The sequence below is a fragment of the Micromonospora avicenniae genome (assembly GCF_900156065.1).
GTDB lineage: Bacteria > Actinomycetota > Actinomycetes > Mycobacteriales > Micromonosporaceae > Micromonospora > Micromonospora avicenniae.
Genome location: NZ_FTNF01000003.1, coordinates 1 through 56,864 on the forward strand (window position 1 = coordinate 1; position 56,864 = coordinate 56,864).

Annotated in this window: 55 protein-coding genes (1 of these 55 running past the window's edge); 36 read left to right on the forward strand and 19 right to left on the reverse strand. The window is 72.1% G+C overall.

Annotated elements, in window-relative coordinates; translation table 11 throughout:
- Positions 1-176: 176 nt before the first annotated feature.
- The 8 genes from BXA10_RS05700 to BXA10_RS05735 all read left to right on the forward strand — a co-directional run bounded on the left by BXA10_RS05700 (position 177) and on the right by BXA10_RS05735 (position 8,234).
- Entirely contained in the window at positions 177-1,424 is a 1,248-nt protein-coding gene (locus tag BXA10_RS05700) for an LCP family protein (protein WP_076468340.1), read from the forward strand.
- Between the two features lie 216 nt (positions 1,425-1,640).
- Positions 1,641-2,855: an LCP family protein gene (locus BXA10_RS05705; protein ID WP_076468342.1), complete on the forward strand. Its 1,215-nt coding sequence runs from the start codon at positions 1,641-1,643 to the stop codon at positions 2,853-2,855.
- A gap of 200 nt (positions 2,856-3,055) precedes the next feature.
- Positions 3,056-3,994 carry an LCP family protein gene (locus tag BXA10_RS05710; RefSeq protein ID WP_076468344.1) on the forward strand — a complete coding sequence of 313 codons (939 nt, stop codon included), beginning with the start codon at positions 3,056-3,058 and terminating at the stop codon, positions 3,992-3,994.
- Between the two features lie 59 nt (positions 3,995-4,053).
- Positions 4,054-4,389, forward strand: coding sequence for a rhodanese-like domain-containing protein (locus tag BXA10_RS05715; RefSeq protein WP_076468346.1), 336 nt, complete (start codon positions 4,054-4,056; stop codon positions 4,387-4,389).
- Positions 4,390-4,398: 9 nt separating this feature from the next.
- Entirely contained in the window at positions 4,399-5,193 is a 795-nt protein-coding gene (locus tag BXA10_RS05720) for a glycerophosphodiester phosphodiesterase (protein ID WP_076468349.1), read from the forward strand.
- An 84-nt stretch (positions 5,194-5,277) separates the two neighbouring features.
- Positions 5,278-6,735 (forward strand): PAS domain-containing sensor histidine kinase, encoded by a 1,458-nt coding sequence (locus tag BXA10_RS05725; protein WP_076468353.1) that lies wholly within the window; start codon positions 5,278-5,280, stop codon positions 6,733-6,735.
- Between the two features lie 66 nt (positions 6,736-6,801).
- Positions 6,802-7,209 carry an ATP-binding protein gene (locus BXA10_RS05730; protein ID WP_175649129.1) on the forward strand — a complete coding sequence of 136 codons (408 nt, stop codon included), beginning with the start codon at positions 6,802-6,804 and terminating at the stop codon, positions 7,207-7,209.
- Positions 7,210-7,349: 140 nt separating this feature from the next.
- The gene (locus BXA10_RS05735; RefSeq protein ID WP_076468357.1) at positions 7,350-8,234 is read left to right on the forward strand and encodes a DUF5926 family protein; all 885 of its coding nucleotides are present in this window, start codon (positions 7,350-7,352) and stop codon (positions 8,232-8,234) included.
- 16 nt (positions 8,235-8,250) lie between these two features.
- On the opposite strand, the gene BXA10_RS05740 is transcribed toward BXA10_RS05735, so the two are convergent.
- Positions 8,251-9,462 carry an arginine deiminase gene (locus tag BXA10_RS05740; protein WP_076468358.1) on the reverse strand — a complete coding sequence of 404 codons (1,212 nt, stop codon included), beginning with the start codon at positions 9,460-9,462 and terminating at the stop codon, positions 8,251-8,253.
- A gap of 164 nt (positions 9,463-9,626) precedes the next feature.
- On the opposite strand from BXA10_RS05740, the gene BXA10_RS05745 reads away from it, so the two are divergent.
- From BXA10_RS05745 to pheA, 5 genes are all read left to right on the forward strand, one after another.
- Positions 9,627-10,364, forward strand: a complete 738-nt coding sequence (locus tag BXA10_RS05745) for a hypothetical protein (RefSeq protein WP_076469195.1) — start codon at positions 9,627-9,629, stop codon at positions 10,362-10,364.
- A 162-nt stretch (positions 10,365-10,526) separates the two neighbouring features.
- Positions 10,527-10,985, forward strand: a complete 459-nt coding sequence (locus BXA10_RS05750) for a hypothetical protein (protein WP_076468360.1) — start codon at positions 10,527-10,529, stop codon at positions 10,983-10,985.
- A gap of 75 nt (positions 10,986-11,060) precedes the next feature.
- Entirely contained in the window at positions 11,061-11,450 is a 390-nt protein-coding gene (locus BXA10_RS05755) for an ACT domain-containing protein (protein WP_076468363.1), read from the forward strand.
- Between the two features lie 225 nt (positions 11,451-11,675).
- Positions 11,676-12,236 carry a hypothetical protein gene (locus tag BXA10_RS05760; protein ID WP_425436038.1) on the forward strand — a complete coding sequence of 187 codons (561 nt, stop codon included), beginning with the start codon at positions 11,676-11,678 and terminating at the stop codon, positions 12,234-12,236.
- 10 nt (positions 12,237-12,246) lie between these two features.
- A complete protein-coding gene (gene pheA, locus BXA10_RS05765) occupies positions 12,247-13,203 on the forward strand; it encodes a prephenate dehydratase (protein ID WP_076468365.1) in 957 nt (318 codons plus the stop codon).
- 66 nt (positions 13,204-13,269) lie between these two features.
- On the opposite strand, the gene BXA10_RS05770 is transcribed toward pheA, so the two are convergent.
- The 3 genes from BXA10_RS05770 to BXA10_RS05780 form a co-directional block, all read right to left on the reverse strand.
- The gene (locus BXA10_RS05770; RefSeq protein ID WP_076468368.1) at positions 13,270-13,989 is read right to left on the reverse strand and encodes an AIM24 family protein; all 720 of its coding nucleotides are present in this window, start codon (positions 13,987-13,989) and stop codon (positions 13,270-13,272) included.
- 123 nt (positions 13,990-14,112) lie between these two features.
- Positions 14,113-14,460 carry a metallopeptidase family protein gene (locus BXA10_RS05775; protein ID WP_175649139.1) on the reverse strand — a complete coding sequence of 116 codons (348 nt, stop codon included), beginning with the start codon at positions 14,458-14,460 and terminating at the stop codon, positions 14,113-14,115.
- Between the two features lie 129 nt (positions 14,461-14,589).
- On the reverse strand, positions 14,590-15,021 hold the full coding sequence (locus BXA10_RS05780) for an OsmC family protein (RefSeq protein ID WP_076468372.1): 432 nt from the start codon (positions 15,019-15,021) through the stop codon (positions 14,590-14,592).
- Positions 15,022-15,149: 128 nt separating this feature from the next.
- Here BXA10_RS05780 and BXA10_RS05785 point away from each other — a divergent pair, with 128 nt between their 5' ends.
- Positions 15,150-15,854, forward strand: a complete 705-nt coding sequence (locus BXA10_RS05785) for a hypothetical protein (RefSeq protein WP_076468374.1) — start codon at positions 15,150-15,152, stop codon at positions 15,852-15,854.
- Positions 15,855-15,942: 88 nt separating this feature from the next.
- Here the strand turns inward: BXA10_RS05785 and BXA10_RS05790 are convergent, their stop codons facing one another.
- Positions 15,943-16,461 (reverse strand): GNAT family N-acetyltransferase, encoded by a 519-nt coding sequence (locus tag BXA10_RS05790; protein WP_076468375.1) that lies wholly within the window; start codon positions 16,459-16,461, stop codon positions 15,943-15,945.
- A 201-nt stretch (positions 16,462-16,662) separates the two neighbouring features.
- Here BXA10_RS05790 and BXA10_RS05795 point away from each other — a divergent pair, with 201 nt between their 5' ends.
- Positions 16,663-17,484, forward strand: coding sequence for an HAD family hydrolase (locus BXA10_RS05795; RefSeq protein ID WP_076468377.1), 822 nt, complete (start codon positions 16,663-16,665; stop codon positions 17,482-17,484).
- A complete protein-coding gene (locus BXA10_RS05800; protein WP_076468379.1) occupies positions 17,484-18,296 on the forward strand; it encodes an HAD family hydrolase in 813 nt (270 codons plus the stop codon). Before BXA10_RS05795 ends, BXA10_RS05800 begins: the two co-directional genes overlap by 1 nt.
- Before the next feature lie 91 nt (positions 18,297-18,387).
- Here the strand turns inward: BXA10_RS05800 and BXA10_RS05805 are convergent, their stop codons facing one another.
- Complete coding sequence (locus BXA10_RS05805) at positions 18,388-18,981, reverse strand: bacterial proteasome activator family protein (protein ID WP_076469199.1); 594 nt, start codon at positions 18,979-18,981, stop codon at positions 18,388-18,390.
- Between the two features lie 83 nt (positions 18,982-19,064).
- On the opposite strand from BXA10_RS05805, the gene BXA10_RS05810 reads away from it, so the two are divergent.
- Positions 19,065-19,892 carry an alpha/beta hydrolase family protein gene (locus BXA10_RS05810; protein WP_076468381.1) on the forward strand — a complete coding sequence of 276 codons (828 nt, stop codon included), beginning with the start codon at positions 19,065-19,067 and terminating at the stop codon, positions 19,890-19,892.
- A gap of 47 nt (positions 19,893-19,939) precedes the next feature.
- Positions 19,940-21,130, forward strand: coding sequence for an ABC transporter substrate-binding protein (locus BXA10_RS05815; RefSeq protein ID WP_076468383.1), 1,191 nt, complete (start codon positions 19,940-19,942; stop codon positions 21,128-21,130).
- 105 nt (positions 21,131-21,235) lie between these two features.
- Here BXA10_RS05815 and ddaH read toward each other — a convergent pair whose 3' ends face one another.
- Positions 21,236-22,069 carry a dimethylargininase gene (ddaH, locus tag BXA10_RS05820; RefSeq protein ID WP_342742863.1) on the reverse strand — a complete coding sequence of 278 codons (834 nt, stop codon included), beginning with the start codon at positions 22,067-22,069 and terminating at the stop codon, positions 21,236-21,238.
- Positions 22,070-22,128: 59 nt separating this feature from the next.
- Here ddaH and BXA10_RS05825 point away from each other — a divergent pair, with 59 nt between their 5' ends.
- The 3 genes from BXA10_RS05825 (at position 22,129) to BXA10_RS05835 (ending at position 25,658) form a co-directional block, all read left to right on the forward strand.
- The gene (locus tag BXA10_RS05825) at positions 22,129-22,587 is read left to right on the forward strand and encodes an Lrp/AsnC family transcriptional regulator (protein WP_076468387.1); all 459 of its coding nucleotides are present in this window, start codon (positions 22,129-22,131) and stop codon (positions 22,585-22,587) included.
- Positions 22,588-22,631: 44 nt separating this feature from the next.
- Positions 22,632-24,494 (forward strand): beta-propeller domain-containing protein, encoded by a 1,863-nt coding sequence (locus tag BXA10_RS05830; RefSeq protein ID WP_076468389.1) that lies wholly within the window; start codon positions 22,632-22,634, stop codon positions 24,492-24,494.
- 207 nt (positions 24,495-24,701) lie between these two features.
- The gene (locus tag BXA10_RS05835; protein ID WP_076468390.1) at positions 24,702-25,658 is read left to right on the forward strand and encodes a zinc-binding dehydrogenase; all 957 of its coding nucleotides are present in this window, start codon (positions 24,702-24,704) and stop codon (positions 25,656-25,658) included.
- A gap of 28 nt (positions 25,659-25,686) precedes the next feature.
- On the opposite strand, the gene BXA10_RS05840 is transcribed toward BXA10_RS05835, so the two are convergent.
- The 3 genes from BXA10_RS05840 to mobA all read right to left on the reverse strand — a co-directional run bounded on the left by BXA10_RS05840 (position 25,687) and on the right by mobA (position 27,764).
- Positions 25,687-26,850, reverse strand: coding sequence for a T3SS (YopN, CesT) and YbjN peptide-binding chaperone 1 (locus BXA10_RS05840; protein ID WP_076468392.1), 1,164 nt, complete (start codon positions 26,848-26,850; stop codon positions 25,687-25,689).
- Positions 26,851-26,961: 111 nt separating this feature from the next.
- Positions 26,962-27,216, reverse strand: coding sequence for a DUF6457 domain-containing protein (locus BXA10_RS05845; RefSeq protein WP_076469202.1), 255 nt, complete (start codon positions 27,214-27,216; stop codon positions 26,962-26,964).
- Positions 27,213-27,764 (reverse strand): molybdenum cofactor guanylyltransferase, encoded by a 552-nt coding sequence (gene mobA / locus BXA10_RS05850; protein ID WP_076469201.1) that lies wholly within the window; start codon positions 27,762-27,764, stop codon positions 27,213-27,215. The genes BXA10_RS05845 and mobA overlap by 4 nt, the downstream gene beginning before the upstream one ends.
- A gap of 192 nt (positions 27,765-27,956) precedes the next feature.
- Here mobA and fdhD point away from each other — a divergent pair, with 192 nt between their 5' ends.
- A complete protein-coding gene (fdhD, locus tag BXA10_RS05855) occupies positions 27,957-28,811 on the forward strand; it encodes a formate dehydrogenase accessory sulfurtransferase FdhD (RefSeq protein ID WP_076468394.1) in 855 nt (284 codons plus the stop codon).
- Positions 28,812-28,871: 60 nt separating this feature from the next.
- Here fdhD and BXA10_RS05860 read toward each other — a convergent pair whose 3' ends face one another.
- Positions 28,872-29,912, reverse strand: coding sequence for a DUF4192 domain-containing protein (locus BXA10_RS05860; RefSeq protein WP_076468396.1), 1,041 nt, complete (start codon positions 29,910-29,912; stop codon positions 28,872-28,874).
- A 276-nt stretch (positions 29,913-30,188) separates the two neighbouring features.
- Here BXA10_RS05860 and BXA10_RS05865 point away from each other — a divergent pair, with 276 nt between their 5' ends.
- The 5 genes from BXA10_RS05865 to BXA10_RS05885 all read left to right on the forward strand — a co-directional run bounded on the left by BXA10_RS05865 (position 30,189) and on the right by BXA10_RS05885 (position 37,039).
- Entirely contained in the window at positions 30,189-31,103 is a 915-nt protein-coding gene (locus tag BXA10_RS05865; RefSeq protein ID WP_076468398.1) for a fructosamine kinase family protein, read from the forward strand.
- Positions 31,100-32,113 (forward strand): GTP 3',8-cyclase MoaA, encoded by a 1,014-nt coding sequence (gene moaA, locus BXA10_RS05870; protein ID WP_076468400.1) that lies wholly within the window; start codon positions 31,100-31,102, stop codon positions 32,111-32,113. The genes BXA10_RS05865 and moaA overlap by 4 nt, the downstream gene beginning before the upstream one ends.
- Positions 32,114-32,115: 2 nt before the next feature.
- Positions 32,116-32,391: a MoaD/ThiS family protein gene (locus BXA10_RS05875; RefSeq protein WP_076468402.1), complete on the forward strand. Its 276-nt coding sequence runs from the start codon at positions 32,116-32,118 to the stop codon at positions 32,389-32,391.
- A gap of 10 nt (positions 32,392-32,401) precedes the next feature.
- The gene (locus BXA10_RS05880) at positions 32,402-33,646 is read left to right on the forward strand and encodes a metallophosphoesterase (RefSeq protein WP_076468404.1); all 1,245 of its coding nucleotides are present in this window, start codon (positions 32,402-32,404) and stop codon (positions 33,644-33,646) included.
- A 198-nt stretch (positions 33,647-33,844) separates the two neighbouring features.
- A complete protein-coding gene (locus tag BXA10_RS05885) occupies positions 33,845-37,039 on the forward strand; it encodes a UvrD-helicase domain-containing protein (protein ID WP_076468406.1) in 3,195 nt (1,064 codons plus the stop codon).
- 211 nt (positions 37,040-37,250) lie between these two features.
- Here the strand turns inward: BXA10_RS05885 and BXA10_RS05890 are convergent, their stop codons facing one another.
- Entirely contained in the window at positions 37,251-37,910 is a 660-nt protein-coding gene (locus tag BXA10_RS05890) for a prepilin peptidase (RefSeq protein ID WP_076468408.1), read from the reverse strand.
- A 10-nt stretch (positions 37,911-37,920) separates the two neighbouring features.
- Positions 37,921-38,952, reverse strand: a complete 1,032-nt coding sequence (locus tag BXA10_RS05895; RefSeq protein ID WP_084752252.1) for an EamA family transporter — start codon at positions 38,950-38,952, stop codon at positions 37,921-37,923.
- Positions 38,953-39,297: 345 nt separating this feature from the next.
- Between BXA10_RS05895 and BXA10_RS05900 the strand changes: the two genes are divergently transcribed.
- Positions 39,298-39,780, forward strand: coding sequence for an LppU/SCO3897 family protein (locus tag BXA10_RS05900; protein ID WP_076469205.1), 483 nt, complete (start codon positions 39,298-39,300; stop codon positions 39,778-39,780).
- A 188-nt stretch (positions 39,781-39,968) separates the two neighbouring features.
- Positions 39,969-41,210: an ATP-binding protein gene (locus tag BXA10_RS05905; protein WP_076468410.1), complete on the forward strand. Its 1,242-nt coding sequence runs from the start codon at positions 39,969-39,971 to the stop codon at positions 41,208-41,210.
- 45 nt (positions 41,211-41,255) lie between these two features.
- Here BXA10_RS05905 and BXA10_RS05910 read toward each other — a convergent pair whose 3' ends face one another.
- Positions 41,256-41,801 carry a GNAT family N-acetyltransferase gene (locus BXA10_RS05910; RefSeq protein WP_076468412.1) on the reverse strand — a complete coding sequence of 182 codons (546 nt, stop codon included), beginning with the start codon at positions 41,799-41,801 and terminating at the stop codon, positions 41,256-41,258.
- A 134-nt stretch (positions 41,802-41,935) separates the two neighbouring features.
- Here BXA10_RS05910 and BXA10_RS05915 point away from each other — a divergent pair, with 134 nt between their 5' ends.
- Entirely contained in the window at positions 41,936-42,484 is a 549-nt protein-coding gene (locus BXA10_RS05915) for a DoxX family protein (RefSeq protein WP_076468414.1), read from the forward strand.
- A 215-nt stretch (positions 42,485-42,699) separates the two neighbouring features.
- Positions 42,700-44,142, forward strand: a complete 1,443-nt coding sequence (locus BXA10_RS05920; RefSeq protein ID WP_076468416.1) for a glycosyltransferase 87 family protein — start codon at positions 42,700-42,702, stop codon at positions 44,140-44,142.
- A gap of 79 nt (positions 44,143-44,221) precedes the next feature.
- On the opposite strand, the gene BXA10_RS05925 is transcribed toward BXA10_RS05920, so the two are convergent.
- The 4 genes from BXA10_RS05925 to moaC all read right to left on the reverse strand — a co-directional run bounded on the left by BXA10_RS05925 (position 44,222) and on the right by moaC (position 46,956).
- Positions 44,222-44,650, reverse strand: coding sequence for a molybdenum cofactor biosynthesis protein MoaE (locus BXA10_RS05925; RefSeq protein ID WP_076468418.1), 429 nt, complete (start codon positions 44,648-44,650; stop codon positions 44,222-44,224).
- Positions 44,647-45,906, reverse strand: a complete 1,260-nt coding sequence (locus BXA10_RS05930; protein WP_076468420.1) for a molybdopterin molybdotransferase MoeA — start codon at positions 45,904-45,906, stop codon at positions 44,647-44,649. Before BXA10_RS05930 ends, BXA10_RS05925 begins: the two co-directional genes overlap by 4 nt.
- Before the next feature lie 91 nt (positions 45,907-45,997).
- Entirely contained in the window at positions 45,998-46,468 is a 471-nt protein-coding gene (locus tag BXA10_RS05935) for a MogA/MoaB family molybdenum cofactor biosynthesis protein (RefSeq protein ID WP_076469208.1), read from the reverse strand.
- Positions 46,465-46,956, reverse strand: a complete 492-nt coding sequence (gene moaC / locus BXA10_RS05940) for a cyclic pyranopterin monophosphate synthase MoaC (protein WP_076468421.1) — start codon at positions 46,954-46,956, stop codon at positions 46,465-46,467. The genes BXA10_RS05935 and moaC overlap by 4 nt, the downstream gene beginning before the upstream one ends.
- An 866-nt stretch (positions 46,957-47,822) precedes the next feature.
- Here moaC and BXA10_RS05945 point away from each other — a divergent pair.
- The 5 genes from BXA10_RS05945 to BXA10_RS05965 all read left to right on the forward strand — a co-directional run bounded on the left by BXA10_RS05945 (position 47,823) and on the right by BXA10_RS05965 (position 53,628).
- The gene (locus BXA10_RS05945) at positions 47,823-50,348 is read left to right on the forward strand and encodes a putative bifunctional diguanylate cyclase/phosphodiesterase (RefSeq protein WP_076468423.1); all 2,526 of its coding nucleotides are present in this window, start codon (positions 47,823-47,825) and stop codon (positions 50,346-50,348) included.
- A gap of 80 nt (positions 50,349-50,428) precedes the next feature.
- Positions 50,429-51,784: a glycosyltransferase 87 family protein gene (locus BXA10_RS05950; protein WP_076468425.1), complete on the forward strand. Its 1,356-nt coding sequence runs from the start codon at positions 50,429-50,431 to the stop codon at positions 51,782-51,784.
- A 9-nt stretch (positions 51,785-51,793) separates the two neighbouring features.
- Positions 51,794-52,426: a phosphoribosyltransferase gene (locus BXA10_RS05955; protein ID WP_076468427.1), complete on the forward strand. Its 633-nt coding sequence runs from the start codon at positions 51,794-51,796 to the stop codon at positions 52,424-52,426.
- Positions 52,427-52,445: 19 nt separating this feature from the next.
- Complete coding sequence (locus BXA10_RS05960; RefSeq protein ID WP_076468428.1) at positions 52,446-52,850, forward strand: TFIIB-type zinc ribbon-containing protein; 405 nt, start codon at positions 52,446-52,448, stop codon at positions 52,848-52,850.
- A gap of 97 nt (positions 52,851-52,947) precedes the next feature.
- A complete protein-coding gene (locus BXA10_RS05965; protein WP_076468430.1) occupies positions 52,948-53,628 on the forward strand; it encodes a maleylpyruvate isomerase N-terminal domain-containing protein in 681 nt (226 codons plus the stop codon).
- Between the two features lie 19 nt (positions 53,629-53,647).
- On the opposite strand, the gene BXA10_RS05970 is transcribed toward BXA10_RS05965, so the two are convergent.
- Positions 53,648-56,864, reverse strand: the 3' portion of a protein-coding gene (locus BXA10_RS05970; RefSeq protein ID WP_342742864.1) for a replicative DNA helicase. It continues 1,025 nt past the right edge of the window; only the last 3,217 of its 4,242 coding nucleotides appear in the window; its start codon lies off the right edge, out of view; the stop codon is at positions 53,648-53,650.

Consider the following 56,864-nt stretch of genomic DNA (forward strand, 5'->3'; position numbering starts at 1 on the left):
CGGGAGATCAAACGCTGCCTCAAGCGCTACGTCGCCCGAGAGCTCTACCGACGCCTCGAAACCCCACCAGGACCACTTGACGCGGCATAGGAGCGTCCCTCGGCGGGCAGCTCGCCGGACGGAACCTGAGTGTCGCCTGAGGGCGGCGCTGGCCGAACGTACGTACCCTGACTTACATGTCAGCCACCTCGTCCGCCGCCGGATCGCACCCCTACCTGCACCGCAGCCCCGGGCGTGCGCCGGCGCCCGGCTCCGGGCGCGCATCGGTCCCCGGCACTGCTCGCGGGACCACCGCGCGCGTCCGGGCGTCCGACGGGTACCGGTCGTACGACGAGGTGCCGCAGGGTGGCGGGCCCGGCGGCCCGGGCGGGCCGGGCGGTCCTCCCGGTCCCGGGGGCGGTCGACCGGGCCGGCGTGGGCCGCGGCCGCGGTGGGGGCGGATCGCGCTGGTGGTCGGGATCGCCGTCCTGGTGCTCGCGTTGATCGGCGGCGTCGGCGCCTGGCTCTACGTACGCAATCTCGACAACGATCTGGCCCGGACCGACCCGTTCTCGGAGATCACCGAGGGACGGCCGACCAAGACGGTGGAGGGCGCGCTCAACATCCTGCTGGTCGGCAGCGACTCGCGGGACCCGGACGCGCCGGTCGACCAGGCCGGCAAGTGGCGGGCCGACACGATCATCGTGATGCACATCCCGGCCAATCACCAGGAGGCCTACCTGGTCTCCATTCCGCGTGACCTGTACGTGCCGGTCCCGGAGAGCGCCGGCGCCGACTGCGGCTCCGGACGGCGGGCGAAGATCAACGCAGCCTTCGCCTTCGGCGGTCTGCCGCTCGCGGTACGCACCGTCGAGTGCTTCACCGACGTCCGGATCGACCACGTCATGGCGATCGACTTCGCCGGCTTCAAGCAGGTCACGGACGCGCTCGGCGGGGTCGACCTGAACGTCGAGCGCACCGTCACCTCGATCCACAAGCCGTACCGGACGTTCACCAAGGGCATGAACCACATGGACGGCACCGAGGCGTTGGACTGGATCCGGCAGCGCAAGCAGTTCCCGGACGGGGACTTCGCCCGGATGCGGCACCAGCAGGAGTTCCTGCGCGCCCTGATGGACAAGGCGGCGAGCAGCGGCACGTTGAGCAGCCCGAGGAAGCTGAACGCCTTCCTCCAGTCGGTGACCGACGCCGTCACCGTCGACCAGAGCTTCTCGTTGGTCGACATGGGATTGCAGTTCCGTAACCTGCGAGGTGAGAACCTGACCTTCGTGACCAGCCCGAACTCCGGCAGCGACATGATCAACGGAGAGTCGGTGGTGGTTTCCGACCGGGAGAAGGCCCTCGCGATGTACCGGGCCATTTCGGCCGACACGATGGCCGACTGGGTGAAGGCCAACCAGGAGAAGAAGAGCGACGGCGGCTGATCAGCCGTTCGCCCAGGGGCTGACGGCCCGGCGTCGATGAGAAGGTTTCCAGTTACTGAAAGTCGGTCACCGATCGGTCGCAATCGATCTGGCTGATCGGTCAGTATGCCTGGTGTCCCGCCGGGTGTTGCGGAATTTGCGCCTTGGCGAACTCGCCATGACCGCAAAGTATCCGTACAGTGGTCCCGCCCCCCGACAACGCGAGCTGGAGCACGCATGCCGGTTCAAACCAGCCGTCGCCCTCCGTCGCTGGATCGCTCCCGTCCGTCCGCCGGCGGTTCCGCGGCCATCCCCTCCCAGGCCCGTACCCGCGGCGCCGACCCGATCGCGCCCAAGAAGCGCACCCGGCGAAAGGACCCGCTCTGGGCCCGACTCACCGTCGTGTTCGGCGCGGTGCTGATGCTGACCAGCGGCGTCGCGATCGTCGGCAGCAAGGCACTGATCAGCCAGGCGACTGGCGGGATCGCGCAACGCAACCTGATCGGCGACGCCGGCAAGACCGACGCCGAGGGCGGCGCGAGCCTGGACGGCCCGATCGACATGCTGCTGCTCGGCGTGGACGCGCGCGAGCGGTGGGCGGCTGACGACGTCCGGTCGGACTCGATCATCGTCCTGCACATCCCCGCCACGCACGACCAGGCCTACCTGATCTCCATCCCCCGGGACACCGAGGCGCACATCCCCGCGTTGAAGAAGGCCGGCTGGAACGGCGGCACCGACAAGATCAACGCGGCCTTCCAGATCGGCGCCCGCAACGGCGGCGGCTGGGAGGGCGGCGCCCAGTGGATGGCGAAGACCATCAAGGAGCTCACCGGGGTGAGCTTCGACGGCGGCGCGATCATCAACTTCGGCGGCTTCAAGAACGTGATCGACACGCTCGGCACGGTGCGGATCTGCGTCAAGCAGGAGGTCCAGTCGATCCACATGTCCTACGTGGACGGCAAGCCGATGTGGAACGCGGACGCAAAGAAGACCGGCAAGCCGATGAAGCCGGTGGTGCACAAGAAGGGCTGCCGGGAGATGGAGGGCTGGGCGGCGCTGGACTACGCCCGGCAGCGCAAGACCCTCACGAACGGCGACTACGACCGGCAGGCCAATCAGCAGCAGCTGATCAAGGCGATGGCCCGCAAGGCCACCGACAAGGGCATGCTGACCAACCCGCTCAAGCTCCAGCAGCTCGTCAAGGCGGCCGGCAAGGCGCTCGTGCTGGACACCGGCGGCGCCAAGATCGAGGAACTCGCCTTGACCATGCGCGGCGTGACCGGCAACGAGCTGATCATGCTCAAGACGAACGCCGGCACCTTCAACGGCAACGGCAGCGGCCGGGAGGTGCTGAGCGAGGACACGCTGGAGATGTTCAAGGCGGTCAAGGAGGACCGGCTCGCCCAGTACGTCTTCTACCACCCCGAGGTCATCTCGAACCGGAAGTGACAGCGGAATCGGCAAAACCGACCAACTGGACGTGGCCCCACCCGTAGCCTGATCGTGAGCAGGACTCACGTCGGCGACGGGGAGGGGCCACGTCCAGTTCGGGCCGGGACGACGGGGAGCGGACCGAGGCGGACAGCGGGGCCGTCCGGCCGCGCCGCCCCCGCTGGCCCCGCGTCCTGCTGGGGATCGGCCTGACCCTCGTGGTGCTGGCCGGGCTCACCATGCTCGGGCTCCACGAGCTCACCGACCGGTACGACCGCACCGTGCTCAAGGAGCAACTGCTCGACGCCAGCGCCCGCAACGAGCACCCCGACCTGGACGGCCCGCTGAACTACCTGCTGATCGGCACCGACCGGCGGCCGGGCGACAACACCGCCGAGCAGCGCGCCGACACCATCCTCATCGTGCACGTGCCGACCGGGCTGCGGGAGGCGTACCTGGTCTCCATCCCCCGCGACCTGCTCGTCGCGATTCCCGCGGGTAACGGCTACGCCGGCGGCGAGGACAAGATCAACGCCGCGTTCGAGCACGGCCGCGGCGGGGAAGCGGGCGCCCAACTGCTGTCGGCCACGCTGACCCGGCTGACCGGGGTCCGCTTCGACGGCGCCGCCCTGGTCGACTTCGCCGGCATCCGGCAGGTGGTGGACCTGCTCGGCGGCGTCCGGATGTGCGTTGAACGCGAGGTCCGCTCGATCCACACGAAGCGGGTGTTCAGTCCCGGCTGCCAGCAGATGAACGGCGCCGAGGCGCTGGACTACGTCCGGCAGCGTTACGACCTGCCGGGCGGCGACTACGACCGGCAGCGCCACCAGCAGCAGCTGCTCCGGGCGATGCTGGACCGGGCCGGCGAGACCCGGTTGCGCAGCAACCCGATCAAGCTCGACCAGGTGATCCGTGCCGTCGGCGGATCGCTCACCGTGGACACCAACGGGGTGGCCCTGGAGGACCTGCTCCTCGCCCTCCGCGGGCTACCCCCGGACGCGCTACATGGCGTACAGGTGCCGTCGCACTCGGAGATCATCGACGAGGTGTCGTACGTGGTGCTGGAGAACAGCGGCAACGGCCTGTTCGACGCCGTGCGCGGCACCCGGATGCCGGACTGGACCCGGGCCAATCCGCGCTGGGTGGTCCGGCTGTGACCGCGCCGACGGCCCTGACCCCGCCAATCTCCCTCGACGAGGATCTAGGCTTGGTAGCCGTGTTCGGATCCCAGGTACCCACAGTGACCGTCGCCGAGATCACCGACGACACCTACCTGCTCGACGTCCGCGAGGACGACGAGTGGGCCGGCGGCCACGCGCCCGGCGCCCACCACCTGCCGATGATGGAGCTGCCGGCCCGGCTGTCCGAGGTGCCCGACGACCGGGACGTGGCCGTCATCTGCCGCTCCGGCGGCCGCTCCGCCCAGGTCGTCGCGTACCTCACGCGCAACGGCTGGGACCAGGTGCGCAACGTGGCCGGCGGCATGGGCGAATGGGCCGCCGCCGGGCGCCCCGTGATCGGCGAGAACGGGCAGCCCGGCCGGGTGCTCTAGGCGACCGGGATGGGCGATCAACCTCTGGTCTTCGCGCATCGCGGCGCCTCGTACGACCTGCCCGAACACACCCTCGCGGCCTACCTGCGCGCGCTGGCCGAGGGCGCCGACGGGCTGGAGTGCGACGTACGGCTGACCCGCGACGGGCACCTGGTCTGCGTACACGACCGGCGGCTGGATCGCACCAGCAACGGCCATGGTCTGGTCAGCGCCCGCACCCTCGCCCAGTTGGAGGAGCTCGACTTCGGTTCCTGGCACCCCGGGTGCGTACCGGGCGAGGGGGACGAGCCGCCGGACGACTCGCACACCCGGCTGCTCACCCTGGAGCGGCTGCTCGACGCGGTGCTGGCGGCCGGTCGGCCGGTGCGGCTGCTGATCGAGACGAAGCACCCGTCCCGCTACGGCCGCGACGTGGAACGGCGACTGGTCGCCCTGCTGCGCCGCTACGGGCTGACCGAGCCGAAGCCGGACGACCCGGTCCAGGTGACCGTGATGTCGTTCGCGCCGTTGGCCGTACGCCGGATCCGGGACCTCGCCCCCGCCCTGCCCACCGTGCTCCTGCTCGAGGTGCTGCCGCGTTGGATGCGGCTCGGCCGCCTGCCGTTCGGCACCCGCGTCGCCGGGCCGGGCATCGCGCTGGTACGGGCCCGCCCGCAGCTGCTGCCGGCGCTGCGGGCGGCCGGCAACCAGGTGTACGTCTGGACGGTGAACGAGCCCGAGGACCTCGACCTCGTGCTCACCGCCGGGGTGGACGGCATCATCACCGATCGGCCCGCGCAGACCCTGGCCCGGCTCGGCCGCTGACCGGACGAACGGGCGGGCGCGGACCCGATCTGAGGGGTCTGCGCGGGGGTGCCCAAAATCGGGCCGACAGGGCACACTCGGGACATGCCGGAGCGCATCGATTTCGCCGCTCTCATCGCCGGCCACACCGTCGTGATCGAAATGATCAACTCTGGTGACGCCGGACTTCCCGTCCTCACCCAGCTCCTCCGGGTGGCCCAGCCGGCGCTCGGCGCCGCCGCCACGGCATTCGTCGAGTTCGGGCCGACCGGTGGGCGGGTCATCTCCGCGACGGGCGCCGCCGAATGGACCGTGGGCCGCCCGCTGCCCGCCAACGACCCGGCCACCGTCTGCCTGCTCTCCGGCCCCCGGGTGCAGCAGATCCGGACGGACCAGCTCGCCGGCACCTTTCCGGGCGAACTCGCCGACCGGGGCCTGCGCCGGATGGTCGTCTCCCGGGCGGAGATCGGCGGGCACACGGTCGGCAGCCTGCACGTCATCTACGCAGACGACTCCGACGAGCCGGACGACGATCACCACGCGGTGATCGCGTACCTCGCCTCCTGCATAGCGCACATGTACGGCGACCAGACCGGGCTGCCGGTGCACGGCGACGGCCCGGTCGTCGCGGCGCTCGCCGACGGGCTCGCCGTGGTCGATCGCGACGGGCGCGTACGGCTCTGGAACCCGGCGGCGGCTCAGGTGACCGGACAGACGGCCGCCCAGGCGCTCAGCCGACCACTACCGTTCCCGGTCCCCCCGTCCGGCCAGGTGCTCGACCACCGCCTGCCGGACGGTCGCTGGCTCCGGATCACCTCCGGCGACGTGCCGGGTCTCGGCGCCCTGCGGGTGGTCACGTTCCGCGACATCACCGACCAGCAGCGCCGCGATCACGAGCGTGACCTCTTCGTGGCGGTGACCAGCCACGAGCTGCGTACCCCGGTCACCGTGATCAAGGGGTACGCGGACACCCTGACCGACCACTGGGAGTCGCTGACCGACGCCGACCGACGCCAGGCCGCCCGGGTGATCGGTCAGCGGTCGAACGAGCTGGCTCGGCTGCTCGACCGGCTGCTCTCCTCCGCCGCCGAGGCGGGGCCCGGCGACGAGCCGCCCACCCCCTTCGATCTCGGGGACGCCCTGCGGGCCGCGGCCGGCGACCTTCCCGCCGAGCTGCGCCATCGAATCACCCTCGACCTGCCGGCCGACCTGCCCAAGGCGCTCGGTCACCGGCCGAGCCTCGCCACCGTGCTGACCGAGCTGGCCACCAATGCCGGCAAGTACTCCGCACCGGGTTCGCCCGTCGAGATCAGCGCCCGGCCGGACGGTCAGATGGTCTCCTTCCGGGTCAGCGACCGGGGGATAGGCATCCGGCCGGAGCATGTCGAGCGGGCCTTCGACCGGTTCTGGCAGGGCGAGTCCGGGGATCGTCGCGGCTATCCGGGAGCCGGGCTCGGTCTCTATCTCGTCCGCCGGATCGTTGAACAGCAGAACGGATGGGTATCCCTCAGACCAAGGGCCGGTGGCGGTACGGTCGCAGAGGTGCGGCTGCCGCGCGGGTGACCGGCGACGGCGCGGGGGTGTGAAGGGGCGACGGTGGCGACGGGAAAGGGCGAACGAGCCTGGTGCGTGGTGGTTCCCCATCACGCCAGTGGGGCGCGGCTGGCTCGGCACCGGCTCGCCGACGAGCTGACCGGTCTGGTGCCACCGATGGTCCTGGCGGATCTGGTCGCGGTGCTGGCCGAGTTGGTGGGTAACGCGGTCCGGCACGCTCGCCCGCTGCCCGGCGGAGTGGTGCGGGTCGCCTGGCGGCTGCGCGGGCCGGCCGACGCCCCACAGATCCAGCTGCGGGTCACCGACGGCGGAGCCGGCGAGGGTCCCCGGATGCGGGCGGCGAGTCCGGATGCCGCCGATGGCCGCGGACTGCACATCGTCTCGGGCCTCGCCAGCCGGTGGGGAGTCGAGCTGGACGGGCTCGGGCAGTGTGTCTGGGCCGAGTTCGAACCCACCGGTGCCGATCTCCTCGTCACCGGCTGAGCCTCAGCCCTGCCCTGGCCGTCCTCGGCGCCGTCCGTCCGGGCGCGGCCACCGGTGGCAGCGCCACCACTACGGTCGGGCCGGCTCCCGGGGCGGGTCGTCCCCGCAGCGGTCCCGCCGGACCTCTAGGCTGTCTCGCCGTGAGCAAGCGTCGAAAGAGCCAGCGGGCCGCCGAGACCACCCCGAAGCGCGAGAAGGTGCGCGACATCTTCGTGCCGCGCCCGTTCGAGGGGCTCGTCGACGAGCCCGAGTGGATCGCACTGCGCGAGCTGGTACCGGCCGCGTCCGCGCCGCTGCGGCTCGCTCCCGCGCTGGTGGAGGAGTTCGGTGAGCGGCAGGTGACCCTGGCCACCGTCCTGCCGCTGGCCGCTCCCGCGATGACGAAGCCGGACGGGCGGGTGCTCATCGGGCTGCAGCGTCACGACCAGTCCGGCGACGTCTCCCGCGACCTCGCCGAGGCGCTGCTCTGCGCGCTGCGTACGGAGCCGGGCGACCCCGTGTCGGTACCGCCGCTGCCCGGGCCGGGCGCGCGGTTGCAGGACATCCTGGTGGACGGGCCGCTGGAGATCAGCATGCACGACGGGTTCGATTTCTGGCTGGACCCGGGTGCGACGGAGGACCCGAACGTGCAGGCGTCCCTGGAGCGGGCGAACGCCGCCATCTACCCGACGGTGCGGCTGAGTGCCGCAAAGGCGGCGTACTGGTGCCAGGTGCCGGAGAAGGCGCACGTGCGCTGGGTGCTGCCGGAGGACGAGGACACGGCGCTGGACGCGCTGGCTCGGCTCGGTGCCGCCGGCAACTTGCCGCTGGGGGACGACACCCGGTTCGCCGGCATGTTCCGGGCGCACGGCCGGCTGGTGCCGGTCTGGGACCTGCCCGAGCGGACGCCCGCCACCGAGTGGGAGGAGCCGGTGGCACAGTTCGCCAAGCGGTACGCCGACGCGCTCGCCGACACCACCCCGCTGGACGCCGCCGGACGCCGGGCCCGGCAGGGGCTGGTCGGCCGGCAGCTCACCCTGCGCTGAGCCGGTAGCGGGCCGGTCAGCGCCGCAACGGCTCCCGCACCATCGGGCAGGACATGCAGCGGGGTCCGCCCCGGCCCGAGCCCAACTCCGAGCCGGCGATCGGGATCAGCTCGATGCCGGCCCGTTCCAGCTGGGCGTTGGTCTCCACGTTGCGCTCGTACCCGACGCAGAGCCTCGGTGCCAGGGCGAGGGTGTTGTTGCCGTCGTCCCACTGTTCGCGCTCGGCGGTGACCGGATCCAGCCCGGTGTCGATGACCCGGAGCTGGTCGATGTCCATGGCGTCCGCGGCGGCCCGCAGGAACGGTGCGGGGCCGTCCACTCGCGGGTCGTCGCCGTCCGCGCCGGCGATCACGGTGTACGCGGACAGCGCGTCGGCGACGTTCGGGTACATCAGCACGGCGTCGACGTCGACCATCGTGCAGACCGTGTCCAGGTGCATGGTGGCGCGCTTCTGTGCGACCGGTACCACCAGGATCGTGTGCGCCAGCCCGGCGGCGAAGACCTGCCGCCCGAGCCGTTCCGCGCCGGCGGGCGTGGTCCGTTCGCCCACTCCGACGGCGATCACCCCCGGTGCCAGCAGCAGCACGTCGCCGCCTTCCAGGTGCTCGAGGCCGGGTTGGTAGACGAATTCCGTGCCCACGAAGCGCGGGTGGTGGCGGTAGATGGCGTTCGTCAGGGTGCTCTCCCGGCGGCGAGCCCGCATCGCGAGGCTGGTCACCCCGACGCGGTCCCTGATCCAGAGCGAGGAGTCCCGGGTGAAGAGCAGGTTCGGCAACGGTTCGATCACGAAGTCGTGCCGGTCCATCAGCGTGTAGACGAGGCCTCCCGGCCGCTCCGGGCTGATCCGTAGTTCCTCGTGGGCGAGGCCGGCGATCAGCACGTCGGCGAGCGCCGCGGGGTCCAGGTACGCCAGGTGGTCGGCGACGCGGGCGCGCAACGTGTCGCCCAGCCGGGGCGAGCTCAGCACCTGCTCGGTGAGTTCGGCGCGGGCCTCGGCCACCGCCAGCGTCTCGGCGAGCAGGCTCGCGAGGTAGAGCACCTCCACCCCGCGCTCGCGCAGCGCGGCCGCGAAGGCGTCGTGTTCCTCCTGGGCGCGCCCCACCCACGGGATGGCGTCGAACAGGAGCGAGTCGTTGTTGCGGGGTGTGAGGCGGGCGAGTTCCGGGCCGGGGCGGTGCAGAAGCACGGTGCCGAGCCGGCCGACCTCGCTGTCCACATAGTGGGTCACCCTTGGCAGCGTAGGGCAGGGTTTGGCGGTATCCGGGAAAAGAAGGACGGATGAATATGGCATTCATCCACAGTCACTCCGGCGCTCCACCTTGCCGAGCCCCGGGAGTGGCGACGTAGGGTAGTGAGGACATAACTTCGAGGGACCTTTTGCCGGAGGTCGCGATGACTGTCTTTCCCGCTCGCCGAGCCGCACCCACCACCCGGGCGCTGCCTGGCACGGTGCCACACCCCCGGGCGGAGTCGCCGGGGATCCTCGATCCGGTCCGCCCCAAACCGTTCGAGTGGGCCCGCCGACGGCGGGCGGAGCGTGGTGCTCGACGCCTGGAGGCGGCGGGAGCCCGCGCCGTCGGCCAACTCGACCACCTCGGGCCGGCCTGGCACGTCATCGAGTGGCCCCGCACCGACGCCGCCGACGTCCTGCTCGACGGGTCGCAGGACGAACGCGCCGGTTTCCTGGCCATCGGCCCGAGCGGTCTCTTCGCGGTCACCGTCGCCGACCACGGCCGGGCTCGGGTGCTGGTCGCCGGCGACGTGGTGCAGATCAACGGCAAGCGCCCGCCGTACGTGGCCGAGGCCCGGCGGGACGCCAGGCGGGCGAGCAAGGCGCTCTCGGACGCGGTGGGCCTGCAGATCCCGGTGACCCCGGTGCTGACCTTCGTCGGCTCCGGGGTCATCAGCGTCTACGGCCTGCCCAAGGACTGCCTCATGGCCACCCACCGCGAACTGGACCGGTTGCTCGTCGCAGGCGGCAACCGGATCAGTCCGGTCACCGCGGAGAAGCTCTCCCGGGTGGCGCAGCACCCGAGCACCTGGCTGAACGGCACGTACCGCCCGGCGGCCGACTACCGGTGGTACGAGGACGGCCGAACAGCCGCTGACAAGCCGGCAAACCGCCGGTAACGTCTTCGGCGACGTCTCGTGGGCCGGTCTTCACCGGCGCCGCGGGTCCGCGCCGCGACCACTGGTCGCCTGCGCTGCTTCCGCAGCGACTGCGGCCGGCGGCCGCGGTGCGGACGCCGACCGGCTAGCGTGGACAGTCCGTCGGTGTACATAGGAGGCGCGGTGGCCCACGTCGAACTCTCGCTCTCCGAAGTGTTCGTGCCGGCGGCACAGGCATCGACAGAGCCCGAGTGCGACAACTTCGACCGCTGGTCCTCGACGGTCACCAACGCCGACGAGCCGTGCTTGTTGATCGACGCCGACACGAACGTGGTGGCGATCTCCACCGCCACCTGCCGACTGCTCAGCCTCGGCGAGCCGGACGCCGTGATCGGGCTGCCGCTGCTCTCCGGCGGGCTGCGCCTTCTCGACTTCACCGCGAACCGCAACGAGCTGACCCAACAGGAGATCGACAAGATCCCGCCGCTGCTGGCGCTCTCCTCCGGTCGGCTCGCGCGGGGCCTGCTGCGGGTGCAGGCAGCGACGCCGAAGGCTCCCGTCTGCACGGTGGACGCAATCTCCACCGCGGTCTTCACCGACGACGCGGTGGCCGGCTCGCTGACCTTCTTCTCCCCCGTCTGACCTGCGACAATCTGCGGCACTCGCCGCACGTGGCAAAGCCGGACCCGCCACCGGCCGAGGCCGTAAGGTGCCATCATGCTCGATATCGCGCTGCTGCCGGGGGAGTACGCCGTGTGCCGGATGGCCGCCGGCTCCGCCCTGCCTCCGGCGCTGTCGAACGGGCTCGGCGCCACGGACGTGGTGACGGTGAGCTGGACCGCCGACGGGATCTCGGTGATCTGCCCGATGGACCGCGCGCCCGCGCAGGCCGTGATGGAGACCGCCTGGCGCTGCCTGCGCGTCGGCACGCCGGACGACGTGGCCGTCGGCGGCACCCTCGCCGATCTGGTCGGCCCGCTCGCGGGCGCCCGGGTGAGCGCGGTGGCGTTCTCCACCTTCGACACCGACTACGTGCTGGTGCCGGCGGTGCGCCTCGGCGAGGCGACCGCCGCGCTCGAGCGCGCCGGACACCGCCTGCACGATTGACTTCAACATCGCTACGGATGCTCCTACGATGGGCTCGGCCACCCCGGCCGTAACGTCCCCGCAGCCCCTCAGGATCGGCCCGTGCCGCCCACCCCGCCCCTCCATACCGCGCTGTCGCCCGTCGACCCGACGCAGCCGGGCGGCAGACCGGCCCCGCCGGCCGCCCGCCCGATCCGGGCCGGTGCGCACTCAACCGCACCCGCCGGACGATCGGGTAGGCAGCCTGTGGCTCCCCGCCTCCGCACCCGTTCGACCGCGTCCTACCGGCGGGTACGCGCGGTGTCGGCCGTCCTGACCGCCCTGGCGGTGGCCGGGTGCGGCGTACCGCCCGACCTCCGTCAGTCGACGTCGCCCAGCACACCGGCCACCGCGTCGGCGCCGACCTCTGTCCCGACCCCACCGGTTCCGCCGGCCACCGGCCTGCCCACGACCGCGCCGGACCTGTCGTCACCGACGGCCGATGCCGGACTGGTGGCGACGTCGTGCCGGAGCGGACCCACCGGTCAACAGGTCATCCAACTGCTACGGGGCCGTGCCTCGGTGCTGCCCGACGGCGTCCGGGTCCAGGTCGGCACCGGACCCCTCTGCGCCGCGGACTGGCAGTACACGGTGCTCAGGGTGACCGGGTACGAGGAACTCCGGGTCGTCACCCGGGGCCGGCCGGGCGCACCGCAACTGGTCACCGCCGGTACGGACGTGTGCAACGCCGAGGTACGCGTCGTCGCTCCGCCCGGAATCCGGACCTTGGCCTGCGACGGCGGCACGGTGGGCGTACCGGGTGCGTAGGCTGGTCGGCATGCCGGGAACTCCGCCGACTCGTTTCGTCTACCTCGGGCCCGAGGGCACCTTCGCCGAGCAGGCGTTGCGCACCATCCCCGCCGCCGAGCGAGGCAACCGTACGCCCGCGCGCAGCGTCGGGGAGGCGCTGGAGAACGTACGGACCGGGGAGGCCGACGCGGCGCTGGTGCCGCTGGAGAACTCGATCGGCGGGGCGGTCGGGGTGACCCTCGACGAGCTGGCCGAGGGGGAACCCTTGGTGATCACCCGCGAGGTCGTCCTGCCGGTGGAGTTCGTGCTCGGCGCCCGTTCCGGCACCGAGCTGGGCGCGATCGGCACGGTGGCGGCGCACCCGCAGGCGTCCACACAGTGCCGGAACTGGCTGCGCGCCAACCTGCCCGACGCGGCAGTGGTCGACGTGCTCTCCAACGGAGCCGCCGCCGCGGGCGCCGCCGCGGGCGAGTACGACGCGGCCATCTGCGCGCCGATCGGCGCCACCCGCCACCGGCTGGCCGTACTGGCTGACAAGATCGCCGACCATCCGGACGCGGTGACCCGCTTCGCGCTGGTCGCCCGGCCCGGCCCGCCCCCGCCACCGACCGGGGACGACGTCACGTCGCTCGCGGTCTACATCGCACACGACCGGGTGGGCGCGCTGCTGTCGGTGCTGATGGAGCTGGCCGTACGCGGGGTCAACCTGACCCGCATCGAGTCCCGGCCCACCGGCGAGGCACTCGGCCGCTACGTGTTCTTCCTCGACTGCACCGGGCACGTGGCGGACGTCCGGCTGGGCGAGGCGCTGCAGGGCCTGCGTCGCGTCTGCGCCGCCGTGCACTTCCTCGGCTCGTACCCCCGCCATCGTTGGGTGGAGACGGGCGGCGACCGGCCGATCCCACCGCCGGCCGGTCTGTCGGACGCCGACTACGCCGACGCGACCGCCTGGCTGGCGCGGTTGCGCGCCGGCGAGCTGAGCTGAGCCGGCGCGCAACGCTGCCGTGGTCGCTCGCTCAGCCGGCGCGCAACTCGTCGACTGTCGTGCCGGTCAGCTGAGCAGACCGCCGAGCAGGCCGCCCTGCTGCTCCTGCGCACCGCTGCCCATCACCGGCGGCTCCTCGGAGGGCTGCACCACGACGAAGCCCTGCCCGGCGAAGCTCATGGTGAACGCCTCACCCGTACGCCGCCCGAGCAGCGTGCCGAGACCGAGCTGCTCGGCCCGGTGGTAGCCGGTCTGGAGGCTGGCCGACCAGCAGACCGCGGCCTGCGGGTCGACGTAGGTGGGCTGGTCGACGTTGAGGACCACGGGCGTGCCCTTGGTGGTGATCGCGATCCGCCCGTAGCCGCTGAAGACGCAGTTGAACAGGCCGGAGGCCGCCATGCCGGTGCCGCCGACCATCCGGATGTCGTACTGGAGGGTGGAGTCGAAGGCCAGCACGCTGGAGCCGTTGATGGAGAGCGCGTCGCCCGGCTCCAGGTCGATGATGTGCACGTCCTTGGCCAGCTCGGCCAGGAAGACGTCACCCTGGCCACTGACCTTCATGAGTGGCACACCCTCGCCGGTGAGCTTCTGCTTGAGGAACTTGCCCAGCCCGCCGGAACCGAGCGCCTGGAACTGCACCTGCCCCTGGTAGGCGACCATCGACCCCACCCGGGCCATCGCCTCCCCGTTCAGCTCGATCTTCAACATTTTGGAGTTCTGCAGCCGCATGCCTGGCTGCGCGGACTCCTGCTCCAGGTTCTCGGCAGAGAACAGCGAGCTGCGCATGACGTGCCTCCTGATGTCGCGATGCCTGCCAAGACGGTAGGTGACCGTCGCAATGACGGGCCATCGGGCAGATGGGCCTGTGACCGGCGGCTCGGCCGCTTCTGGAAGGCGTGAACGGCCGGGTCAGGCCCAACCGAGAGAGTGCAGTCGCTCGTCGTCGATGCCGAAGTGGTGCGCGATCTCGTGGACCACTGTGACGGCCACCTCGTCGACGACGTCGTCCTCGTCCTCGCAGATGCGCAGGATCGGGTGGCGGTAGATGAAGATGCGGTCGGGCAGCACACCGCCGTAGTCCCAGCCGCGCTCGGTGAGCGCGTGTCCCTCGTAGAGGCCGAGCAGGTCCTCCTCGCCCGGCGGCGGATCGTCCTCGACGAGGATCACCACGTTGCTCATCAGGCCGAGCAGCTCCTCGGGCACCTCGTCGAGCGCGTCGCCGACCAGTTCCTCGAAGCGCTCGCGGCTCATCTCCACCGGCACCCTGCCATTCTGCCCGACGCCACCCCGCCCCCGGCCTGCCGAGATCCATGCACGTTCACGGAAAGAGTGGTCTGCCGAACACCGGCTGGGGACTCTTTCCGTGAACGTGCGGTCAACGAGATGTCAGGAGGAGAGTCGGGCGGTGAGGGTGATCTCGGCGCCCGGCGAGAGCAGACGGGAGATCGGGCAGTTCGCCTTGGCTGCCTCGGCAAGCTTCTGGAACTCGGCCTCGTCGATGCCGGGCACCTCGCCCACGGTCTCCAGCTCGATCCGGGTCACGCTGAACCCGGCGTCGGTCTTGTCCAGGTGAACCTTGGCGGTGGTCTCGACCGAGGTGGCCGTCGAGCCGGCGTCGGCGAGCGCCTTCGAGAAGGCCATCGAGAAGCAGCCGGCGTGCGCGGCGCCGATCAGCTCCTCGGGGTTGGTGCCCTCGCCCTCCTCGAAGCGCGACTTGAACGAGTAGTTTCCCTGGAGGCCGCCCTTGCCGGTGCGGACCGTGCCGGACCCCTCGGTGAGGTTGCCCTGCCAACGTGCGGAAGCGGTACGGATAGGCATGGTCCGACGCTATCGGAAAGCGGATCTCCCTGCGACGGGCTCCGCCGACGCCCAGCGTGCGATCCCTGTCACCGGGCGTCCCCTGTGCGATTATTCGACCAGTCGCGTGACCGGCGAAAGGATGGCGGATGTCCCGGGAGCTTCCCATCCAACGACAGGACGACCGGTCCGACGACATGGCGGTCATCGAGTGGGGCACGGCCGAGCCCGACACGCCGGAGCGGCCCAGACGCTCGCTCGCCGGGCTGGGGCGGGATCGCCGGATACCGCAACTGCTGGCCGGGCTCGGCGCGCTGGCCGGAGTCGCCTCGCTGGTCGGCGAGTGGGTCGTGATGACCCTGCCCGACGGCGGGCGTGAGGGTTCGCTCGAAGTGCCCGCCGGGGTGGCCGACGTCAACGGTTTCGGGGTCGGCTACCTGGTAGGACTGCTCGGGCTGGTCTGCGCGGTGGCGCTCGCGCTGCGCGGCACACCGACCGTCCGACCGAACGCCCGGGTGCTGGGGCTCGCCCTGGCCGGGGCGCTGCTGGTCCTGCTGACCGTCACCGCGTCCGAGCTCGACGACTCGACCCGGCGTCTCTTCTACAGCCCTGAGGAGGGTTTCCGGATCGAGTACGGCCGGGGCCTCGCCATGGCCTTCGTCGCCTGCGTACTGCTCGCTGCGGCGTTGCAGCTGGCGCCGAACGCCGCGCCGCTCGACGAGGACGCCCCGGCCGGTGCGGTGTTCCGGCGGCGCCGCCGGTCCGCCCGGGACGAACCGGACGACGTGCCGCCGCCGGCCGATCTGACCGTGCAGCCGGCCGTTCCGTTCGCCCGCCCGGAATCGCAGATCTGAACACCCGGCTGGTTCGGCCGGGTACGCGCCCTCCCGGGCCGGGCCGTCAGGTGCACCAGCGGCCGGCCGGGAGGTCGACGCGCGTCGCTCAGCAGCTGGCCCAGCGCAGCTCGCCGTCGACCACGACGTCCGTGGCGCGCAGACCGAGACGTTCGGCGATCCGCGCCGAGGCGAGATGTTCGGGGTGCACGTGCGCGATCAGGGCGTTGATCCCCTTCCGGTCGAGCCAGCCGACCATGCCGAGGGCCGCCTCGCCGGCGTACCCGCGGCCCTGCTGCGGCGCGGCGACGACCCAGGCCAGCTCGGCGACCTCACGCTCGCCGTCCAGCCGGACGGTGGCCTGCACCGTACCCACGGCGTCGCCGGTGGCCCGGTGCCGGACGATCCAGTTCAGCCAGCCCTGGCTGCCGTCCGGGGAGCGGCCGGCCACCTGGCGCGCGTACCGGGCACGCAGCTGCTCCTGGCTGGCCGGCTCACCACCGATGAACTCGTGCAGCCGTTCGTCGTGCAGGAGCGGCGCCATCTCCGCGGCGTGCGAGATCCGCATCGGTTCGAGCACCAGGCGCTCCGTCTCGATCAGCTCCGCCGCCGGCCAGTCGCGTACCACCCGCCTACCGTACGACCGGACGGATTCCGCCGGAGGCGGGATGGCCGCCACCGGGGTTGTGCCACTGGTTGGCTTCCGATTCGCCTGGAAGCCATGGTTGCGCCCCGTTCCGCGAGGTACGGTTGCTGCCCGCCGTCACTCCAGGTCGATGATCGACCACTGAAACGGCTGGTTGCGGCGGCGGCGGGCGAAGGAGGAACGATGACCCGCCCGGGACTGCCCAAGCTGATTGCCACCGATCTCGACGGCACGCTCGTCCGCAGCGACAACACCGTCTCCGCGTACACCCACGGGGTGCTGGACCGGGTGCGCGCCGCCGGGATCCCGGTGGTCGGCGCGACCGGCCGCGGCCCGCGGCTGACCGAACTGACCCGCAACGACATCCGCGCGGCCGACTTCCTGGTGATGGCCGGCGGTGGTCGCGTGGTCGACCAGAGCGACCCGGCGGGCCCGGTGGTGCTGCGCGACGAGCGGCTCCCGGCCGAGGTGCTGGCCCGGATCCTGGCCGACCTGGAGGCCGCGGTCGGTCCGTTGACCGTGATGGTCGAGGCGTCCGACGAGCACGACGCGCCGCTCTGGGGCGACTATCACCCGAGCTGGCCCTACCCGGACCGGTTCGAGGCGCGGACGCGAGCGGAGTGCCTCTCCACGGACGTGATCAAGGCGTTCGCCCGGACCGCCGATCACCAGGTGGACGAACTGCTCGGCGTCGCCCGCCGGATCGTCCCGGCGGAGGTGGCCACGCTCACCCAGGCCGGGCTCGGTTTCGTGGAGATCTGCCCGCCCGGCGCGGACAAGGCCACCGGGCTGGCCGTGGTGGCGCAGACCCTCGGTGTCGACCCGGGCGACGTCCTGGTCTTCGGCGACCAGCCCAACGACCTGCCCATGTTCGAGTGGGCCGGCTGGGCCCGGGTGGCGGTCTCCAACGCCCACCCGGCGGTCCGAGCCGCCGCCGACGAGGTCACCCTGCGCAACGACGACGACGGAGTGGCCGTCTATCTGGACCGACTACTGTCCCGGTGATGGGAGAGACACCTCGGCTCGTCGCCACCGACATCGACGGCACCCTGCTGCGGGACGACCGGACGGTGAGCCCGCGCACCGCGTCGGTGCTGGCCCGGCTCACCGCCTCGGGCACGCCGGTCGTGCTGGTCACCGGCCGTCCGATCCGCTGGCTCAAGCTGGTGTACGAGCAGCTGGCCGAGCCGCTGCCGGCGATCTGCGCGAACGGCGCGGTGGTGTACGACCCGGACGGCGACGAGGTGCTGCGTGCCGACCCGCTGGCGCCGGAGCTGCTGGCTGAGGTCGCCCGGCGGCTGCGCGCCGAGGTGCCCGGGGTGACGTTCGCCGTGGAGGTCACCGACAGCCGGCAGATGCGGCACGAGGCGCACTACCCGCTGCGCTGGGACGCCGACCACGACGCGATCCGCGCGGTGCAGTCTCCCGAGGAACTGCTGGCAGCCCCGGCGGTGAAGCTGCTCGCCCGGGCCGGTGAGCAGGATCCGGACGCGTTCGTCGAGCTGGTGGCCGCGGCCCTGCAGGGGCTGGCCGAGGCCACCCACTCGTCGTACTCCGGACTGGTGGAGATCTCCGCGGCCGGCGTGACGAAGGCGGCGGGTCTGGCGTGGTACTGCGCCCGGCTCGGCATCGAGGCCCGGGACGTGGTGGCGTTCGGGGACATGCCGAACGACGTACCGATGCTCACCTGGGCCGGTCGGGCGGTGGCGGTCGCCAACGCGCACCCCGCCGTACTGCGGATCGCGCACGAGGTCGCCGCCGCCAACTCCGAGGACGGCGTCGCGGCGTACCTGGAGAAGCTCTTCGACGTGGGCTGAGCGGGCCGGGCCGGGCCGCTTCCACACGGGTCGCGGCCTCGGCCCCGGCACCGCTACGCGCGGTCGTGTCCCGTGCCGGTCGTGGCCCGGCTCAGAGGTACTGGCCGGTGCTGTGCCCCTCGCCGCCCTGACCCATGCCCGGCATCCCGGGCGCCATCGCGCCGGGACCGCTCGGCAGTGCCCGGCCGGACCGCATCTGCTCCAGCTGCACCCGGGCTGCCATCTGCTGGGCGACCAGCGCGGCCTGGATGCCGTGGAAGAGACCTTCCAGCCAGCCGACCAGCTGCGCGTGCGCAACCCGGAGCTCGCTCTCGCTCGGCGCGCCCTCCTCGGTGAAGGGCAGCGAGATCCGCTCCAACTCGTCGCGCAGCTCCGGGGCGAGGCCCTCCTTGAGCTCGACGATCGACCGCTCGTGGATCTCCCGCAGCCGGTGCCGGCTGGCGTCGTCGAGCGGGGCGGCCTTGACCTCCTCCAACAGCTGCTTGATCATGCTGCCGATCCGCATCACCTTGGCAGGCTGTTCGACCAGGCGGGTCGGGTCCTCCCCCTGCCCCTCGCCGGTCTGCATGGTGCCGACGGGTTGGCCGTCCGGGCCGACCACCACCACCGTGCCGGAGTGACCGGTGCCCTCGTTGCCCGGCTCGTCGTTCTGTCCAGCGGCGCTCGCTTCGGTCATGTGATCCATCTTGGCCCAGCGCGCCGGGTTCACGCTCGCCGGGACCGACTCCTCCGACGCGGATCACTCCCGGGACGCGTTACCGTCGCGCCATGCCCGCCGACCCCCGTGCCGTTCTGAGCCGACCCGCCCCGGATCCCGATCACACTGTGGCGTACGGGGACCATCCGGACCAGATCGCGGACCTCCGGGAACCGGCGGTCGGCGGACCCGCCCGGCCGTTGGTCGTGCTGGTGCACGGCGGCTTCTGGCGGGCCGAGTACGACCGGCGGCACACCGGCCCGCTGGCCGCCGCCCTGGCCGGCCTGGGCCATCCGGTCGCGCAGCTCGAATACCGGCGCACCGGGCAGCCGGGCGGCGGCTGGCCCAACACGCTCTCCGACGTGCTGGCCGGCGTGACGGAGCTGCCTCGGCTGGCCGCCGCCGCGATGCCGGGCCGGGTACGCGCCACCCCGCCGATCCTCGTCGGCCACTCCGCGGGCGGTCAGCTGGCGCTCTACGTCGCCGCCCGGGCGCCGGAGGCGGTCGGAGGCGTGTTGGCGCTGGCCCCGGTCGCCGACCTCGCCGAGGCCTACCGGCTGGACCTGGACGGTGGCGCGGTGGCCGAGCTGCTCGGCGGCGGGCCGAGCGAGGTCCCGGACCGGTATCGGGCCGCCGATCCACGAACATTGGTACCCATGCAATCACGGACCGTAATCGTCCATGGTGAGATGGATCAACAGGTGCCGGCAATGATGAGCCGCGACTTCGTGGCCGCCGCCCGAACGGCGGGCTGCGATATCACCCACTTTGAGCTTCCCGAGTGCGAGCATTTCGGCCTAATCGACCCCGAATCCGCCGCCTGGCCCGTGGTCGTCGCCGCGTTGCGATCCCTGCACGAAGATCAGCGGCCGATTGACGCAGCGTCGCCGACCAGGTAGAACGCCGGAGGGGCGACCCGCCCTCGAACCCCTGCTGGAAGGACTCGGTGTCGCAGATGAACCGCAGACGGGCGCTCCAACTCCTGGCCGCGCTCGGCACGACCGGGCTCGCGGCGGCGTGCGGCAACGACACTGACGGCGCATCGGGCGGCACCCGCGGCCCCATCAAGATCGGGCTCATCGCCCCCCAGGCCGGCGGCCTCAAGGCGATCGGCGACGAGATCGTCAACGGCTTCCAGCTCTTCCTCGACCTGAACGAACAGCAGCTCGGCGGGCATCCCGTCACGTTGATCACCGCCAACGAGGGCAACGACGTCAAGTCCGGCAAGGCCGCCGTCGACGAACTGCTGAGCCAGGGCGTGCTCGCGCTGACCGGCGTGGTCAACTCCGCCGTCATGCTCGGCATCCGGGACACCGTCGAGAAGGCCCGGGTGCCGCTCATCGGCTCGAACGCCTCGCCGAGCACCCTGCAGAGCGTCGTCTACATCTGGCGGACCTCGTACGTGCTGGACGAGGCGGGACGGGCGCTCGGCGGCTACCTGAAGGAGCAGCTCAAGCCGGGCTCCCGGTTGGCGATCATCATGCCGGACAGCGTCAGCGGCGAGGATGTCGAGCGCGGCTTCCGCGAGGAGTTCGGCTCCTCCGACCCGCGCCTCGCCGGCCCGGTCGTCTGGACCACCGCCGCGGACAACCCCGGGAAGACCGCGTTCAGCCAGGACATCCGCAAGGCGCTTCAGAAGCACCCCGACGCGATCCTCTGCTTCTTCACCGGTGAGGCCGGCGTCGAGTTCATCAAGCAGCTGCGCGAGGCAGGCTACAAGGGTCCCGTCTACGCCCCGGGCTTCCTCACCGAGGGCACGGCGTTGGAGAGCATGAAGAACGACGCGCTCAACATCCAGACCGCGCTGAACTACTCGGCCGACCTCAGCAACACGGCCAACCGCGTCTTCGCCTCCGAGTACCGGAAGAAGCTGAGCAGCTCCCCGACCACGTACGCGATGGCCTCGTACGACGCCGCCCAGGTGCTGCACCAGGCCATCCAGCTGGCCGGCGCGAACCCGAACCCGCAAGAGGTCAACCTGGCCCTCGGCAAGCTCGGGCAGATCGACAGCCCGCGCGGCATCTGGCAGTTCAACCAGCCGCGTACGCCGCAGCAGAAGTGGTACCTGCGCCAGGTGCAGCGCGACGGCCAGGTGCTGTCGAACGTCCTCATCAGCGAGTTGGCCACGCTCGGCTGAGCCCCTCCGTTCCGGAGACAGGGCCGATCCCCGTGCGGGGACCGGCCCTGTTCCGTACGCCGAGGCGGCCAGCGCTCCCGGAACGGGCCGCGTCTCGCGTACCGCTCAGTGCCGCAGCTCGGCGATGCAGCACTTGACGCTGCCGCCGCCCTTCTTCAGCTCGGACAGCTCGACCGGCACCGGGTGGTAGCCGACGGCCTCCAGCTTCTCGGCGAGACCGGCAGCCTCGCTGTTGAGGACCACGTTCAGCCCGTCACTGACCAGGTTGAGCCCGAAGGCCATGACGTCGGCGTCGTCCGCGATCACCGCGTCCGGGAAGAGCTGTGCCAGCACCTTCTGGCTCGCCGCCGAGAAGGCACCCGGGAAGTAGACGATGTTGGCGTCGTCGATGGCGGCGAGAGCCACGTCCAGGTGGTAGAAGCGCGGGTCGACCAGGCGAAGCGAGACCACCGGACGGCCGAGCGCCTCCTGCGCCTCGGCGTGCGCCGGAAGCTCCGTACGGAACCCGTGCCCGGCGAGGATGAGCCCGCCGTGCGCCTCCGGGACGTACGCGAAGTCGCCCTCGCCCTCGTTGGTCTCGCTCGGTGCGATGAACCGCCAGCCCTGCGACTCGTAGAAGGCCCGGTGGGCGGCAGCCTCGGCGGCCCGCTGCTCGTGCTTGAACTGGGCACCGTAGACGGCGCCGTCCACCACGAAGGCGCCGTTGGCGGCGTAGACCATGTCCGGCAGGCCGCGCTCGGGCGTCAGCAGGTGCACTTCGTGGCCGAGCCGCACCAGGGTCTCCCGCAGCCGGTCCCACTGCTTCACGGTCAGCTCGGTGTCGACCGGGGCGGTGACGTCCATCCACGGGTTGATGGCGTACTCGACCGCGAAGTGCTCCGGAGAGCACATGAGATATGTCCGCTTTCGCGGCACTCGCTGGTGGTTCACGGTCACCAAGAGTAGGTATCGTAGAAGTTTGGTAACAGCCACAACCATTGCTTCCCAGGGGCAGAACGTTGCAGATAGACGCCGTAGACCAGCGGATCATTGCGTTGCTCGTCGCCGACGCCCGAGCGTCGTACGCCGACATCGGGATCCGGGTGTCACTCTCCGCCCCTGCCGTGAAGCGACGGGTCGACCGGCTACGTGCCGCCGGGGTGATCCGGGGATTCACCGCCGTCGTCGACCCGGCCGCCGTCGGCTGGACCACCGAGGCGTTCGTGGAACTCTTCTGCGCCGGACGGACCACCCCCGCGCAGATCGGCGCGGCGGCTCGTCGGCACCCCGAGGTGGTCGGCGCGTACACCGTCTCGGGTGAGGCCGACGCGCTGGTGCATCTGCGCGCCGCCGACATCGCTCATCTGGAGGCCGCGCTGGAGCGGCTGCGCGCCGAGTCGTTCGTGACCTCGACCCGCAGCACGATCGTGCTGTCCCGGCTGGTCGAGTCGCCCGGCGTCGGGCCGTCCGCCGGCTGACCGCCGGGTGGGAACCGATTCGGGCGCGGGTCCGTCGAACGGCCATGACTCGGGGAACGCAACTCGCGGCCATCGGCACACTGACCGCGCTCGCCCTGCTGGCGGGCAGCGGACTGCCAGCCACCGCCCCCACGGTTGCCGGCGAACCGGCCCCGCCCGCCGGACCCGACACCCGCCTGGTGGCGTACGAGTCGTGCCACGAGGCACTGGCCGGGCTGCGGGCCGCCGCCACCGCCGCCGTAGGGCCATGGGGCCTCCCCGGCGGTGGCTCCAGCGTCCTCGCCACCACGACGGACGCCCGCGCGGCCGAGTTCCGGACGGCGTCCGCCCCCGAGCACTCCACCACCAACGTCCATGAGGTCGGGGTGGACGAGCCGGACCTGGTCAAGACCGACGGCCGGCGGATCGTCACGGTCAGCCGGGGCGTGCTCCAGGTGACCGACCCGGCCACTCGACAGATCACAGGCCGCCTCGACCTGGCCGAGGGCACTTCACCGGACCACCTCCGAGAGCGCACCCTGCTGCTGCTCGGCGACCGGGCGCTGGTGCTCAGCGGTCCGGCACGGGTCGGTATCAGGCCGGTGGAAGGGCAGGCCGCGAGCCGAGCCACGGTGCTGACCCTCGTCGACCTCACCTCGGCCCCCGCCGTGCTCGGCACCTACTCGATCGACGGCACCCTCGTCGACGCCCGGCAGACCGGTGCCACGGCCCGGGTGGCGATCCGCTCCGCTCCCCGACTCGACCGCCGTCCCGACCCGAGAGCCGGCGACGCCGAACGCATCGCCGCGAACCGGGCGGTGATCGCGGCAGCCGGAATCGAGGCCTGGCTGCCCGCGTACCGGTGGACCGCCGGCGCGGAACGGCACAGCGGCCGGGTCGGGTGCGACCAGCTGAGCCGCCCGGCCGACGCCACCGGCAACTCGGTGGTGACGGTGCTCAGCTTCGACCTTGCCGCCGAGCGTCTCGGCGACGGTGACCCGGTCAGCCTCGTCGCCGACGCCGCCACGCTCTACGGCACCGCGAACAACCTCTGGCTCGCCGGCTGGCGCGGGCCCGGCGAGGGAGCACGCCCGACCTGGTGGGGCGGGCGATCGGGGGCGAGCACCGTGCTCCACCAGTTCGACACCAGCGGTCCCGGCCGGCCCCGATACCTGGCCAGCGGCAGTGTCCCCGGCTGGCTCGTCAACCAGTACGCGCTGTCGGAGTGGCAGGGCGACCTGCGGGTCGCGACCACCGTCGACAGCGTCCCCGGTCGCCAGACGTCCGAGTCGGCGGTGTACGTGCTGCGCCGGCAGGGTGGCACGCTCAAGCAGGTCGGCGCCGTCACCGGCCTCGGCCGGGGCGAGCGAATCCACTCGGTGCGCTTCCTCGGCGGCACCGGACACGTGGTGACGTTCCGCCAAACGGATCCGCTCTACACACTGGACCTTACCGATCCGGCCGCGCCCCGGGTCACCGGCGAACTCAAGATCACCGGGTACTCCGCGTACCTGCACCCGCTGCCGGACGGCAGGTTGCTCGGCGTCGGGCAGGAAGCCGACGAGCGAGGTCGTACGCGGGGTCTGCAGGTCTCGCTCTTCGACGTCCGGGACCCGGCCCGGCCGGTCAGGTTGGACCGGTACCACGTGCCCCGGGCCCAGTCGGCCGCGGAGTTCGACCCGCACGCCTTCCTGTACCACCCGGAGACCGGCCTGGTCGCGCTGCCGGTCGACCGCGGAATCCGGCTGCTGCGAGTGTCCGCCACCGGGATCAGCGAGATCGGCCAGGTGACCCATCCAGGTGCCGACGGGGCGTCGCTCGACCGGTCGCTGCTGGTCGACGGCACGCTCTGGACCGTTTCCGCCGCCGGGCTGCGGGCCAGCGACCCCGACAGCGGACGGAGCCTCGCCTGGCTCCCCTCGACCTGAATCTCCCTCCCCAGCGGGTGGGGCCCGGCAGCCAGGGCTTCCGGACCCCACCCGCCCTGACACCCCACCCGCACTGACACCGCGGCCGCACCGACGCTCGCGCGCCCTGACGCTCACGCCCAGGCGCTTCAGCTCACCCGCCTTGACCTGAAGTCCGGTTCAAGGTGTCGACTTGAGGTCGGCCGGGGCCGAGCAGACAGGGCGTTCATGCGGGCAGTGTGGTTGCGTGAGTTCGGTGGACCGGAGGTGCTCGCGGCGGGTTCCGCGCCCGATCCCGTGCCGGGACCGGGCCAGGTGCTGATCGACGTGGCGCACGTCAACATCACCTTCGTGGAGACCCAGTTCCGGGCCGGCTGGTCCGGGCCGTTCGGCGGCAACCTGCCGTTGATCCCCGGCAACGGCGTGGGCGGCGTGATCGCCGCGGTGGGCGCGGACGTCGACCCGGCACTGGTCGGCCGGCGGGTGGTGAGCGGCACCGGCGGCTCGGGCGCGTACGCCGAGAAGGTCGTGGTCGACGCGACGATGCCGATCGAGGTGCCCGAAGGGTTGCCGCTCGACGTGGCGGTGGCGCTGCTCGCCGACGGTCGTACGGCGACCATGCTCGTCGACACGGTCGGACTCCGGCCGGGCGAGCGGGTCCTGGTCGAAGCGGCCGCGGGTGGCGTGGGGAGCCTGTTGGTGCAGCTCGCCGCCGCGGCGGGCGCGCGGGTGGTCGGGCTGGCCGGTGGCCCGGGCAAGGTGTCCCTGCTGCCGGAACTCGGCGCGGACGTGGCGGTGGACTACCTGCGCCCCAACTGGACCGAGCAGGTCCGAGCCGCCACCGACGGGGTGGACGTGGTGTTCGACGGCGTCGGCGGCGAGGTCGGGCGGGCGGCGTTCAGGCTGCTCGAGCCGGGCGGCCGGATGATCAGCTTCGGCCTGGCCAGCGGCGAGTGGGCCGGCGTGCCGGCCGAGGACGCCGCCGACCGGGGTGTGACACTGCTCCGCCCGGACGTGCCGCCCGCGCGGCTGCGCGCGTACACCGAGAAGGCGCTGGCGGAGGCGGTCGCCGGCCGGCTCCGCCCGGTGATCGGCCAGCGGTTCCCGCTGGAACGGGCGTCCGATGCGCACGCGGCGATCGGCTCCCGGGCGACGGTGGGGAAGACGCTGCTCGACGTCCGCTGACCTAAGCTCTCGTCGCTGCCCCGCGTCCTCAGAGATACATGCCCGTACGGTGCTCGCCGTCGGCGCGGCGCGGCGCCTTGTCGCCGTCACCGAAGAACCGCTTGCCGCCGAACTCACCGTGCAACCGGTCGTCCAGCTCGTCGGCGAGCCCGGTCATCACCTGCACGGCCAGCATGAGGTGGGTGGGCTGGAAGTTGCGACCGAAGACGGGGATGGACGCCCACACCGTGTCGTCGGTGCAGTAGAGGCGGCCGATCGGCATCCGGTTGGTCAGCTCGGAGAGCTTGACGTAGAGCCGCTCGGTCGGCTCGACCTCGGTGAGCACCGGGGAGAAGACGTCGACCAACGGTGGATTGTCCCGCACCCGGACGAAGACCATCGCCGATCCGGCCCGGATGTTGATGTCCCCGTCCGAGTCCACCTGCAACCGCTCCGAGTCGGACTTGAGCATGGTGGAGACGACGGTGCGTACGCGCTCCTCCAGCGCCAGCACGTCGTTCTCCTCGTTCTGGGCGGCCACGGCCTCGACCAGCGCCTCGTCCAGGTCCTCCTCGACCACGCGCCCTGGACCGAACTCGCTCCGTGCGGTGCCCAGCGGCACCTCCGGCAGCGGCTCCCCCTCGGCGTCGTGGATCAGGTAGACGAGGAACGCGGGATGCGGGGCGCCGTAGACGTCGCGCAGGGTGCGGGAGAGGAGGGCGGCGACGCGGCCCGGCTGGGTCGTGGTCGCGTCCAGGCCGAAGTATCCCGCGGACCCCTCGAGGACGCCGGGCGGAGACCAACCCAGCGCGATCATGTCCGCCACGGCCGCCCGGTCCAGCCGGTAGCCGTCCGGCAGGGCCGCGTTTCCGACGGCCCGCGCGGAGAGCCGGCCCTCCTCGCCCACGTCGATCCCGATGGAGTAGACGGCGTCGCCGGTGCCGGAGGCGGTCGGGTCGAGGGTCAACTCGACGTGCGCGCCCGCCGGGAGTTCGGGCAGCAGTTCGGCGAGCGCCCGGGCGAACTCCTGCCATGCCTGGGTCACCTTGGCCCGCAGGTCAGCCGTGCTCGGCTCGTCGAGCAGAACCGACTCCTGGTGCTCCGGCTGGTCCGAGGTGGCGCCGGATGAGTGTGCCGGGGTGGCCGCCGGCTGCGGGGCCGAGGCAGCGCCGGGCGGTTCACCGGGCGGCGCCGAGGGGTGGTCTGCCGTCATGATCGCCTCCGTCCGTCAAGGTCACCCTACTCACGGAGTCTCGCGGACGAACCAGCCCCGACCGTGATCGGACAAACCCGCGCGAGACGCCACGGGAGGTGGGGCCCAGCCTCAGGAGGCGGGATCCGCCCCGAGCTCGACCGGCCAGGACGCGGCGAGGGCGCTGAGCCGCACGGCCGCGTCGGCCGGGTCGGCGCCGCGCCCCACGGCCAGCCCGAAAAGGTACGCAGAGACCGGCGCGCCTGGCCTGAGCACCTGGTGGGCCACATCCTTCGCGAGGCCGAGCACGGCCGGGACCGGCACCTGCGCCGGATCGAGACCCAGCTCGGCGCAGGCAGCTGTGACCCAGTCGTCCATCACCGTCATCGCGCCCACTCCTCCGCCCGGCGTACGTCCTGGTCAGTGTCGCAGTCGAACCACGGTGGCGGGCCGGCACCGGCCCAGGCCACCTCCCGCACGGTCATTCCGTCCAGCAGGGCGCGTACCGGGGTGCCGGCGAGTCCGCCGCCCCGACCGTTGGCGAGTCGGGCCAGCGCGCCTCGAAGCGCCGGAACCCGCCACACACCGCAGAGCGTCTGCCGCCGCCCCTCGGCGTCGACGTAGCAGGCACCGTCGGCGCCCGCAGGCGCGAGCGCGCCCAGCAGGACGGCGACCGCCTCCCGGGTGAGCAGGGGCAGGTCCGCCGCGAGCAGGGCGACGGTGGTGGCGTCGGAGTCGAGCAGGGCGAGACCGGCCGCCGCGGCCGCGACCGGCCCACCGCCGGGTGGTTGTTCGCGGGTGACCCGTACGTCCGGCGGTGCCGGGTCGGCCGGCCCGACCAGGATCCGCGGGGCGGCGTCGGCGACCGCGGCCAGCACCCGGTCCCGCATCGACCGGCCGGCGACCGGCAGCGCCGGTTTGTCGACGCCGCCCATCCGCCGCGCCGCCCCGCCCGCGAGCACCACCGCCGCGTACCTTCCCGAGGAGCCCTCTTCAACCTGCACCCCGCGATGCGCGCGCACCGCGTTCGGGCTCGCGGCCCGATGGGCGGCGAGGGGAGGTCGGAAAGAGCTCACTCCGCAACGGTAGCCGTGCGGACGCCTCGACACTGGGTGCAGGATGTCGGGGTGGGACGGGCAGCTGACCGACGTGGCGTAATCCGGATCGACCTCGACGCGGCGGAGGGTCGTACCTCGGTCCGGCGACCGGACACCATCGCGGCCGAGGAACCGCTCGAGATCCGGGTGGGCGCGGCCGGGCCGGGTCGACGCCGACCGCTGGCGGTGACCATGCGTACGCCCGGCGACGACCTCGACCTGGCGCTCGGTTTTCTGCTGACCGAGGGCCTGATCAGGTCGACCGACGACGTGCAGACCGCCCAGCTCTGCGCCGGGGCGGAGACGCCCAACACGTACAACGTGGTGGATGTGGTGCTCGCGCCCGGCGTGCCGGAACCGGCGACGGACCCGGCCCGGAACTTCTACACCACCAGTTCGTGCGGCGTGTGCGGCAAGGCCAGCATCGAGGCGGTCCGGACCAGATCGCTCTTTCCCGTCCGCGACGATCCGCTGACGGTGCCGGCCGCGGTGCTGGCCGACCTGCCGGACCGGCTGCGTGCGTCGCAGCGTGGTTTCGAGCGGACCGGCGGGCTGCACGCGGCGGGCCTGTTCACGCCGGACGGGAAACTGGTCGTCCTCCGCGAGGACGTGGGCCGGCACAACGCCGTGGACAAGGTGATCGGTTGGGCGGTACGCGAACGAAGGTTGCCACTCGCCAATCACCTGCTGCTCGTCTCCGGCCGGGCCAGCTTCGAGCTGACCCAGAAGGCCTGGATGGCCGGCGTACCGCTGCTGGCCGCGGTGTCCGCGCCGAGCACCCTCGCGGTCGACCTCGCGGAGGAGGCCGGGCTGACCCTGGTCGGCTTCCTCCGCGGCCGGACCATGAACGTCTACGCCGGCCCACAACGGGTCACCGTCGATTGACGCTCGCGGACCGCGGTCAGCCGAACAGGTCGAGCCGGGCGGCGGCGTTCCGCGGCGTCGTCAACGGGACGGGCGACGCCTTCGCTTCCGGCTGCGGACCACACCCGGTGACCCGACCAGCGGCCAGCCGTCCAACTCCGAGGGTGGTACGCCCCGGCGGAGCAGGTCGTCGAGGAGCAGCGCCAACGAGTAGTCGGGGTGCTCGGCGAGCGCCCGTTCCAGGGCCACCGCCGCCAGGGCGCCCTGGCCCGCGCGCCAGGCGGCGAAGGCCAGCAGACTCGCCGGAGCGGCGATCAGGTCCGGCTCGGCTCGGCGCAGCACGTCGGTCCAGAGCGCGATGTCCCGATCCCGCCCGTCGGTGCGTTCCCAGGCGTGGTCGCGTACCTCGATCCGGGTGAGGAGCAGGCTGAGCCAGGCCACCTCGTCGTCGCTGAGCCGCTCACCCCGGCGCTGCCGGCGCATCGCCTCCCGTACGGCGACCACGCCGGCCGTACGCACCTGCCCTTCGTCCAGCTGCTCGCCAGTGGGTGGGAGCAGGCGCGCCAGCCGCTGCTCGGCGGCGGCGGTGGCCCGTCGCATCGCCACCCGCGCCGGCCCGTCCACCGGCGCCACCTGTGCCACCAACGCACCTCGGTCGGGGAGCGCCACCTGGCCGGCGTAGACCGCCGACGCGCTGACCTCGCTGGTGCCGGGCTCGTACGGCCGGCCCTCGGCTGGGCAGCATCCCGCCTCGGCACAGAGGTACGACCACCAGCGACCATCGGTGACGCGCAGCGCGTCGAGCAGCACCAGCCCGGCCTCACCGAGTGCGCCACGAACCGCGTCCACGGCGGGCGTGGCCCGGTCCACCGGGCCGTAGCCGACCACGGTGGCGGCGTCGGCGCGCTGCCGCTGGACGACGCTCGCGAGATGCCGGGCGGGGCCGGCCTGATCCTCGGCCGGGTCGGGCAGGTCCGCGCGGGCTGCGAAGACGACCCGCCGGCCGCGCATCGCCACCACGACCACGCTGTCGGCGGGATGGAAGCCGAGCAGGTACGGCACGGCGGCGAGCAGGTCGGCGGGTGAGCGTACGGCGAGGCGGGGCGGTTCGGTCGATGCCATGTCGGCAGCCTGCGACCGATCGGGTACGCTCCGCAGCCCCCTGTGGACGACACGCCCGTCGTCCACAGTCACGCAGCGTGTTTATCCAGCTCAGCCGCGACCACGATCGCCCGCACACCCGGTCGGCGGCGCGCGCTCACGCACCTGCCCCGACCCCCTCGCACCGCCGGCCGGCGCCCGGAGCGCCGCGAAGATCGGGCCGGTGACCGGGTGAGCGGTGTGGACCGCGGGGTCGGTGGCGGGCGGAGATCCGGTCGGACGGGTTACCGTGCCGGGATGGACCTCGCGTACCTGCGGGCGCATCCGGCACAGCTGCCGACGTTCCTCACCCATCAGCGGATCCGGGAGACCCCGGTTCCCGGCGGGGACATCTGCGCCGCGTCCCGGCTGACCCTCGACGACGGTCACTCGATCTTCGCCAAGTCCTGGCCGGAACGCTCCGACCGCCCGGTCCCGGACGGCTTCTTCGCGGCCGAGGCCGCCGGGCTGCGCTGGCTCCGGGAAGCGGACGCGGTGCCGGTGCCCGAGGTGGTCGTGGTGCTGCCGGAGCTGCTCGCCCTCGACTGGGTGCAGCCCGGCGACCCGACGCCGGAGGCGGCCGAGCGCTTCGGCCGGGAACTGGCGGCCCTGCACCGGGCCGGCGCGCAGGCCTTCGGGGCACCCTGGAACGGCTTCATCGGGGCGCTGCCGCAGGACAACACGCCCGACGACGGACCGTGGTCGCAGTGGTTCGCCCACCGGCGGCTCACCCCGTACCTGCGCCGCTCGGTGGAGAACGGCGCGCTGACCGCCGCCGAGGCCGCCCTGGTGGAGAAGGTGGTCGAGCGGATCGGTGAGTTCGGCGGGGACGAACCCCCGGCACGGATCCATGGCGATCTGTGGCCGGGCAATGTGCTCTGGGGCGCCGACGAGCGGGTCTGGCTGGTGGACCCGGCCGCGCACGGCGGACACCGGGAGACCGACCTGGCCCAGTTGGCGCTCTTCGGCGGGGCGCCGCACCTGGACCGCATTCTCGCCGGGTACGAGCAGGTCTGGCCGCTGGCCGACGGGTGGCGGGAACGCGTGCCGCTGCACCAACTGCATCTCCTGCTCGTGCACACCGCGCTGTTCGGCGCCACTTACCGCGATGCGGTCAACCGCGCGGCCCGATCCGCCCTCACCGGGCTCAACCACGCTACGGTCGACGGGTGAAGGCCACCCACCCGTCCGACGGCGTCCTCGTCGATCGGTACGGACGCATCGCCCGGGACCTGCGCGTCTCATTGACCGACAAGTGCAACCTTCGGTGCACGTACTGCATGCCGGCGGAGGGACTACCCTGGCTGGCCGGGCCGCAGCTGCTCACCGACGATGAGATCGTCCGGCTGGTCGGCGTCGCCGTGCGACGGCTCGGCGTGACCGAGGTGCGGTTCACCGGCGGCGAACCGCTGATCCGCCCCGGGTTGCTGGACATCGTGGCCGCGGTGGCCGCGCTCGAACCACGCCCGAGGATCTCGCTGACCACCAACGGCATCGGCCTGGACCGGCTCGCTCCGGCTCTGCACGCTGCCGGCCTCGACCGGGTGAACGTATCGCTGGACACCCTGGACGCGGACCGGTTCACCGCGCTGACCCGCCGCCCGCGACTCGACGCCGTACTGGCCGGTCTGGCCGGTGCCGCGGCCGCCGGTCTCACTCCGGTGAAGATCAACAGCGTGCTGATGCGCGGGGTGAACGACGACGAGGCCCCGGCCCTGCTCCGCTTCGCGCTCACCCACGGTTACGAGCTGCGGTTCATCGAGCAGATGCCGTTGGACGCGCAGCACGGCTGGGACCGGGCCGCCATGGTCACCGCCGACGAGATCCTCGCGTCGCTGCGGCGCGAGTTCGACCTGCGTACCGATCCGGTCGAGCGGGGATCGGCACCCGCCGAGACCTGGCTGGTCGACGGCGGCCCGGCCCGGGTCGGGGTGATCGCCAGCGTCACCCGCCCGTTCTGCGGCGACTGCGACCGCACCCGGCTGACCGCCGACGGTCAGGTCCGCGCCTGCCTCTTCGCCACCGAGGAGTCCGACCTGCGAGGCGCGCTGCGTGCCGGGGTGGACGACGAGGGCCTGGCGGACCGCTGGCGCCGTGCGATGTGGGGCAAACGGGCCGGTCATGGCATCGACGACCCGACCTTCCTGCAACCAGCCCGGCCCATGTCCGCCATCGGAGGGTGACAATGACCGACCGGACGCCCCTGGTCACGACCGCGACGCTGACTGTCCGCTACTTCGCCGGGGCGCGGGCCGCCGCCGGCCGGAGCGAGGAGACGACTCCGGCCGGACGGTCGCTCGACGACATCACCGCTGAGCTGGCCGTACGTCACGGCGCCCGGCTGGAGGCGGTACTACGGGTGGCGAGTTTCCTCGTCGACGGTGTGGTCTGTCATGATCGACACACACCGCTGCCGGCCGGGGCGACGATCGACGTCCTGCCCCCCTTCGCGGGCGGCTGAGGGAGGACGTGTGCTGTCGGCTCTGGGGTTCGTGGGCACCCTCGCCCTGATCACCGGCCTGCTCCATCTCTACCTGTGGAAACGCCTGGTTCGGGACACCACCCGGCCGGGCCGCTGGCGGCGGATCGGCGGCATCGTCGCCGTGGTGCTCGCGGTGCTGGTGCCGGCCACGATGGCGGGCACCCGGGCCGAGCTGTACTGGCTGGCCTGGCCCGGCTACCTCTGGCTCGCGCTGATGTTCTACCTGCTGGTGCTGCTGCTGGCGCTCGAGGTGCCGATGTTGGTAGCCCGGCTGGCGCTGCGCCGCCGGGCGGTCACCGCCGAGCCCACGACCGCCGCCCCCGAGCCGGTGCTGGTGGGTGGCGCCGGACCGGCCGAGCCGCCGGCCGCCGCGGCGGTCGACCAGCCCGACCACGACCCGTCGCGCCGGTTGCTGCTGGCCCGTGGGGCCGCGGTCTTCGCCGGGCTCACCGCCGTCGGCATCACGGGGTACGGCGTACGCAGCGCCTTCGGGCCGCCGGAGCTGGACCGGGTACGCATTCCGCTCGCCAAGCTCCCCCGCGGCATGGACGGCCTGCGCATCGCCACCGTCTCCGACATCCACCTGGGACCGCTGCTCGGCCGGGCACACACCGAACGCATCGTGGCCATGATCAACCGGCTCGACGCGGACCTCGTGGCGGTGGTCGGCGACCTCGTCGACGGCACGGTCGCCTCGCTCGGCGAGGCGGCCGCACCCCTGCGAGGCCTGCGTTCCCGCCACGGCAGCTACTTCGTGACCGGCAACCACGAGTACTACTCCGGGGTGGAGGAGTGGGTGCAGGAGCTGGACCGGCTCGGGCTGCGGGTGCTCCAGAACCGTCGGGTGGAGATTCCCGCGCGGGGCGGCGTACTCGATCTGGCCGGCGTGAACGACGTCTCCGGACGCGGTACCGGGCTCGCCGCCGGACCGGACTACGGGGCAGCGCTCGCCGATCGTGATCCGTCCCGCCCGGTGGTGCTGCTCGCGCACCAGCCGGTCGCGGCGACGGAGGCGGCGAAGTACGGCGTGGATCTGCAACTGTCCGGGCACACCCACGGCGGACAGATGGTGCCGTTCAACCTGGCGGTCGACCTGGAACAACCGATCGTCTCCGGGTTGGGTGAGGTCGACGGCACGAAGGTCTACGTCACCAACGGCGCCGGCTTCTGGGGCCCGCCGGTCCGAGTCGGCGCTCCACCCCAGATCACCCTGGTAGAACTCCGCACCCCCTGACCCCCACCCTCTCCCCATTCCCGCCCGTTGATCATGAAGTTGTCGTCGTGACACGCCGATTGAGCAGGCGATAACTTCATGATCGATGCGCTTGGTGGGTGCTTGGGCGGGGAGGTCATGGGGGCGGGGGTGGATTGCGCTTGTCACGTGTGTGCGTGGCGGCGGGCGCGGTCCCGGGCGGGCGTGACAGGATGCGGCGTGCCTCCGTTCAGCGCCGTACCCCCCGGTGGCCGCCCGCCGTTCGTCGCGGACCTGCACATCCACTCCAAGTACTCCCGCGCCTGCAGCCGTGACCTCACCCTGCCGAACCTCGGCTGGTGGGCCCGACGCAAGGGCATCGGACTGCTCGGCACCGGCGACTTCACCCACCCCTCCTGGTACGACCACCTGCGCGAAACCCTGCACCCGGCCGAGCCCGGCCTCTACCGGCTCAGTCCGGAAGCGGAGCGGGACATCGCCCGGCGGCTGCCACCTCGGCTGGCCAGCGAGGCCGAGAGCGATCCGGTCCGCTTCATGCTCAGCGTGGAGATCTCCACGATCTACAAGCGGGACGAGCGCACCCGCAAGGTGCACCACCTGATCTACCTACCGGACCTGGACGCGGTGGCCCGGTTCAACGCCGCGCTCGGCCGGATCGGCAACCTCGGCTCCGACGGCCGGCCGATCCTCGGCCTGGACTCCCGCGATCTGCTGGAGATCACCCTGGAGGCCAGCGCCGACGGTTACCTGGTGCCCGCGCACATCTGGACGCCGTGGTTCTCCGCCCTCGGCTCGAAGTCCGGCTTCGACGCGATCGCGGACTGCTACGCGGACCTGGCCGAGCACATCTTCGCCGTGGAGACCGGCCTCTCCTCCGATCCGGAGATGAACTGGCGGGTCGGCAGCCTGGACGCGTACCGGCTGGTGTCCAACTCGGACGCGCACTCGCCACCGGCGCTCGCCCGAGAGGCGACCGTCTTCGCCACCGACCGCGACTACTTCGCGGTACGCGACGCGCTGCGCAGCGGTGACGGCCTCGCCGGGACCGTCGAGTTCTTCCCCGAGGAGGGGAAGTACCACGCCGACGGCCACCGGCTCTGCGGGGTCAACTGGTCTCCGGAGCAGACCCGCGCGGCGGGCGGACGCTGTCCCGAGTGCGGCAAGCCGCTGACCGTCGGCGTACTCAGCCGGGTCGAGGAGCTGGCGGACCGTCCGGCGGGGCACCGGCCGGAGCACGCGCGCGAGGTGACCCACCTGGTGCCGCTGGCCGAGATCCTCGGCGAGATCAACGGTGTGGGCGCCCGCTCGAAGAGGGTCGACGGGAAGCTCAACGAGCTGCTCGCCGCGCTCGGACCGGAGCTGGAGATCCTGACCGGCACGCCACTCGACGAGATCAGAAGGGTCGGCGGCGAGTTGCTCGCCGAGGGCATCGGCCGGCTGCGCCGGGGCGAGGTCCGCCGGGTGCCCGGCTACGACGGCGAGTACGGCGTCATCACGCTCTTCGATCCGACGGAGTTGCGCGGGCGAGCCGGCGGAACGCAGGTGGAGGCACTCTTCGACGTACCGGTGCCGGAGCAGCGCCGGCCCGCGGAGGCGGCGGCGAAACCGCGCGCCAAGCGCCCGGCGGCGGCCAAGGCCGAGCCGAAGCGGAAGGTAGCGCCGCCGCCCCCACCGCCGATCGCGCCGCCGCCGTCCCCGCACGAACCGTTCGAACCGATGCTCGCCGGCATGGAGGAGGTCGGCACCGGGCTGCTGGACCGGCTCGACGCGATGCAGCGGGTGGCCGCCTCGGCACCGGGCGGTCCGCTGCTCATCGTGGCGGGGCCGGGCACCGGCAAGACGCGGACGCTGACCCACCGGATCGCCTACCTCTGCGCCGAGCTGAACGTCTTCCCGGAGCACTGCCTGGCGATCACGTTCACCCGTCGCGCGGCGGAGGAGCTGCGGCAGCGCCTCGACGCCCTGCTCGGGCCGGTGACCGAGGACATCACGGTCGGCACGTTCCATTCGCTCGGGCTCACCATCCTGCGGGAGAACACCGCTGCGGCCGAGCTCCCGACGGACTTCCGGATCGCCGACGACGCCGACCGCGCGGCTGCCCGCGTCGAGGCGGGCGACGACCTGGCCGCGTACACCGCGTTGCTGCGCAAGCAGGGGTTGGTCGACCTGGACGAGCTGCTCACCCTGCCGGTGGCGCTGCTGCGGGCGGACCGGACACTGGTCGAGCGTTACCGGGACCGCTGGCGGTGGATCTTCGTCGACGAATACCAGGACGTCGACGCGGTGCAGTACGAGCTGCTGCGTCTGCTCAGCCCGCCGGACGGCAACCTCTGCGCGATCGGCGACCCGGACCAGGCCATCTACTCGTTCCGGGGCGCCGACGTCGGCTACTTCCTGCGTTTCTCGCAGGACTTCACCGACGCCCGGCTGGTCCGCCTGAACCGCAACTACCGCTCGTCGGCGCCGATCCTCGCCGCCGCGGTACAGGCGATCGCGCCGACGTCGCTGGTGCGCGGCCGACGGCTGGACCCGGCCCGCCTCGACCCGGAGGCTCCGCTGGTCGGGCGCTACGCGGCGGCCTCCGTCGCCGACGAGGCGGACTTCGTCGTACGCACGATCGACGAACTGGTCGGCGGACTGTCCCACCGGTCGCTGGACTCCGGCCGGATCGACGGTCGGTCCACCTCACTCTCGTTCGGCGACATCGCGGTGCTGTACCGCACCGACTCCCAGGCCGCACCGATCATGGACGCGCTCGGCCGGGCGAACATCCCGGTCCAGAAGCGTTCACACGACCGGCTCCGGGACCGTCCGGGCGTGGCGGCGATCGCCCGCGAGCTACGACACGCGTCCGGGCTCGGCGGCGGCCTGGCCGCCCGGGTACGCCTGGCCGGCGAGGTGGTGGCGGAGCGCTTCGCGACCCCGACGCTGGACGGCGCCGGGTCGGTACGCCCCGAGGATGTCCGGACGGCCGTCGACCTGCTCACCCCGCTCGCCCGCCGTTGCGGAGACGACCTGGAACTCTTCCTGTCCCAGCTGGCGACCGGCGCCGAGGTCGACGCGCTCGACCCACGGGCCGAGGCGGTCACGCTGCTCACCCTGCATGCCGCCAAGGGGCTGGAGTTCCCGGTGGTCTTCCTGATCGGTGCCGAGGACGGGCTGCTGCCACTGCGCTGGCCGGGCTCGACTCCGGACGAGGACGCCATCGCCGAGGAACGACGGCTCTTCTTCGTCGGTCTGACCCGGGCACAGGACCGGCTCTACCTGAGCCACGCGGCCCGCCGTACCCGGCAGGGCACGGAACGCGAGTGCAACCCGTCGCCCTTCCTGGAGTCGATCGATCCCGGACTGTTCGAACGTTTCGGGGACGCCGAGCCCCGACGTCCCAAGGACCGCCAGCTCCGCCTGCTGTGAACCGGTCGGCGGGCGCGATCGATGCGCCCGTTCCGACAGGCCTCGCCGGACGGCGGGCTCGGACGCGGTGCGCGCGCACCGCGCGGCTCAGGCTGAAGTGAGCCCGGCGGGTCGGCTCGCCCGCCCGCCGGGCTGGCGGCCGCCGCGTGCTTGGGAGCTGCCCGGGCGGGACTCGCCGGGGCGCTCGCCCTGGCCCGGGGGGGGCTGCCGGTCAGGCGATCAGCGCCGCGAGCCAGGCGCCGGCCAGGATGGCCGGGCCGAACGGCAGTGCGGTGTCCCGGCGTACCCGGCCGGCGGCCAGCAGGGCGAGAGCCCAGACTCCGCCCAGCACGTGCGGCAGAACGAGCCCCCAGGCGAGGGCCGGCCAACCCAGCCAGCCGAGCGGCAGGCCCAGCGCGGTGGCGAGCTTGACGTCGCCGAAGCCGAGCCGGGAGCCCGGTAGCAGCGCCAGGAGCAGACCCACGGTGAGCGAGACGGCGGCGCCGGCGGCGGCCATCGGCAGCCGGAGCAGCTCGCCGCCGGTGGCTGCCACCGCGACCAGTCCGAGCGTGCCCGCCGCCGCCGTCGTGCCCACCAGCGGATCGGGAAGTCGCAGGCAGGTCAGATCCACCACGGACAGCGCCAGGCCGACGGCCGCGATCAGCAGGAACACGGGCAGTGCCGGCTCGGCGCCGTGGGCGGCGGCCAGCCCGCCGAAGACCACGCCACCGGCGACCGCGAGCCCGGGCCGGGCCCAGTGCGATCCCGGCCCGAGGAGCCCGGGCCGCAGATCACGGGAACCCGGCGCGAGGAAGCGGCCGGCGAGCGCCGGGGTGGCCGATCCGGCGAGCACACCGAGGAGCACCACGACGATCAGTGGGCCGGCGGACACCGGCCGGACGTTACCGGCGAGGTCCTCCCAGCGAGGCCCCGGAACCGGAAGGTGCGGGCTCCGGCTCGGTGGACGCGCGGCGCCCCGGACGCTCGGTGGTCACCACCAGGGCGACCCCGACCACGATCACCGCGCCACCGAGCAGCACCTGCGTGGTGATCGGCTCGGCGGCCAGCACCGCGCCGAGCGCCACCGCCACCGCCGGGTTGACGTAGGCGTACGTCGAGACGAGCGAGAGCGGCGCGCTCTGCAGCAGCCAGACGTACGCCGTGAAGGCGACCAGCGAGCCGGCCACCATCAGGTAGCCGAGCGCGAGCCAGGAACGTCCGCTCACCTCGGCCGGGTCGAAACCGCGCAGTTCGCCCCGGCCCAGCGAGAGCAGGACGAGCGCCACCGCGCCGGCCGCCATCTCGTAGACGGTGGCGACGAACGGGTCGGCGGGCATCCGGAGGCGGCCGGAGAGGAACGACCCGATCGACCAGCTGGCGGCTCCCGCGACCACGGTGAGCGCCCCGGCCAGCGGCACGGCGTCCGCACCTCCGCTCGGCAGGACGAGCAGGACCAGCCCGACGAAGCCGACGCTGACTCCGGCGACCGTCCAGAACCGGGGCCGGTCCCCGGTCACCGCGCGGATCACCACCACCAGCAGTGGCACCGTGGCGACCAGCAGCGCGGCGATACCCGAGGGCAACGCGACCCCGGGCGGCCCGGACTCGGCGAGCACCACGAGTCCGTTGCCGCCGGCAAGCAGGAGGAGCCCCACGAGCGCCGCCGAGCCGAGCTGCCGCCGGTCGACCCGGAGGGCTCCCGGCCCGCGTCGTATCCGCAGGACGACCGCCAGTACCAGGGCGGCGACGGCGAACCGGGCTGCCGCCGAGGCGAGCGCCGGCATGGTCTCCACCGCGATCCGGATACCCAGATACGTGGAGCCCCAGAGCAGGTAGACCAGTAGGAGCGCGGTCCAGACCAGAGCGGGCGCGGCGGTCGCGGGTCGACCGGACCGGTCGCCGGCACGGGACGGACGAGACGGAGTCGAGGTCATCGTCGGTCCACGCTACGGTGACGTCGGTGTCGGCGTCCCGCCTTGGTGGCCGGCCTCTCACCATCGTCCAGGAGGGCGTTCATGGCGAACTACGGATCATCGGGTGGCGGACCCGCGGAGCCGTGGCGCGGGCAGCGGCCTTATCCGGGGTACCACGATCACGGGGCGCAGCGGCCGGCCGAACCGGGGTCGCGCCATGACGAGCCGCGGTACGCCGAGCCTCGTCACGAGGAGCCGCGCCACGACGGCTACCGCTACGAGGAGCGGTCCCGTGCCACCGACGACCGAGCCGGGGCGGTCCCGCAGCCGGCGTACGACTCCGGCTGGGACCCGGTCGGCGGTCCGGTGCCGTACGCCGGGGCGCCGACCCCACCGCGGCGCCGGCGCCGGCCGCTTGTCGTGGTGCTGGCCGTCGTCGCACTGCTCGTGCTGGCCGGTGGTTCCGCGCTCTACCTCCTGGCCGACGGGAACGAGTCGCCGTCGGTGGCCGCGCCGACCAGCGCGGCTCCGACCGCGTCGGCGGATCCGGACGTGCCCGTCCCGACGGGACCGGCGACCACTGCGGCACCGGAGTCGTCGGCCGATCCTCGCTTCGCGAAGGTGGGCCAGTGTGTCCGCGACGCGGGCACCACGGATGGCAAGCCGAAGCTGTTGATCAGCTCCTGCACCTCGAACACGTACGAGGTGCTGCGCCGCTTCGACGGCACCACGAGCGGTGAGAAGGACGCCGAGGCGAAGTGCGGCCGGGTCCAGGGCTACACCAACTGGTTCTTCTACGACAGCGAGCTGGACACCCTCGACTTCGTCCTCTGCCTCAAGCAGCGGTAGAGCGGTACCCGTAGCCAAAACTAGGGCTGTCTAGCGTGTCGGCTAGACAGCCCTAGTTTTAGGGAGACCGGCAATAGGACTGGCGCCGCCCTGTTGCCGGCCTCTCAGGTCGAGGATCCGCGACACGCCGGTAGCTTCATCTATCCATGTCTAGCCCCACCGCTAGATGGCCCGATACTGTGCGATGCGTGGATCCGGTCCGCAACCCGTACGCCCCGGGCGCCGGTCAGCGCCCGCCCGAACTCGCCGGGCGGGGGCGGGAGCTGGACGTCTTCGACATCGTGCTGGAGCGCATCGCCCGAGGGCGGCCGGAGCGGAGCCTGATGCTGACCGGCCTCCGGGGCGTCGGCAAGACGGTGCTGCTCAACACCCTGCGCTCGCAGGCGATCAATCGACTCTGGGGCAGCGGAAAGATCGAAGCCAGACCGGACCAGTCCCTGCGTCGCCCCGTCGCCGCCGCGCTGCACATGGCGGTGCGGGAACTCGCGCCCCGGCACCGCGCCCCGGACCGGATCGACGCCTTCCTCGGCGTGCTCAAGGCGTTCGCGATGCGTGCCGCGCCCACCGGGCGGGGTGGCGCCGCCCCGAAACTGCGCGACCGTTGGCAGCCCGGCATCGACGTTCCGGCCAGCAGCGGTCGGGCCGACTCCGGCGACATCGAGATCGACCTGGTCGAGTTGCTGACCGACGCCGCCGCGGTGGCCAGCGACGTGGGCACCGGCGTGGCCATCTTCATCGACGAGATGCAGGACCTCGGCCCCGAGGACGTGTCGGCGCTCTGCGCCGCCTGCCACGAGCTCTCCCAGATAGGCGCGCCGCTGATCGTGGTCGGCGCCGGCCTGCCCCACCTGCCGGCCGTGCTCAGCGCCGCGAAGTCGTACTCCGAGCGTCTCTTCCGCTACCAGCGGATCGACCGGCTCGACCGGATCGCCGCCGACCAGGCGCTCTGCGCGCCGGCCGAACGCGAAGAGGTGGAGTACGAGCCGAAGGCGCTCGACCTGCTCTACGAGAAGTCCGGCGGCTACCCGTACTTCGTGCAGGCGTACGGGAAGGCCACCTGGGACCATGCGCCGCGTTCCCCCATCACCGCCGCGGACGTCCGGGTCGCCGCCCCCGAGGCCGAGGCCGAGTTGGCGGTGGGCTTCTTCGGCTCCCGCTTCGAGCGGGCCACTCCTGCCGAGCGCGAGTACATGCGGGCCATGGCCACACTTTCGCTGGTGGAGGCCGAGGCCGGTGGCACGATCAGGGACGACATGGACGCCGCCGTGCCGACCGCGGAGATCGCCCGCGCGCTCGGCCGCAAGCCGGCCAGCCTCTCCCCGGCCCGGGACGCACTGATCAAGAAGGGGCTCATCTACTCGGGTGAGCGTGGCACTGTCGCGTTCACCGTGCCGCACTTCGGTCGCTACCTGCGCACCCAGCCGGCCTGATCTCAGCCGGCCTGATCTCAGCCGGCTGCCCGAGGACCCTCCCGGTCAGACTTTCGCCCAGGGCGGCGGGAAGACCACCTCGCCCCGCGGCGGTGGCGGGGCGTCGCTGGTCGCCGGGGGCAACACCAGCGCCTGCCAGGGCTCTCCCAGGCCGGACCAGGGGCTGGTGAGACCCATCCGGTCGGCACGGCTGAAGCCGAAGCGGCGGTAGTAGGCCGGGCTGCCGAGCACCACCACGAGCCGCTCACCCAGCTCGGTCGCGGCGTCGAGGGCCGCCTGCACCACGGCCGTGCCGTGGCCGAGCTTCTGCCGATGCGGCGCAACCGCCACGGGACCGAGGGTCAACGCCCATGCGGAGCCCCGTTCGGATTTCACCCGTACGCGGGTGAGCAACGCGTAGCCGACCACCTCGCCGCCGTACTCGGCGACCATGGCGAGCTCAGGGATCCAGGCGTCGCAGGCCCGCAACTCTTCGACCAGCCCGACTTCGGGCGGGGCGGCCACGTCCGGGCGCGCGAACGCGGCGGCGAGCACCCGACGGACCGGCCCGGTGTCGGCCGGGCCCTCGGGTCGAAGCCGCAGCGTCGTCACCCGCGCGACGTTACCCGCCGGGACGCGTCCATCCGCGACGGTCGCTCGAATCGGCGTGGCGCGACGTGCACATGCGCCGATCCGGATCGGCCGTTGCCGGGGTGGCCGGGGCCGCGACGGGGTATGACTGAGCCATGAAACCCGTACGCTCCCTCGCCCGCGCCATGTTGAGCGGCATCTTCGTGGTCGGCGGGTGTCGCAACTTCACGAATCCGGAGCGGCTGGCACCGACCGCCAAGCCGATCGTCGACCGCGTGGAACCGCTGCTCGAGCAGGTGAACCCCCGCATCCCGACCGACGCCGTGACGCTGATCCGGGCCACCGGGGCGGTACAGGTCGGTGCCGGGCTGCTGTTCGCCACCGGGAAGCTCACCCGGCCGATGGCGCTGGTGCTGGCCGGGACGCTGGTGCCGGTGACGCTCGCCGGGCACCGCTTCTGGGAGAACGAGGACCCGCTGGCGCGGGCCAACAACCGGGTGCACTTCCTGAAGAACGTCGGGATCCTCGGTGGGCTTCTCCTCGCCGCCGCCGATACACAGGGCAAGCCGGGGATCCGTTGGCGTACCGGCCACCGCATCGGCCATTCCCGACGCTCGGTGCAGCGGGCAGTCCGCAGCGCCCGGCGCGAGGCGCGGGTGGCGGCTGCCCGGGCCGCGAGCACGGCTCGCCGACTACCGGGCTGACCTGCGTCGATACCTCCCCTCGACACACCGCACCCTGTCCAACACCGCGAATCACCTGAACCGCCCGGTAGGCGTTAACGCGGTGGAAATGTCAAAAACATGTGTGGGATCGGACACGGTCGCATAACGCGGGAGGCACTGACGTGAGTCGCCGTTCTAGGCTCCGTGCGGGACCTGGACGGGTAGGACGAGCTTGGTACGGGGGTGGCCACGCCATGCCGGCGACCGTCGGGAGACGGGCGAACCGCCTCGCCACAGTCCGCCGCGTGACGAGCCGCGTCGATCGCAGGATCGTCGTACGGGTCAGCATCGTGGCTGCCGTCGCCTACGCCGCCTGGCTCGCGATCGGGGCCTTCGGACGGCCGTACAACTTCTTCGACATGAAGATCTACCACGGCGCGGTGGTGTGGTGGGCGACCGGACACGAGCTCTACGAGTTCGTCGCGCCCGAGACCACCCTCGGTTTCACGTACCCGCCGTTCGCCGGCCTGGTCATGCTGCCCATGGCGCACCTGCCCATCGAGGCCGCCGGGATGATGAACGCGCTGGCCAGCCTCGCCGCCATGGCGGTGGTGCTAGCCGCTCTGCTACGCCCGATCGTCGACCGGCTGGGCTGGTCACTGTGGTACACGGTGGCCCTGGCCGTGCCGCTGGCCGCCGCCATCGAGCCGACCCGGGAAACCCTCGGCTACGGCCAGGTCAATCTGCTGCTCTTCGCGCTCGTCATGGCAGACCTGATCGGCCTGCGTTGGCGCTCCCGCCGGGGCACCCACGTCGCCCCCGACGACGGCCTGTTGCTGCGGTTCGTCTACAGCGGGGCGTGGGCCGGGGTCGGCATCGGGCTGGCCACCGCGGTGAAGCTCACCCCGGCGCTCTTCATCGTCTACTTGATGATCACCCGGCAGTGGCGGGTGGCAACGACCGCGATCGCCACCACGATCGGGGTCACGATCGGCACCTTCGGGATCGTCGGCGACGAGTCCCGCACCTACTTCGGCAGCGTCCTCTGGCAGACCGAGCGGGTGGGCGCCGCCGACATGACTCCGAACCAGTCCCTGGCCGGCCTGCTGGCCCGCCTCTACGACTCGATCGAGACCCCGGGCCTGCTCTGGTTCTCGTTCTCCGTGCTGATCCTGGCGCTGGGTCTGTCCCGGGCGGCGCACTCGCACGCCGACGGCGACGAGTTGACCGCGTTCACCCTGGTCGGGCTCACCGCCAACGTGATCAGCCCGATCTCCTGGACGCACCACCTGGTCTGGGTCATCCCGGCGATCATCGTGCTGGCCGACGCCGCCGTACGCCGCCGCGACGCGAGCCGCGGGCTCACGTCGCGGGCCGGGTCGGGCGGCGCGAACTCCGGCCTGCCCAATGTCAACGGTCTTCGCCCGCCGATCTGGTATCCCACGTTGACCGGGCTCCGTCACGGCATCGCCGCGGTCGCGCTCTACCTGTTGTTCCTGGTCTCGCCCATCTGGCCGTACGAGCACCAACTGCCGGAGGTCTCCCACTACCAGGACGGTCTCTTCGGGGCCGTCATGGAGAACTCACTGGCATTGGCCCTCATCGTGCTGGTCGCCGCGCTGCCGTGGCGGCCCGGCGCCGAACCGGTCTTCTACGCCGACCGGCTGGGCCGGATTCCCGCCACCGCCCGCCGCTGAACCGCCCGCCGTCCGGACCGCCCGCCGCCGGCCTCCTCGACCGGCGGCGGTCACCGGCTGCCGGACCGGCCGGTACGGATCAGGGGCAGTTGACCCACTCCTCGGTGCCGTCGGCGAAGACCTGACGCTTCCAGATGGGCAGGCGGGCCTTCACCTCGTCGACCAGCCGGGCGCAGGCGGTGAACGCGGCGGCCCGGTGCGCGGTGCTGACCGCGGCGACCAGGGCCACGTCGCCGATGGCGAGCGGGCCGATCCGGTGTGACACGGCGACCGAGTAGACCTCGGGGTCGGCGGCGATCTCAGCGGCGACCTCGCGCAGGATCCGTTCGGCGCTCGGGTGCCCCTCGTACTCCAGGCTGGTGACCGCGCGGCCGTGGTCGTGGTCGCGTACCACGCCCTGGAAGGACACGACCGCACCGGCGCGCGGATCGGCGACCGCCGCTTCGTGTGCGGCCAGGTCGAGCGGTTGGTCGGTGACCTCACCGAGGGCGAGGGTCGGTGCTGTCATGAGGCACGCTCTCCACTACGTAGGGGCAGCGGCACCACGGGAACCCGGCTCCCCGGTTCGCCGGTGCCGCCCGGGCTGATGACCGCGAAGCCGTCCGCCCCGGCGAGCCCCCGCAGCATCGCCGAGCCGACGTGCCGCACCGGGTGGGCGGTCCCGGCGACCCGGTCCAGGCGGACCAGGGCAAGGTGGGTGTGGTCACCCCGCCCGGGAACCGGCTCGGCCAGGGTGGCGTGCGGCAGCTCCGGCAGCTGCCGGCCCTGGAGGCCGGCGAGCAGCGGGGCGACCAGGGAGACCAGGGCGACGATCGCCGACTGCGGGTTGCCCGGCAGACCGGCCACGAAACGGACCCGCCCGTCCGCCCCGGTCAGCCGGGCCAGCAGCATCGGGAACCCGGGCCGGACGGCGACCGTGTTGACGACGTACTCGGCGCCGAGTTCCTCGAGCGCGGGGTGCAGGTGGTCGACCGGACCGTGCATGGTGCCGCCGGTCGTGCAGACCAGATCGGCGTCGGCGAGCGCCTTGCGCAGCGCCGCCACGTGCGCGGGGAGGGTGTCCTCGACCGGGCCGATCACGTCGGAGGGCCGGATCTCGCAGCCGTACCGGCGCAGCCAGGCCGGCAGCGACGGCCCCAGCGCGTCGCGGACCCGCCCGGCCGCGGGTGGCCCGGAGGTCAGCAGCTCGTCGCCGAAGACCAGCAGCGCGGCGCGCGGCGCGGGCCGGACCGGCAGGGTGTCGTAGCCGCAGGAGGCGGCCAGGCCGATCACCGCCGGATCCACCGCCGTCCCGGCCGGCAGGAGCTGCTCCCCGGCGTACGCCTCCTCGCCCGGCTGCCGCCACTCCGGGGTGCCGCGGGGCGTGCCGACGACGCGATCGTCAGGCGTCCGGTCGGACTCCTCGATCCGCAACACCGCAGTGGTGCCCTCGGGCACCATCGCACCGGTGGCGATCTCGACGGTGGTGCCGTCCTCGGTCAGCGCCGGTGGCGTGCTGCCGGCCAGCACCCGGCCGACGACCCGCCACGGTCCGGCCCCCCGTACCGCCCAGCCGTCCACGCTGGAGGTGGGAAAGGCTGGGAGGTCGGTACGCGTGGTCAGCGGCTCGGCGAGAGTCAGACCGTCGGTCTCGGCGAGCGGGCGGGCGGTGACGGGGAGCACGGCGGCGAGACCGACGGCGTGCACCCGGGAACGCGCCTGTGCCCAGTCGGCCGGAGGCGATGCGACGGCGTGGCCCGCCGCCGCTGCGGTTTCCGTGCTCACCGGCCGAGCCTATCGGGGTGGCGGCCGCTGTGCCGGGCCAGTCGCCGCCCCGGTCCAGCCGGCAGCCGGACCGAGATGCGGGCACGCGGGCTCAATGGTCACCACCGCGGAGCTGGTCGACGGCGTGGGCGAGGATCGGGCCGAGCACGGCCAAGCCGTCCCGGGCACCACCGGTCGAGCCGGGCAGGTTGACCACCAGCATCCGGCCGGCCACCCCGGCCAGTCCCCGGGAGAGCGCCGACGTGGGCACACGGTCCCGGCTGTGGGCGCGGATCGCCTCGGCGATACCGGGAATCTCGTAGTCGAGCATCGCGCGGGTGACGTCGGGCGTCCGGTCGGACGGCGTGATGCCGGTGCCGCCACTGGTCAGGACCACGTCGACGCCGTCGGCGAGCGCGCCGCGCAGCGCCTCGCCCACCGGTTCGCCGTCGGGCACCACCACCGGATCGTCGACCTCGCAGCCAAGCTCGCGCAGGCCGGCGACGAGCAGGGGGCCGCTGGTGTCGGCGTAGACGCCGGCCGCGGCCCGGTTCGAGGCCACCACCACCCGGGCCCGGATCACGGCCGGTCCTCCGGACGGACCCACTCGCCGGTCTTGCCGCCCTCCTTGCGCAGGACGCGTACCGCCTCGATGGACGCCGCCGGGTCGACGGCCTTGACCATGTCGATGAGGGCGAGGCCGGCGACGGCCACCGCGGTCAACGCCTCCATCTCGACGCCCGTCCGGTCGGCTGTGCGCGTGAGAGCGGTGATCTCGACGGTGTCGGTGGTGGGTTCGAGTTCGACGGTCACCGCGTGCAGCGCGATCGGGTGACAGAGCGGGATCAGGTCGGGGGTGCGCTTGGCGCCCATGATGCCGGCGAGGCGTCCCACGGCCAGCGCGTCGCCCTTCGGCAGGCCGTCGCGCCGCAGCAGGTCGACCACCTCGGGCGTCGTCCGCAACCGGCCGGCGGCGACCGCCGAACGTCCGGTCACCGCCTTGGCGGAGACGTCGACCATGTGCGCCGCGCCGGCGGCGTCGACGTGAGTGAGCTGCGCGGATTCGGTCACGGCGGCGAGCCTATCTTCCGGGTACGACCAACCGGAGCGCACTCGCGGCGCGCCGTTTCCGTCCGCCGCCGGTTGTTCCCGGACGAGAATGGCGCTGCTTGCCCCGGCGGGTTCGTACGGGCGGGCACTGATTGGCGGTAGGTGTGGACCGCGGTGACGCTGGGTCGACAGTTCATCCGCGAGTTCCTCGGGGGCAACCGGGAAGCCCGGACCGAATTGCCAGGATCGCCGGCACCGATCCACTACCCAGGACCTCGGAGTTGCAGGATGCCTGCGGGAAGTTGCAGTTCGCCGGCTCCCGAATCCAGGGCCGCCGCCCGTCGCGATTCCGAATCCGCCAGGTGTCCATATGATCGTCGTTCAAGGCTCGAGGGATTTGCGGGTGACGATTGCGGACCGGCCGGAGAGGACGAAAATGTGGTTCTGGCCGGCAACACCGCAGGTCAGCCAGGAGCGTGTACCGGATGTCCGAACTCGGGATGATTCTGCGAGCCCATCTCACCACACTTTGGACAAGTCCTCACCTCGCTTGAGCACAGCACACCGTCAGCGTTACGCGACACGGCAATCGCAAAGCGAAAGGGCCGACAGCGCTCCGCACAGGCCCCATGGACAGAACGTCACAAACCGCCTTCAGCTTGGCTAATGTTGCGCATACCGACATTTATTCCTTCTAATCGTCTCTAGTTGCTCCTAAGCTGCTCTCCCAGAGGGACGGAGACCTCCACGGGGAAAGGTCCCGGAATGGCATCGGCACGGAAGGGGCGACGCAATGCGCGGCAGCGACTGGAACTGAGGCTGGGCACGGGACTTACCGGTGCTCCGGGAGTAGGCTGCGAACGGTTGAGGCAGTCACCTGGAGTGGTATGACGCTTCCCCCACGACGCGAGAATGAGACCGATAGGCGGCTTCTGCTGCTCATCGGTCTCGTCGTCGTCCTGGCGTCACTCATCGTCGTCACCGCGCTGCGGCCCGCACTGACCAGTGCCGCGCCGAGGTCGGCGAACGACGCGGCCGGCCTCGTGATGGTCGCCTTCATGATCGCCGTCGGCACTCTCGTCAAGGCCCGCGTACGGATCAGGTCGACGACCCACTCGATCAGCTGGAACGAGACGGCGATAGTCATCGGTGTCGCCATCGCCCCGACGTCATGGGTGGTGCTCTGCACCGCGGTCGGGATCTTCCTGGCGTCGCTGCGCCTGTCCGCGATCAAAGTTGCCTTCGGCGTCGGCAAGAACGTCATCGTCGCCTGGGGTGCCGGGACCGCCCTGACGGCCATGAGCTGGACCTGGCCACCGTCGGGCGGTTGGCGGATGGTGGTGCCGCTGGGCGTCGCCTATCTGGTCGCGGCGCTGCTGGACGACCTCCTGGCGATCCCCGTCATCGCGCTCGCCTCCGGCACGAAGATCGCCCGCAACTTCCGGAGCAACCTCGACCTCCGGCTCGGCGGCTTCGCCGTACGGTTCCTGGTCGCCGTCTGCACCCTGCTCATCCTGCAAGCCGCTCCGCGGTTCCTGCTGGCCGTGCCGCCGCTCGTGCTCAGCCTGCACCTCGCCTACTCCGCCCGTATCCGCGCCCGGACCGAGCAGCAGGCCTGGCAACGCCTCGCCCGGGCCACCGACGCGCTCAACGTGGTCGATCTGGACAAGGTCCTCGCGACCGCCGTCACCCAGGCCGCCGAACTCTTCTCCGCCGACCAGGTGGAGATCGAACTACGCGACGGCGCGCGGACGGTACGCGGCGGCGCCGACGGCGTCATCGCCTACGACGGCCCGGACGGCGAGCCCGCACCGGTCGACGGGACGGTGGTGCCGGCGCCGCTGGAGGGGCACGACCGCACGGCCGACGTCGGCGTGCTGCGGCTGCGGTTCCGTGGCCCGGTGCAGCTCTCCGAGCGGGAGCGGTACACGTTGCGCACCTTCGCGTCGGCGCTCTGCACCGCCGTACGCAACGCCCAGGCGTACGCGGAACTCGCCCGCGTCGCCGACGAGCACGCGTACGCCGCGAGCCACGACGCGCTGACCGGGCTGGCCAACCGGCGGCAGTTGCTCGAACAGGGCACCGAGCAGCTCAGCACGAAGCACGCCGACGGCGTGACCGCCCTGGTCCTGATCGACCTCAACCACTTCAAGGAAGTCAACGACACGCTCGGCCATGCCGCCGGCGACCAGGTGCTCGTGCAGGTGGCAGAGCGGCTACGCGACGCCGCCCAGGGCGACGACCTGGTGGCGCGGCTCGGCGGCGACGAGTTCGCCGTGCTCCTGCGCGGCCTGCCCGCACCTGCGGTCGCCGCGCACCGGGCGGAGACGCTCCTCGCCGCCCTGCACCAGCCGATCGACCTGGACGGAATGCGGATCAGCGTCGAGGCGAGCGGAGGCATCGCCGCCGCGCCGGCCGCCGGTGGGATGCCCGAACTGCTCCGCCGCGCCGACGTGGCCATGTACCAGGCCAAGCGGGCCGGCCAACGCATCTCCACGTACGCCCCGACCCGGGACACCGCCGACCTCAACCGGCTCACGCTCGGCGGCGAACTGCCCCGTGCGGTCGCCGACCACGAGTTCACGGTCAACTTCCAGCCCATCGTCGACCTGTCCACCGGCGAGATCGTCAGCGCCGAGGCGCTCGCCCGCTGGCACCACCCCACGCACGGGCTGATCGACCCGCTGCGCTTCCTGGAGGCCGTCGAGCGCTCCGGCCTGCTGCCCGCCTTCGCCGAGGCGATCCTCGACCAGGCTCTCATCGCCGCGAAGACCTGGCGGGAAGCCGGCTTCGACGTACCGGTCGCGGTGAACGTCTCGCCGCGCAGCCTCCTCGACGCCCGCTTCCCCGGTTCGGTGCTGGCCCGGCTCCGCGCCCACGACCTTCCCCCGGACCAACTGGTGCTGGAGCTGACCGAGACCCTCACCCTCAGCCAGCTCGACGTGGTCGACCGGGTACTCAGCCGGCTCAGGGACGAGGGCGTACGACTGGCCCTGGACGACTTCGGCACCGGTTACTCGTCGCTGAGCCTGCTCTCCCGGATCCCCGTGCACGAGTTGAAGATCGACAAGAGCTTCGTCACCGCCATGGCGACCTCGACCGAGGCCGCCGCGGTGATCCGCTCCACCGTGGATCTCGGCCGCAGCCTCGACCTGACCGTGGTCGCCGAAGGTGTGGAGAGCGAACCACAGCGCCAGGCGCTCTGGCAGCTGGGCTGCGCCGCCGGCCAGGGTCACCTCTTCGCCCGGCCGATGCCCGCCGGCATGCTCCTGGCCGCGCTGCACCGCGGCGCCGGCGGCAGCCCCGGACTCCTCGCGCCGCCACTGCACGACGCCGGCGCGGTGATCCGACTGGCCCCGGGTCGCCGTACCGGCGGACGCGGCCGGGACCGGCTGCCGCACCAGCCCGCCTGACCGGGACGGGGTGAGCGAGCGCCGGCCGCCACGACGCGCGACCCGAGGCGGTACGCCAACCGTCTGCCACACTTGCCCGCGTGACCGCCGCAGCCCCGACCCCCCGCTCCCGTGGCTGGCGAGCGCTCGACTCCGCAGGCGGCGGGCTCCCTCTCGACCTCGCCGTGTACGCCGTGTCAGCCGCCTTCGCCGCGATCACCGCCGTCACCTCGACGTTGCTTCCACACCGTGCCTGGGGCGGCCTCGCAGCGATCGGCTACCTCGTCGCGGCGTCGGCCGTCATCGGCCAACTGCTGCTCCGGCGCCGGCGACCCGATTCGCCGCTCACCGGCCTGCCGGCGCGCTGGGCGATCACCGGATTCGCCTGGGCGACGACCACCCTGCTGCCACTGGTGCGGCAGAGCGCCGAACGGGCGGCCGGACGCACCGACCGGGCGCAGGAGGAAGTTCTCGTCGTCGAGCAGGCCGGCACCCGTCTCGCCGAGCACGGCACCCCGTACCTCGGCCACGACGCCATAGCCGCCCTGCCCGCCGACGAACGGTTGCTGGGCTACACCCCCTACCAGCCGGGCATGGCGCTCTTCGGGCTGCCCCGTGCCGCCGCCACGGCGTGGTGGACCGACGCCCGGGTCTGGTTCGCGCTCGGCACCGCGGTCGTCCTCACCCTCGCCGTCGCCGCCCTGCGCGGACGCACCACGGGCACCGGGCCCGCCGCTCGGCAGGGCACGGTCGCCAAGCACCGGTCCGCCGCCCTGCTCCGCGGCGTGCAGGCCGCCACCGTGCTGCCGATCTGCGCCCTGACCCTGGCCACCGGCGGCGACGACCTTCCCGTTCTCGCGCTCTGCCTGCTGGCGCTGTCCCTCGCGGCGACCGGCCGGGCGGGTCTCGCCGGCGTCGCCATCGGCCTGGCCGGCGCGCTCAAGCTCTTCGCCTGGCCGATCGCCCTCGTCCTCATCGTCTGGGGTGCGACCCGGCGGGCCGGTCTCCGGGTGACCGCCGGGGCGATCGGGCTCCCCGTCGCGGCCCTGCTGCCCGCCCTGCTGGTCGATCGGGACGCCCTCGTCGAGAACGTGCTCCGCTTCCCTCTCGGGCACGGGCTGGTGACCAGCCCCGCGCAGTCGCCCTTTCCCGGGCAACTGATCGCGGCCGGGCTGCCCGGCGGCCGGTTGATCGCCGCCGGGCTGCTGGTCGCCGCTGGTGCCGCGATCGCCGTACGGCTCGCCCGCCAGCCGCCCCGCACCGCCTTCGCCGCCGCACTCGTCTGCGGGTACGGGCTGCTCGTCGCGATCGCGCTCATGCCGTCGACCCGGTTCGGGTACCTGCTCTACCCGATCGCCCTGCTCGTCTGGGCACCCGCCCTGCGGAACCTGGACTCCCCGGCCACGAACCCGGCTCTTTCAGTGAACTGGCAGGCGGTGGAGCGTGGCAGGGCGTAGACCTGAGTCATGACGACCTACCGCGACCGCGCCGAGGCGGGCCGGATGCTCGCCGACCAGCTCACCGGACTGATCGGCGAACCGGACGTCACAGTCCTCGGCCTCGTACGCGGTGGCGTACCGGTGGCACAGGTGGTCGCCGAACGGCTCGACGCGCCGCTGGATGTGCTGGTCATCCGGAAGCTCGGCATGCCCTGGGCCCGCGAGGTCGCGTTCGGGGCGCTCGGCCCGGGCGGCGTGCAGGTGCTCAACGAGCACGTGGCCAGCCAGCTCAGCCCGGAGGACATCGCCGCGACCAACCGTCGCGAACAGGCCGAACTGGAGCGTCGCGAAGAGCTCTACCGCACCGGGCGTCCACCGCTGGACCTCGCCGGTCGCACCGCCGTGATCGTCGATGACGGTCTGGCCACCGGCGCCACGGCCCGCGCGGCGGTCGAGGTCGCCCGTCACCTAGGTGCCCGGCGGGTGATCGTCGCCGTGCCTGTCGGCTCCCGCGAGGCGAAGCAGACGCTGGCCGCCGAGGCGGACCAGGTCGTCTGTGTGCAGTGCCCCTCGGAGTTCATCGCCGTGAGCGCCTACTACGAGGACTTCCACGAGGTGGAGGATGAGGAAGTCGTGCAGACGTTGACGGCAACTGCGTGACCTGACCGGGTACCTTCGGGTGATGAGTCTCACCTGTCCCAAGTGTCACGGAGAAATGCGCCAGTACGAACGAAGCGGCGTCGTCATCGACCAGTGCAGCGAGTGCCGAGGCATCTTCCTCGACCGAGGCGAGCTGGAAAAGCTGTTCGAGGCGGAGGCGAACTGGAACCACCAGCAGGCAGCTGCCGCTCCGGCCGGCGCGGGTGGCCACGCCCAGCCGGCCCACCAGCCGGCCGGCTTCCCGCCGCCCCCGCCCGCACCCGCCCCGCACCAGCCCGGCTACGGCGCCGTGCCGCCGCCTCCGCCGCCCGCGCACGGCTACCCGCCGGCCCCGGCGTACGGCCACGGGCAGCAGCATCACGGCTACCACGGGCACTACCGGAAGAAGAAGCACAAGAGCTTCCTCGACGACTTCTTCGGCTGAGCCAGCCCGAAGAGGGGTTCGGCGGCCGGCCCGGCAGATGCGGGCCGGCCGCCGGTCGTGATCAGCGGGCCGGCGGCTACCGTGCGAAGCTGCCCCCATGAACACCATCGGACAGCACGACGCGTTGGCCGAGGCGTACCAGGGCATCACGGCGACCGTCGCCGACCGCTCCGACGACGACCTGCAGCGGCCGACGCGGTGCCGGGGCTGGCTCGTCGACGACCTGCTCATGCACGTGCTCTGCGACGCGCAGCGGGCCCTGGTGGCGCTGGCCAGCCCGGCCGACGGTCCGGCCGACCTGGACGACGTGAGCTACTGGCGGGCGAACCCGTGGAGCGGCGGCGACGCCGAGGCACGGCACTCCCGCTGGATCCGCCGGTCCGCCGCCGCCTTCGACCGGCCCGCCGGGGTGGTTCAGGTCTGGTGTGACACCGCGCCCGCCGCCGCCCGCGCCGCAGCCGCCGCCGACCCCTCGGGGTACGTCAACACCCAGGGCCACGTGCTGCGCGTACCCGATTTCCTCGCCACCCTGACGACCGAGGCGGTCGTTCACCACCTCGACCTGGTGCTGGACCTCCCGGACGCCCCGCTGCCGGGTCCGCTCGCCACCCGGGTCGCGACGGCCACCCTGGACGGTCTGCTGAGCGACGTCGCCGCTCGCCCGGCGAGCTGGGACGAGCACGAGTTCATCCTCAAGGCGACGGGCCGGCTCCCGCTCAGCGACCGGGACCGGTCGGAGCTGGACGACCTCGCCGATCGCTTCCCGCTGCTCGGCTGAGCCCGGCGGGGGCGGTCGCTCAGACGATCGCCATGTCGACGAAGCGCGACAGGTGCAGCTGTGCGGCGACGGTCACCGTGTCGGTGGGCCCGTTCCGGTGCTTGGCGACGATGAAGTCCGCCTCACCCGCCCGCGGCGACTCCTTGTCGTAGTAGTCGTCGCGGTGCAGCAGGATGACGACGTCGGCGTCCTGCTCGATCGAGTTGTGAGTCGAGATGCCGTTCGCGATGAAGTTGTGCGTCCCGAGCACGGTCGCATCGAATACTTCCTGCTCACCGCGCGACTCTATCGACACGATCTCGTCCCAGAAGATGTCGTTCGTCGCGTGCAGTTCCAGGTCAGCGGCATCGAGAACGGATGCGATCTTCGCAAGCCTGGATCGGCTGGGTGCGTGCTTCCACAGCGTGCTGCCGCAGAACTGGGTGCCCATTTCCTTCGCGAAGACGCGATGGCTCATGCCCTGGTCCGCCAGGACCTCCCGAACTCGGGTCCACACTTCCCGCGGCACGGTGTCGACATTGGGATTGCTCTTCACCGCCTCGAGCGCGCTGAGTAGATCGGCGCAGCCTCTCGCCCGCTCGCCGTGCACCCCGATCTCACGCAGGAAGCGCAGTTGGTCGTCACGCCCAGAGATGTCGAGGGTGTACTGGGGTCGGTGGCCGGCCACCGACACGGTCTTGATCCGCGCGGTGATGCCGTATCTGAGCAGGAGCCGGGAGATCTCGTCCAGCATCCGCCGGCTGGTGGAAGAGTAGTAGATCCGGCCGCCACGGCCAGACTTGTTGACGCATACCGAACCGTCGGTGGCCCAGAGGTGGTGTAGGAACAGCGTGATCTGTTCCTTCGGCAGTCCAAAGACGGGCCCCGGCACGAACTTCTCGTGCGAGCGCAGACCGAACAGTCCCAGGCCGTCCAACCACTCCGCGATCGGATTTCGGCGGCCCCGAGCGAGCCGGTAGGGGGCGGGCAGACGGAGAGTGGTCACTCTCGCCGCCTCGCTGTCGTCGCGGACTGCCGAGACCCCGAAGTGCTTCGCGGCCTCCGTTACCGTGGTCAAATTGACCTCGTCCCGGCTGGCGTATCGGACCGGCTGTCGCCGCACGAAGGACCCGTCACCCAGCAGGTGTGCCAGCAGTACGACCTCGGCGTCGGCCCACGGTCGAACGATCAGCGGAGGCGGGACGTGCCGGGGGGTGGCAATCCTGGCCCCGGGCGAGAGCTCTCCCAGCGGCACCCATCCGCCAAACGTGAGGAAGGGGTGATTCGCCGTGGCGTCGATTTGCTTGCCCGAAGCCAGAGTCATCCGGAAGACCTCCCGGTTGCCGCTCGGGAAAACGTGAGTCATCGTGCGGGGCGTATACCTGAGGCTTTCGTCCAGGGCCCACACCGGAATGTCCTTGGCTCCCGTGGAGAGAAGTTCCCCCAGCGTCACTTCGGAGTTGTCGTCGGCACGCAGCACCTTTGTCTCCGCCGTGAGGCAGCCGGATTCGCGCAGATCGGACAGCTGTGGCCGCTTGTCCGTGCGCTGCTCCGGGCCACGGTTCAGCTGGCTGACCGCGATCACCGGGCACTCGACCTCCTTGGCCAGGAGCTTGAGGCCACGGGACAGGTCCGCGACCTCCTGCTGGCGGCTCTCGGTGCGCTTCGGTGAGGTCATCAGCTGGAGATAGTCGACGACGATCAGTTTCAGGTCGTGCCGCTGCTTGAGCCGGCGGGCCTTCGCCCGGATCTCCATGAGGTTCATGCTCGGCGTGTCGTCGACGAAGAGCGGAGCCTCGCTGATCTCGCCCATGCAGCGGGCCAGCTTGGTCCAGTCGTCGTCGGAGAGCTGGCCGCTACGCAGCACGTGCAGCGGGACGCGGGCCTCGGCCGAGAGCAGTCGCATGACGATCTCGACCTTGCTCATTTCCAGAGAGAAGATCGCGGACGCCTGATTGGCGCGAATGGCGGCGTTCCGGGCGAAGTCCATGCTCGCGGTGCTGTTGTGCGTCGGGATCATCGACCGGCCTGCCAAGTAGAGGTGGTCCGGGTTGTCCACCGTCACGCAGCGGACCGGAACGCTCGGCACCGGCCGCACATCCACGATGTACCGGTGGCCGGTGCGGGCAAGGGTGCCGGTGTGCCGCCGCTGCGCGTGGGTCTGACGCTTGCGAGCCAGCCGGAAGACGTCGTCCCCAGCGGTGAAGTTGAGGTTGTACGCCACCGATGACTCCGGGCGGCGTCCCTTGACCGCCTTCCGGGATATGGAGCACCGGTAGCCGAGGCTGACAACGAGTTCGTGGACGTCTTCGGCCAGGCGGGCCGACGTGGTCGTGAACTGGACATTGCCGCTGCTGGTGATGGTGCCGTCGGTGTCCAGGAGACCGGCCAGCAAGGCCCGCCGCTGGTCCTCGGATGCGCGCAAGTACACCGGTGGGATGTGCTTGTTCCCGAGGACGCCTGCGGACCTCAGTAGTCCGGTGAAGGACCCGCGTGTCGAACGGCAGGTTTGGCAGCGCCGCGCCGCGCTCGACACGTACTTGATCGGCCGGCCGCAACAGGAGCATTGAGCGCGGGTTGCGGCATCCACCAAGCCCCTCGATTTGCCACCGCACGACCTACCACAGGCCCGGACACCCGGGCCTCGGGGAGTGAATCGGTTGCCGCAGACGACGCACTCGCGGTCCGCCAGCGACGGAGCCTTCGGTATCTTGATGCCGTAGCGGAACGGGGCGGCGGTCGGCTCCACTACGTAGCCGTCCGATTCGATGAACGTCAAGATTTCGGGGTCTGCGGTGGTGAAGGACGACCCCGCAGTAGTTCCGTCCCCCAGCCAAGCGCCCAGCGTGTATGGCTCGACCGGGAGGTCTTGGGCCGGCAGCACAAGCGGGCGGGTGTTGTCGACGGCGTGGTTGAGGCGCCCGTCGGTCGGGTGCCGCAACGTCGCCGCGATGTATTCCGTGGTCACCGCCTGGTCGTGGCTCGCGGTCGTCTCGGTGTTCATCAGCCGATTCACCCGGTCGAGCAGTCCCCCGAGCAGCGCGTGAGCCGAGTAGGCGTCGGTGCTGCGCTGCCACGGCTGGCCGCGCCTGATGTACTCCCGCCGCACTTTGCCCGACGCGCCTGCCTGCCCGGCGACGACATGCAGGACGTTCCGGAACGGGTCGCCCGCGATCTCGACCGCTTCCCGGTAGGTGATCAGCCGGTCAGGAGCGGCCGCGACGGCCCGGTGTGCAGCGGCGGCGGCAACCCGCGCC

Bases quoted from the DNA above. Each gene is read 5' to 3' on its own strand.
- BXA10_RS05700 (WP_076468340.1), top strand. From the start codon at position 177: ATGTCAGCCACCTCGTCCGCCGCCGGATCGCACCCCTACCTGCACCGC.
- BXA10_RS05725 (WP_076468353.1), top strand. From the start codon at position 5,278: ATGCCGGAGCGCATCGATTTCGCCGCTCTCATCGCCGGCCACACCGTC.
- BXA10_RS05945 (WP_076468423.1), top strand. From the start codon at position 47,823: ATGACGCTTCCCCCACGACGCGAGAATGAGACCGATAGGCGGCTTCTG.
- BXA10_RS05965 (WP_076468430.1), top strand. From the start codon at position 52,948: ATGAACACCATCGGACAGCACGACGCGTTGGCCGAGGCGTACCAGGGC.
- BXA10_RS05755 (WP_076468363.1), top strand. From the start codon at position 11,061: ATGCTCGATATCGCGCTGCTGCCGGGGGAGTACGCCGTGTGCCGGATG.
- BXA10_RS05840 (WP_076468392.1), bottom strand. From the start codon at position 26,850: ATGACGGCAGACCACCCCTCGGCGCCGCCCGGTGAACCGCCCGGCGCT.
- BXA10_RS05745 (WP_076469195.1), top strand. From the start codon at position 9,627: ATGACTGTCTTTCCCGCTCGCCGAGCCGCACCCACCACCCGGGCGCTG.
- BXA10_RS05835 (WP_076468390.1), top strand. From the start codon at position 24,702: ATGCGGGCAGTGTGGTTGCGTGAGTTCGGTGGACCGGAGGTGCTCGCG.
- BXA10_RS05920 (WP_076468416.1), top strand. From the start codon at position 42,700: ATGCCGGCGACCGTCGGGAGACGGGCGAACCGCCTCGCCACAGTCCGC.
- BXA10_RS05915 (WP_076468414.1), top strand. From the start codon at position 41,936: ATGAAACCCGTACGCTCCCTCGCCCGCGCCATGTTGAGCGGCATCTTC.
- BXA10_RS05830 (WP_076468389.1), top strand. From the start codon at position 22,632: ATGACTCGGGGAACGCAACTCGCGGCCATCGGCACACTGACCGCGCTC.
- BXA10_RS05845 (WP_076469202.1), bottom strand. From the start codon at position 27,216: ATGACGGTGATGGACGACTGGGTCACAGCTGCCTGCGCCGAGCTGGGT.
- BXA10_RS05810 (WP_076468381.1), top strand. From the start codon at position 19,065: ATGCCCGCCGACCCCCGTGCCGTTCTGAGCCGACCCGCCCCGGATCCC.
- BXA10_RS05770 (WP_076468368.1), bottom strand. From the start codon at position 13,989: ATGCGCAGCTCGCTGTTCTCTGCCGAGAACCTGGAGCAGGAGTCCGCG.
- BXA10_RS05895 (WP_084752252.1), bottom strand. From the start codon at position 38,952: ATGACCTCGACTCCGTCTCGTCCGTCCCGTGCCGGCGACCGGTCCGGT.
- BXA10_RS05925 (WP_076468418.1), bottom strand. From the start codon at position 44,650: ATGACAGCACCGACCCTCGCCCTCGGTGAGGTCACCGACCAACCGCTC.
- BXA10_RS05955 (WP_076468427.1), top strand. From the start codon at position 51,794: ATGACGACCTACCGCGACCGCGCCGAGGCGGGCCGGATGCTCGCCGAC.
- BXA10_RS05805 (WP_076469199.1), bottom strand. From the start codon at position 18,981: ATGGATCACATGACCGAAGCGAGCGCCGCTGGACAGAACGACGAGCCG.
- pheA (WP_076468365.1), top strand. From the start codon at position 12,247: ATGCCGGGAACTCCGCCGACTCGTTTCGTCTACCTCGGGCCCGAGGGC.
- BXA10_RS05705 (WP_076468342.1), top strand. From the start codon at position 1,641: ATGCCGGTTCAAACCAGCCGTCGCCCTCCGTCGCTGGATCGCTCCCGT.
- BXA10_RS05720 (WP_076468349.1), top strand. From the start codon at position 4,399: ATGGGCGATCAACCTCTGGTCTTCGCGCATCGCGGCGCCTCGTACGAC.
- mobA (WP_076469201.1), bottom strand. From the start codon at position 27,764: ATGGGCGGCGTCGACAAACCGGCGCTGCCGGTCGCCGGCCGGTCGATG.
- BXA10_RS05785 (WP_076468374.1), top strand. From the start codon at position 15,150: ATGTCCCGGGAGCTTCCCATCCAACGACAGGACGACCGGTCCGACGAC.
- BXA10_RS05875 (WP_076468402.1), top strand. From the start codon at position 32,116: ATGACCGACCGGACGCCCCTGGTCACGACCGCGACGCTGACTGTCCGC.
- BXA10_RS05780 (WP_076468372.1), bottom strand. From the start codon at position 15,021: ATGCCTATCCGTACCGCTTCCGCACGTTGGCAGGGCAACCTCACCGAG.
- BXA10_RS05865 (WP_076468398.1), top strand. From the start codon at position 30,189: ATGGACCTCGCGTACCTGCGGGCGCATCCGGCACAGCTGCCGACGTTC.
- BXA10_RS05795 (WP_076468377.1), top strand. From the start codon at position 16,663: ATGACCCGCCCGGGACTGCCCAAGCTGATTGCCACCGATCTCGACGGC.
- BXA10_RS05800 (WP_076468379.1), top strand. From the start codon at position 17,484: ATGGGAGAGACACCTCGGCTCGTCGCCACCGACATCGACGGCACCCTG.
- BXA10_RS05860 (WP_076468396.1), bottom strand. From the start codon at position 29,912: ATGGCATCGACCGAACCGCCCCGCCTCGCCGTACGCTCACCCGCCGAC.